This window comes from Dongia sp. (assembly GCF_041918875.1).
Lineage (GTDB): Bacteria > Pseudomonadota > Alphaproteobacteria > Dongiales > Dongiaceae > Dongia.
This window is the reverse complement of record NZ_JAYRUV010000004.1, coordinates 113822-171231: the sequence shown is the minus strand read 5'-3', so window position 1 is coordinate 171231 and position 57410 is coordinate 113822. Positions and strand designations below refer to the sequence as shown.

50 protein-coding genes (2 of these 50 running past the window's edge) are annotated in these 57410 nt (G+C 64.1%); 38 read left to right on the top strand and 12 right to left on the bottom strand.

Annotated elements, in window-relative coordinates; translation table 11 throughout:
- The 8 genes in view from ACE3TY_RS06130 to ACE3TY_RS06095 are tightly spaced (at most 33 nt apart) and all read left to right on the top strand, a layout consistent with a single transcriptional unit that may run on beyond the window.
- Positions 1 to 271: the final stretch of an NADH-quinone oxidoreductase subunit J gene (locus tag ACE3TY_RS06130; protein WP_374651866.1), read on the top strand. Its footprint begins 347 nt before the window's first position; 271 of the gene's 618 nt are visible here — the last part of the coding sequence; its start codon lies beyond the left edge, outside the window; its stop codon occupies positions 269 to 271.
- Entirely contained in the window at positions 271 to 579 is a 309-nt protein-coding gene (gene nuoK / locus ACE3TY_RS06125; RefSeq protein WP_374652038.1) for an NADH-quinone oxidoreductase subunit NuoK, read from the top strand. Before ACE3TY_RS06130 ends, nuoK begins: the two co-directional genes overlap by 1 nt.
- A 1-nt stretch (position 580) precedes the next feature.
- Entirely contained in the window at positions 581 to 2536 is a 1956-nt protein-coding gene (gene nuoL / locus ACE3TY_RS06120) for an NADH-quinone oxidoreductase subunit L (RefSeq protein WP_374651864.1), read from the top strand.
- 8 nt (positions 2537 to 2544) lie between these two features.
- Positions 2545 to 4110 (top strand): NADH-quinone oxidoreductase subunit M, encoded by a 1566-nt coding sequence (locus ACE3TY_RS06115; protein WP_374651863.1) that lies wholly within the window; start codon positions 2545 to 2547, stop codon positions 4108 to 4110.
- An 18-nt stretch (positions 4111 to 4128) separates the two neighbouring features.
- Entirely contained in the window at positions 4129 to 5568 is a 1440-nt protein-coding gene (nuoN, locus tag ACE3TY_RS06110) for an NADH-quinone oxidoreductase subunit NuoN (RefSeq protein WP_374651861.1), read from the top strand.
- Positions 5565 to 6305: a biotin--[acetyl-CoA-carboxylase] ligase gene (locus tag ACE3TY_RS06105; protein ID WP_374651860.1), complete on the top strand. Its 741-nt coding sequence runs from the start codon at positions 5565 to 5567 to the stop codon at positions 6303 to 6305. Before nuoN ends, ACE3TY_RS06105 begins: the two co-directional genes overlap by 4 nt.
- A 33-nt stretch (positions 6306 to 6338) precedes the next feature.
- Positions 6339 to 7115 (top strand): type III pantothenate kinase, encoded by a 777-nt coding sequence (locus tag ACE3TY_RS06100; protein WP_374651858.1) that lies wholly within the window; start codon positions 6339 to 6341, stop codon positions 7113 to 7115.
- Entirely contained in the window at positions 7112 to 8779 is a 1668-nt protein-coding gene (locus ACE3TY_RS06095; protein ID WP_374651856.1) for a ribonuclease J, read from the top strand. Before ACE3TY_RS06100 ends, ACE3TY_RS06095 begins: the two co-directional genes overlap by 4 nt.
- Here ACE3TY_RS06095 and ACE3TY_RS06090 read toward each other — a convergent pair.
- Positions 8766 to 10130 (bottom strand): hypothetical protein, encoded by a 1365-nt coding sequence (locus tag ACE3TY_RS06090; RefSeq protein ID WP_374651854.1) that lies wholly within the window; start codon positions 10128 to 10130, stop codon positions 8766 to 8768. The genes ACE3TY_RS06095 and ACE3TY_RS06090 overlap by 14 nt on opposite strands.
- Positions 10131 to 10253: 123 nt before the next feature.
- Here ACE3TY_RS06090 and ACE3TY_RS06085 point away from each other — a divergent pair, with 123 nt between their 5' ends.
- The 20 genes from ACE3TY_RS06085 to fabZ all read left to right on the top strand — a co-directional run bounded on the left by ACE3TY_RS06085 (position 10254) and on the right by fabZ (position 34919).
- The gene (locus tag ACE3TY_RS06085; RefSeq protein WP_374651852.1) at positions 10254 to 10721 is read left to right on the top strand and encodes a hypothetical protein; all 468 of its coding nucleotides are present in this window, start codon (positions 10254 to 10256) and stop codon (positions 10719 to 10721) included.
- A gap of 101 nt (positions 10722 to 10822) precedes the next feature.
- Positions 10823 to 12139: a proline--tRNA ligase gene (gene proS / locus ACE3TY_RS06080; RefSeq protein WP_374651851.1), complete on the top strand. Its 1317-nt coding sequence runs from the start codon at positions 10823 to 10825 to the stop codon at positions 12137 to 12139.
- Positions 12136 to 13383, top strand: coding sequence for a lipoprotein-releasing ABC transporter permease subunit (locus ACE3TY_RS06075; protein WP_374651849.1), 1248 nt, complete (start codon positions 12136 to 12138; stop codon positions 13381 to 13383). Before proS ends, ACE3TY_RS06075 begins: the two co-directional genes overlap by 4 nt.
- Positions 13376 to 14077 (top strand): ABC transporter ATP-binding protein, encoded by a 702-nt coding sequence (locus ACE3TY_RS06070; RefSeq protein ID WP_374651847.1) that lies wholly within the window; start codon positions 13376 to 13378, stop codon positions 14075 to 14077. The genes ACE3TY_RS06075 and ACE3TY_RS06070 overlap by 8 nt, the downstream gene beginning before the upstream one ends.
- A gap of 102 nt (positions 14078 to 14179) precedes the next feature.
- Positions 14180 to 16135, top strand: coding sequence for a PhoX family phosphatase (locus tag ACE3TY_RS06065; protein WP_374651845.1), 1956 nt, complete (start codon positions 14180 to 14182; stop codon positions 16133 to 16135).
- A 145-nt stretch (positions 16136 to 16280) separates the two neighbouring features.
- Positions 16281 to 18179: a PhoX family phosphatase gene (locus ACE3TY_RS06060; protein ID WP_374651843.1), complete on the top strand. Its 1899-nt coding sequence runs from the start codon at positions 16281 to 16283 to the stop codon at positions 18177 to 18179.
- Positions 18180 to 18337: 158 nt separating this feature from the next.
- On the top strand, positions 18338 to 19051 hold the full coding sequence (locus tag ACE3TY_RS06055) for a hypothetical protein (protein WP_374651842.1): 714 nt from the start codon (positions 18338 to 18340) through the stop codon (positions 19049 to 19051).
- 345 nt (positions 19052 to 19396) lie between these two features.
- A complete protein-coding gene (dnaE, locus tag ACE3TY_RS06050; protein ID WP_374651840.1) occupies positions 19397 to 22834 on the top strand; it encodes a DNA polymerase III subunit alpha in 3438 nt (1145 codons plus the stop codon).
- Between the two features lie 79 nt (positions 22835 to 22913).
- Entirely contained in the window at positions 22914 to 23246 is a 333-nt protein-coding gene (locus tag ACE3TY_RS06045) for a GIY-YIG nuclease family protein (protein WP_374651838.1), read from the top strand.
- A gap of 708 nt (positions 23247 to 23954) precedes the next feature.
- Positions 23955 to 24737 carry a 30S ribosomal protein S2 gene (rpsB, locus tag ACE3TY_RS06040; protein WP_374651836.1) on the top strand — a complete coding sequence of 261 codons (783 nt, stop codon included), beginning with the start codon at positions 23955 to 23957 and terminating at the stop codon, positions 24735 to 24737.
- A 105-nt stretch (positions 24738 to 24842) separates the two neighbouring features.
- Positions 24843 to 25763: a translation elongation factor Ts gene (gene tsf / locus ACE3TY_RS06035; RefSeq protein ID WP_374651834.1), complete on the top strand. Its 921-nt coding sequence runs from the start codon at positions 24843 to 24845 to the stop codon at positions 25761 to 25763.
- A 150-nt stretch (positions 25764 to 25913) separates the two neighbouring features.
- Positions 25914 to 26720, top strand: coding sequence for a UMP kinase (pyrH, locus tag ACE3TY_RS06030; protein WP_374651832.1), 807 nt, complete (start codon positions 25914 to 25916; stop codon positions 26718 to 26720).
- Between the two features lie 25 nt (positions 26721 to 26745).
- Positions 26746 to 27303, top strand: coding sequence for a ribosome recycling factor (frr, locus tag ACE3TY_RS06025; protein ID WP_374651830.1), 558 nt, complete (start codon positions 26746 to 26748; stop codon positions 27301 to 27303).
- 94 nt (positions 27304 to 27397) lie between these two features.
- On the top strand, positions 27398 to 28069 hold the full coding sequence (gene uppS / locus ACE3TY_RS06020; protein WP_374652036.1) for a polyprenyl diphosphate synthase: 672 nt from the start codon (positions 27398 to 27400) through the stop codon (positions 28067 to 28069).
- The gene (locus tag ACE3TY_RS06015; RefSeq protein WP_374651828.1) at positions 28053 to 28940 is read left to right on the top strand and encodes a phosphatidate cytidylyltransferase; all 888 of its coding nucleotides are present in this window, start codon (positions 28053 to 28055) and stop codon (positions 28938 to 28940) included. Before uppS ends, ACE3TY_RS06015 begins: the two co-directional genes overlap by 17 nt.
- Entirely contained in the window at positions 28931 to 30142 is a 1212-nt protein-coding gene (locus ACE3TY_RS06010) for a 1-deoxy-D-xylulose-5-phosphate reductoisomerase (protein ID WP_374651826.1), read from the top strand. The genes ACE3TY_RS06015 and ACE3TY_RS06010 overlap by 10 nt, the downstream gene beginning before the upstream one ends.
- Before the next feature lie 102 nt (positions 30143 to 30244).
- On the top strand, positions 30245 to 31381 hold the full coding sequence (locus ACE3TY_RS06005) for an RIP metalloprotease (protein WP_374651825.1): 1137 nt from the start codon (positions 30245 to 30247) through the stop codon (positions 31379 to 31381).
- 16 nt (positions 31382 to 31397) lie between these two features.
- Positions 31398 to 33755: an outer membrane protein assembly factor BamA gene (gene bamA / locus ACE3TY_RS06000; protein WP_374651823.1), complete on the top strand. Its 2358-nt coding sequence runs from the start codon at positions 31398 to 31400 to the stop codon at positions 33753 to 33755.
- A gap of 65 nt (positions 33756 to 33820) precedes the next feature.
- Positions 33821 to 34363 (top strand): OmpH family outer membrane protein, encoded by a 543-nt coding sequence (locus ACE3TY_RS05995; protein WP_374651821.1) that lies wholly within the window; start codon positions 33821 to 33823, stop codon positions 34361 to 34363.
- Positions 34364 to 34457: 94 nt separating this feature from the next.
- Positions 34458 to 34919 carry a 3-hydroxyacyl-ACP dehydratase FabZ gene (gene fabZ, locus ACE3TY_RS05990; protein WP_374651819.1) on the top strand — a complete coding sequence of 154 codons (462 nt, stop codon included), beginning with the start codon at positions 34458 to 34460 and terminating at the stop codon, positions 34917 to 34919.
- 144 nt (positions 34920 to 35063) lie between these two features.
- Here the strand turns inward: fabZ and ACE3TY_RS05985 are convergent, their stop codons facing one another.
- Genes ACE3TY_RS05985 through ACE3TY_RS05975 form a run of 3 tightly spaced genes read right to left on the bottom strand, consistent with a single transcriptional unit; the run spans position 35064 to position 37581 of the window.
- On the bottom strand, positions 35064 to 35399 hold the full coding sequence (locus tag ACE3TY_RS05985) for an AzlD domain-containing protein (protein ID WP_374651817.1): 336 nt from the start codon (positions 35397 to 35399) through the stop codon (positions 35064 to 35066).
- Positions 35396 to 36142 (bottom strand): AzlC family ABC transporter permease, encoded by a 747-nt coding sequence (locus tag ACE3TY_RS05980; RefSeq protein ID WP_374651815.1) that lies wholly within the window; start codon positions 36140 to 36142, stop codon positions 35396 to 35398. Before ACE3TY_RS05980 ends, ACE3TY_RS05985 begins: the two co-directional genes overlap by 4 nt.
- Before the next feature lie 5 nt (positions 36143 to 36147).
- Positions 36148 to 37581 carry a PLP-dependent aminotransferase family protein gene (locus ACE3TY_RS05975; protein WP_374651813.1) on the bottom strand — a complete coding sequence of 478 codons (1434 nt, stop codon included), beginning with the start codon at positions 37579 to 37581 and terminating at the stop codon, positions 36148 to 36150.
- 76 nt (positions 37582 to 37657) lie between these two features.
- On the opposite strand from ACE3TY_RS05975, the gene ACE3TY_RS05970 reads away from it, so the two are divergent.
- From ACE3TY_RS05970 to ACE3TY_RS05950, 5 genes are all read left to right on the top strand, one after another.
- Positions 37658 to 37885, top strand: coding sequence for a DUF1127 domain-containing protein (locus ACE3TY_RS05970; protein ID WP_374651811.1), 228 nt, complete (start codon positions 37658 to 37660; stop codon positions 37883 to 37885).
- A 22-nt stretch (positions 37886 to 37907) separates the two neighbouring features.
- Positions 37908 to 38711: a PhzF family phenazine biosynthesis protein gene (locus tag ACE3TY_RS05965; RefSeq protein WP_374651809.1), complete on the top strand. Its 804-nt coding sequence runs from the start codon at positions 37908 to 37910 to the stop codon at positions 38709 to 38711.
- Positions 38712 to 38900: 189 nt separating this feature from the next.
- On the top strand, positions 38901 to 40049 hold the full coding sequence (locus ACE3TY_RS05960) for an ATP phosphoribosyltransferase regulatory subunit (RefSeq protein WP_374651807.1): 1149 nt from the start codon (positions 38901 to 38903) through the stop codon (positions 40047 to 40049).
- 16 nt (positions 40050 to 40065) lie between these two features.
- Positions 40066 to 41361, top strand: coding sequence for an adenylosuccinate synthase (locus tag ACE3TY_RS05955; protein ID WP_374651806.1), 1296 nt, complete (start codon positions 40066 to 40068; stop codon positions 41359 to 41361).
- A 485-nt stretch (positions 41362 to 41846) separates the two neighbouring features.
- Complete coding sequence (locus ACE3TY_RS05950; RefSeq protein ID WP_374651804.1) at positions 41847 to 42455, top strand: Crp/Fnr family transcriptional regulator; 609 nt, start codon at positions 41847 to 41849, stop codon at positions 42453 to 42455.
- On the opposite strand, the gene ACE3TY_RS05945 is transcribed toward ACE3TY_RS05950, so the two are convergent.
- Together ACE3TY_RS05945 and ACE3TY_RS05940 are read right to left on the bottom strand one after the other, a co-directional pair.
- The gene (locus ACE3TY_RS05945) at positions 42456 to 42908 is read right to left on the bottom strand and encodes a MaoC family dehydratase (protein ID WP_374651802.1); all 453 of its coding nucleotides are present in this window, start codon (positions 42906 to 42908) and stop codon (positions 42456 to 42458) included.
- Positions 42905 to 44335 carry an aromatic amino acid lyase gene (locus ACE3TY_RS05940; RefSeq protein ID WP_374651800.1) on the bottom strand — a complete coding sequence of 477 codons (1431 nt, stop codon included), beginning with the start codon at positions 44333 to 44335 and terminating at the stop codon, positions 42905 to 42907. Before ACE3TY_RS05940 ends, ACE3TY_RS05945 begins: the two co-directional genes overlap by 4 nt.
- Positions 44336 to 44535: 200 nt before the next feature.
- Here ACE3TY_RS05940 and ACE3TY_RS05935 point away from each other — a divergent pair, with 200 nt between their 5' ends.
- The 3 genes from ACE3TY_RS05935 (at position 44536) to ACE3TY_RS05925 (ending at position 47708) form a co-directional block, all read left to right on the top strand.
- On the top strand, positions 44536 to 45015 hold the full coding sequence (locus ACE3TY_RS05935; protein WP_374651798.1) for a DUF992 domain-containing protein: 480 nt from the start codon (positions 44536 to 44538) through the stop codon (positions 45013 to 45015).
- A gap of 133 nt (positions 45016 to 45148) precedes the next feature.
- On the top strand, positions 45149 to 47182 hold the full coding sequence (locus tag ACE3TY_RS05930) for a hypothetical protein (protein WP_374651797.1): 2034 nt from the start codon (positions 45149 to 45151) through the stop codon (positions 47180 to 47182).
- A gap of 28 nt (positions 47183 to 47210) precedes the next feature.
- On the top strand, positions 47211 to 47708 hold the full coding sequence (locus ACE3TY_RS05925; protein ID WP_374651795.1) for a hypothetical protein: 498 nt from the start codon (positions 47211 to 47213) through the stop codon (positions 47706 to 47708).
- Between the two features lie 73 nt (positions 47709 to 47781).
- On the opposite strand, the gene ilvD is transcribed toward ACE3TY_RS05925, so the two are convergent.
- The 6 genes from ilvD to ACE3TY_RS05895 all read right to left on the bottom strand — a co-directional run bounded on the left by ilvD (position 47782) and on the right by ACE3TY_RS05895 (position 56332).
- On the bottom strand, positions 47782 to 49632 hold the full coding sequence (ilvD, locus tag ACE3TY_RS05920; protein WP_374651793.1) for a dihydroxy-acid dehydratase: 1851 nt from the start codon (positions 49630 to 49632) through the stop codon (positions 47782 to 47784).
- 450 nt (positions 49633 to 50082) lie between these two features.
- Positions 50083 to 52284, bottom strand: coding sequence for a copper-translocating P-type ATPase (locus ACE3TY_RS05915; protein ID WP_374651791.1), 2202 nt, complete (start codon positions 52282 to 52284; stop codon positions 50083 to 50085).
- Between the two features lie 79 nt (positions 52285 to 52363).
- Positions 52364 to 53440 carry a cytochrome D1 domain-containing protein gene (locus ACE3TY_RS05910; protein WP_374651790.1) on the bottom strand — a complete coding sequence of 359 codons (1077 nt, stop codon included), beginning with the start codon at positions 53438 to 53440 and terminating at the stop codon, positions 52364 to 52366.
- A gap of 113 nt (positions 53441 to 53553) precedes the next feature.
- A complete protein-coding gene (locus tag ACE3TY_RS05905) occupies positions 53554 to 54117 on the bottom strand; it encodes a hypothetical protein (protein ID WP_374651788.1) in 564 nt (187 codons plus the stop codon).
- Between the two features lie 189 nt (positions 54118 to 54306).
- The gene (gene rpoH, locus ACE3TY_RS05900) at positions 54307 to 55203 is read right to left on the bottom strand and encodes an RNA polymerase sigma factor RpoH (protein WP_374651786.1); all 897 of its coding nucleotides are present in this window, start codon (positions 55201 to 55203) and stop codon (positions 54307 to 54309) included.
- Between the two features lie 157 nt (positions 55204 to 55360).
- Positions 55361 to 56332 (bottom strand): RluA family pseudouridine synthase, encoded by a 972-nt coding sequence (locus ACE3TY_RS05895; RefSeq protein ID WP_374651784.1) that lies wholly within the window; start codon positions 56330 to 56332, stop codon positions 55361 to 55363.
- 11 nt (positions 56333 to 56343) lie between these two features.
- Here ACE3TY_RS05895 and ACE3TY_RS05890 point away from each other — a divergent pair, with 11 nt between their 5' ends.
- Positions 56344 to 56667, top strand: a complete 324-nt coding sequence (locus ACE3TY_RS05890) for a hypothetical protein (RefSeq protein WP_374651782.1) — start codon at positions 56344 to 56346, stop codon at positions 56665 to 56667.
- Positions 56664 to 57410, top strand: the 5' portion of a protein-coding gene (locus ACE3TY_RS05885; RefSeq protein ID WP_374651780.1) for a low specificity L-threonine aldolase. The gene runs 297 nt beyond the window's last position; the window shows 747 of its 1044 coding nt (coding positions 1–747); the start codon lies at positions 56664 to 56666; its stop codon lies off the right edge, out of view. Before ACE3TY_RS05890 ends, ACE3TY_RS05885 begins: the two co-directional genes overlap by 4 nt.

The window sequence follows — 57410 nt, the reverse complement described above, 5'->3', positions numbered from 1 at the left end:
CACCGCGGCGGTCTCGGCGCCGACGCCGCCAATGGACCAGGCCAGCAATACCGAAGCGCTCGGCAACATCATGTATACCCAGTATTTCTACCTGTTCCAGGTGGCCGGGTTGGTGCTCTTGGTGGCCATGATCGGCGCCATCGTGCTGACCCACCGCGAGCGTGAAGGTGTGCGCCGCCAGCGCATCGCCGCTCAGGTCGATCGCAGCCGCAGCTCGGTGCAGCTTACCAAGGTCAAGACCGGGCAGGGTGCTACTGGGGGTGTCAAATGATGGCGATCGGCATCGAGCATTACCTGACGCTGTCGGCGATCCTGTTCACGATCGGCATCTTCGGCATCTTCCTCAACCGTAAGAACGTCATCATCATCCTGATGTCGGTTGAGTTGATGCTGCTTTCGGTCAATGTCAACATGGTCGCCTTCTCGCACTATCTCAATGACATGGTGGGGCAGGTCTTCGCCATGCTGATCCTGACCGTTGCCGCGGCAGAGGCCGCCATCGGTCTTGCCATCCTCGTCGTCTTCTTCCGGACTCGCGGCTCCATCGCCGTCGAGGACGTCAACGTGATGAAGGGCTGACATGAATCTCGACGTCGCCATCGTTGCCCTTCCACTGCTGGGCGCCCTCATAGCCGGCATCGGCAATCGCCGCATCGGCGATCATGCCGCGCAATGGATCACCGCCGGCCTGATGCTGGTCGTCATGGTCATCTCGTGGATGACTTTCTTCGACGTTACCGGCAACGGCAATGTACGCACCACGCAGCTTTTCACCTGGTTCGAGACCGGCACCTTCCGCGCCGCTTGGGCGCTGCGCATCGACCAGCTTTCGTCCGTGATGCTGATCGTGGTCACGACCGTGTCGGCCATGGTCCATGTCTATTCGATCGGCTACATGCACCACGACAAGTCGGTGCCGCGTTTCATGGCCTATCTGTCGTTCTTCACCTTCTGCATGCTGATGCTGGTGACGGCCGACAATTTCATCCAGATGTTCTTCGGTTGGGAAGGTGTGGGCCTCAGCTCCTACCTCCTCATCGGCTTCTGGTTCGACCGTCCCAGCGCCAACGCGGCCGCGATCAAGGCATTCCTGGTCAACCGCGTCGGCGATTTCGGCTTCGCGCTCGGCATCATGGGCTGCTTCCTGGTCTTCGACACAGTCGAGTTCAAGCCGATCTTCGAAGCGGTGATCGCAGGCGGGACCCCGCCGACCTTCGACTTCCTGGGGTACGAGGTGGATACCCTGACGACGCTTTGCCTGCTGCTCTTCGTGGGCGCCATGGGTAAGTCGGCGCAGCTCTTCCTGCATACCTGGCTGCCGGACGCGATGGAAGGCCCGACCCCGGTCTCCGCCCTCATCCATGCCGCCACGATGGTGACCGCCGGCGTCTTCATGGTCTGCCGCCTGTCGCCGATGTTCGAATACGCCCCTTATGCCAAGGAAGTCGTCACCGTCATCGGCGCCTCGACCGCCTTCTTCGCGGCGACGGTCGGCCTCACTCAGAACGACATCAAGCGGGTCATTGCCTATTCGACCTGCTCGCAGCTCGGCTACATGTTCTTCGCGGCCGGCGTCGGTGCCTATGGCGCCGCGATGTTCCATCTCTTCACGCATGCCTTCTTCAAGGCGCTGCTGTTCCTTTGCGCCGGTTCGGTGATCCATGCGATGTCGGGCGAGCAGGACATGCGCAAGATGGGCGGCATCTACAAGCTGATCCCCACCACTTATACCTTGATGTGGATCGGTAATATCGCCCTGGCCGGCGTCGGCATTCCAGGTGTCTTCGGCTTTGCCGGCTTCTATTCCAAGGACAGCATTCTCGAATCCGCCTTCGCCGCCCACAGCAGCGTCGGCATGTATGCCTTCTGGCTCGGCATCGTCGGTGCGGTCATGACGGCTTTCTATTCCTGGCGTCTCATTTATCTCACCTTCCACAACGAGCCGCGCGCGTCGCATGACGTGATGCATCACGTGCATGAAAGCCCGAAAGTGATGCTGATCCCGCTCTTTGTTCTGGCAGCAGGGGCTATCTTCTCGGGCTTCATCTGGCACGAAGGCTTTGTCGGCCTGGAGATGGAGCGTTTCTGGGGTGAGGCGATCCATTTCGCCGCCACCAACGAAGTGCCGCATCATGCCCATGACGTGCCGATGTGGGTGAAGCTGCTGCCGCTGGCGGCCGGCGTTTTCGGCATTCTCTTTGCGACATATTCGTATCTGGTCCAGCGCGGCTTGCCGGGCTTCTTTGCCGGCGCGTTCCGTCCGCTTTACCTCCTGTCCTATAACAAGTGGTATTTCGACGAGATTTATGACGCCCTTATCGTCAACCCGGCGAAGGCGCTGGGCCGCTTCCTGTGGAAGAAAGGCGATGGTGCCGTGGTTGATGGCGCCGTCGACGGCTTTGCGTGGCTCACCGGGGAATGGTTCGCCAAGCGCGCCAGTGCCCTGCAATCGGGTTATGTCTACCATTACGCTTTCGTCATGCTGATCGGCATCGTCGCCTTGGTCAGCTGGTACATTTTCGCCTTCGGTAAGTGAGAGACGCGATGAGCGGCAGCATGCCCATCCTCAGCCTGACGACCTTCCTGCCGCTTGTGGGCGCGGCGCTCATCCTCATCCTCAGGGGCGAGGAAGCTGCGGTCACGCGCAATGCCCGCTATATCGCCCTGTGGACGTCGCTCATCACCTTTGCCGTATCGCTGGTCATCTGGTTCCAGTTCGACCGCTCGATCGTCGGCTTCCAGTTCGAGGAAAAGGCCGAATGGCTGCCGCTCCTCGGCATCAATTACCGCATGGGCATCGACGGCATCTCGATGACCTTCGTGCTGCTCTCGACCCTGCTGACTCCGGTCTGCATCCTGGCCAGTTGGGAAGCGGTCGAGAAGCGCGTGAAGGAATATATGATCTCCTTCCTCGGTCTCGAGACGCTGATGGTCGGCACCTTCTGCGCGCTCGATTTCGTGACCTTCTACATCTTCTTCGAGGCCGTCCTCATCCCGATGTATCTCATCATCGGCATCTGGGGCGGACCGCGCCGCGTCTATGCCTCGATCAAGTTCTTCCTCTTCACGCTGGCGGGTTCGGTGCTGATGCTGCTGGCGATCCTGGCCATGTACGGCATCACGGGCACGTCCGACATCCCGACCCTGATGGCTTACGGTTTCGATCTCGATGTCCAGAAATGGCTGTGGCTGGCGCTGTTCGCTTCCTTTGCCGTCAAGGTGCCGATGTGGCCGGTCCACACCTGGTTGCCCGACGCCCACGTCGAAGCGCCGACCGCTGGCTCGGTCATCCTGGCCGGCGTGCTCTTGAAGATGGGCGCTTACGGGTTCCTGCGCTTCTCGATCCCGATGCTGCCCGAGGCGTCGGCTTATTTCACGCCGCTTGTCTACGGCCTCAGCATCGTCGCGGTCATCTACACCTCGCTCGTCGCACTGGCGCAGGAGGATATGAAAAAGCTCATTGCCTATTCCTCCGTGGCGCATATGGGTTTCGTCACCGCCGGCATCTTCTCGATGACCCAGCAGGGGCTTGAAGGTGCACTGTTCCAGATGCTCTCGCACGGTATCGTCTCTGGCGCACTCTTCCTCTGTGTCGGCGTCATCTACGACCGCCTGCATACCCGCGAGATCGCGCGCTATGGCGGCCTCGTTCACCGCATGCCGAAATATGCCGTCGTGTTCATGATCTTCACCATGGCCTCGGTCGGTCTACCCGGCACCAGCGGCTTCATCGGCGAGTTCCTGGTCATGGTCGGCGTCTTCAAGGACAACACTTGGGTGGCGTTCTTGATTGCGACCGGTGTGATCCTCGGTGCCGCCTACATGCTGTGGCTCTACCGCCGCATCATCTTCGGCGAACTGGTGAAGGAAGACCTCAAGACCATGCTTGACCTGTCGCTGCGCGAGAAGATCGTCTTCGCGCCGCTGCTCCTGCTCGTCTTCTGGATGGGTATCTATCCGGTCAGCTTCACCTCGATCTTCGGCCCGACGGTCACCGATTTCATCCAGGATTACGCGCCGCGCATGGAAGCCCAATCGGCGCTTTCTCCCTCGACGCTTCCCCCCTCGACGCTTCCTGGTGCGGCGGACCCCGCCGGAACCACTCAGTAAGGCAAGGACAGTCCCGTCATGACGTCGTTCATCGATCTCAATCTAGGTCTCGCCCGGCCGGAGATCTTCCTTGCCATCGCCAGCCTGGTGCTGCTCGTCATCGGCGTTTCGCTCGGCGACAAGCACATGCGTATCGTTGCCTGGGCCAGCGTGGTGGCGTTGCTGGTCGCCATCGTGCTGACCGTGACGGATACCGCGAGCGGGACGGCCTTCAACGGCCTGTTCATCGCCGACGGTTTCGGGCGCTTCGCCAAGGTGCTGTCCTTTGGGGCCGCGGCGCTGGCCGTCGTCATGTCGCTGGACTATGCCGAACGCGAAGGCATGGCGCGGTTCGAACTGCCGCTGCTGATGCTGCTGGCCAGCCTCGGCATGGCATTGATGATATCGGCCAACGATCTCATCTCGCTTTATGTCGGCCTCGAACTGCAATCGCTGGCGCTCTACGTCGTCGCCGCCATCCGCCGCGACACGGTGAAATCGACCGAAGCCGGTCTCAAATATTTCGTCCTCGGCGCGTTGAGCTCGGGCATGCTGCTTTATGGCTCGTCGCTGATCTACGGCTTCACCGGCTCGACGGATTTCGCCGTTCTGGCCGGCTCGCTCGCGGGCGAAGCAGGTCTCGGCTTGATCGTCGGCATCGTCTTCCTCTGTGCGGGCCTTGCCTTCAAGGTCTCGGCCGTGCCGTTCCACATGTGGACGCCGGATGTCTATGAAGGGGCGCCTACGCCGATCACCGCTTTTTTTGCCGCGGCACCCAAAATGGCCGCCATCGCGCTCTTCACGCGCGTCCTGGTGGGGCCGTTCGGCGACCTGGTCGGCCAGTGGCAGCAGATCGTGATCTTCATCTCCGTGGCCTCGATGATTCTGGGCGCGGTCGCGGCCATCCGCCAGACGAACATCAAGCGCCTGATGGCTTACTCCTCGATCGGCAATGTCGGTTACGCCCTGGTCGGTCTGGCCGCCGGTACGCAGGACGGCATCTCGGGGCTCCTCACCTATATGGCGATCTATATCGTCATGACGATCGGCTCCTTCGCCGTGATTCTCGCCATGCGCCGCAAGGGCCAGGCGGTCGAGGCGATAAGCGATCTCGCGGGCTTAAGCCGCTCGCAGCCGGGCCTTGCCTACGCGCTCGCCATCTTCATGTTCTCGATGGCCGGCATCCCGCCCTTTGCCGGCTTCTTCGGCAAGCTGTTCGTCTTCATGGCGGCGATCCAGGCCGGGCTCAATGTTGTGGCCGTCATCGGCGTCCTGGCCAGCGTGGTGTCGGCCTTCTACTACATCCGCATCATCAAGGTCATGTTCTTCGACCAGCCGGCGGAGGGCTTCGACCGGGTGGGGGGTACATTGCGCGTCATCTTGGTCGCAACCGTCTTCGTCATTTCCTTCGGCTTCCTGGCCGGCTCGCCCTTCTTCGACATAACGGCCGACGCGGCGAGCGTGCTCTTCGCCGAATGAGCCCGATCTTCCGCGCCGAGCGAATTGCGGAGATCGACAGCACCAACGAAGCGCTGAAGCATCGCGCAATTGCCGGTGCCGAGGAAGGCCTCGTCCTGCGCGCCGATGTGCAGACGGCCGGCAGGGGGCGGCGCGGGCGGCATTGGGTTTCCGAGGCCGGCAATCTCTACATGTCGGTTCTGCTGCGGCCGGCCAAGCCGCCGGCAATGGCGGCGACGCTCGGTTTTGTGGTGGCGATTGCATTGGGGCGGTTGTTGCGGGCGCTCGTCACCGTCCCTGTCCAGCACAAATGGCCCAACGACGTCCTGGTCGACGGCCGCAAGATCTCGGGCATCCTGCTTGAATCGGGCGGCATCGTCGGTGGCAAGGTCGATTGGCTGGTGCTGGGCATCGGCGTCAATCTCCACCATCATCCGGAAGGCGGCCTCTATCCGACAACCGACCTTGTTGCGGCGGGTGGACCGTCGCTGACGCCGGATCAGGCCATGGATCTGCTGCTGGGCGAATTCGGCCCGCTTTACGAGGTCTGGCTGCGGAGCGGCTTCGGCGCCTTGCGTGCCGATTGGCTGGCGCATTGCAGCGGTCTGGGTGAAAACGTCGTTGCGCGCCTGGAACGGGAAGAGATTGTCGGGCGTTTCGAGGATATCGACCCGGATGGTACGCTGGTTCTGGCCCTGGCCGACGGATCGCGGCGGTGCCTGGCGGCCGGCGACATATTCATGCCTGCACGCTCGTAAATTTCACGCTCGTAAATATTGGGAACCAAGCCGATGCTGCTTGCCATCAATGCCAACAACACCAATGTGAAGTTCGCCGTCTATGACGGCGACAAGGCGGTGGGCGACTGGCGCATCAAGACGGAAGCGGGGCGCACTGCCGACCAGTATGTGGTCTGGCTCAACCAGCTGATGACGATGAAAGGCCTGTCCCTGAAATCGATCGACGCCGCCATCATCGCCACCGTCGTGCCGCAGTCTCTTTTCCATCTCAACATGCTGTGCGAGAGCCATCTCGGCACCAGGCCCATGGTCGTCGGCGATCCGGCGGTCAAGCTCGGCATCGAGGTGAAGATGGACATCCCCATGTCCACCGTCGGCGCCGATCGTCTGGCCAACGCCGTGGGCGGCCACATCGCCTACAATGGCAGGCCGCTGATCGTCGTCGATTTCGGCACGGCGACCACCTTCGACGTCGTCGATCAGGTCGGCAACTATATCGGCGGCGCCATCGCGCCCGGTATCGTGCTGAGCGTCGAGATCCTGCACAGCGCCACCGCCATGCTGCCGCGCATCGTCGTGGAGCGTCCGGCCCGAATTATCGGCAAGAGCACGACCGAGGCGATGCAATCCGGTATCTTCTGGGGCTATGTCGGGCTGGTGGAAGGCATGGTGCGGCGCATCTCCGACGAGTTCGGCGGCCCCCTCGACGTTGTCGCCACGGGCGGGCTGGCCCCGCTCTTTCACGGCACGACGCCGGTCATCACGCATCTCGATCCCGACATCACCATGCGCGGGCTGGTCGAGATCTATCGCCGTAACCGCGCATGACGGACCCCTTCAAGCCAGGTATCGACGAGCTGCTGTTCCTGCCCCTGGGCGGGTCCGGCGAGATCGGCATGAATCTCAATCTCTACGGCCATGACGGCAAGTGGCTGATGCTGGACCTTGGCATTTCGTTCGGCGACGACAGCATGCCCGGTGTCGATGTCGTCATGCCGAACCCGCAATTCATCGCCGAGCGGGCGCAGGATCTTGTCGGCATCGTACTCACCCATGCGCACGAAGACCATATCGGTGCCGTGCCCTATCTTTGGCAGAAATTCCGCTGCCCGCTTTATGCGACACCTTTCACGGCCTCCGTCCTGCGCCGCAAGCTCGCTGAAGTCGGCCTCGAAAAGGAGGCCAGGATCACCATCATCCCGATGTCGGGCAGCCGCGAGATCGGTCCCTTCACCGTGGAACTCATCACCCTCACGCATTCGATTCCCGAACCCAACGCCGTCGTGATCCGCACCAGGCACGGCGCGGTCCTCCATACCGGCGACTGGAAGCTCGACCCCGCGCCGCTGGTCGGCGAGACGACGGATGTCGCGGCGCTTCGTCGCCTGGGAGATGGCGGCGTTCTGGCCATGATCTGCGATTCCACCAATGTCTTCGTCTCCGGCACATCCGGTTCCGAGGCCGATGTGCGTCGCTCGCTCATGGATGTCGTCGGGCGGCTCAAGAACCGTGTCGCCATCGGCTGCTTCGCCAGCAACCTCGCGCGCGTGGAAACGATAGCGCGCGTGGCCGAGGCCCATGGCCGCCATTGCGCGCTCATCGGCCGCTCGCTCTGGCGCATGCTGGAATCGGCGCAGGAGAACGGCTATCTCACCGATCTGCCGCGCTTCGTCACCGAACATGATGTCGGCTATTTTCCGCGCGAGAATGTCCTGATGATCTGCACTGGCAGCCAGGGCGAGCCGCGCTCGGCGCTGACCCGGATCGCGCGCGGCGAGCATCCGCATGTGTCGCTTGAGGCGGGGGATGCGGCGATCTTCTCGTCGCGCGTCATTCCCGGGAACGAGATTTCGATCAACCGGCTGCACAACGATCTCATCAGGCGCGGTGTCGAGGTCATTACGGATCACGACGAGGATGTGCATGTATCCGGCCATCCGGCGCGCGACGAGCTGGCCGAAATGTACCAGATGGTGCGGCCTCGCATCGCGCTGCCCGTTCACGGCGAGGCGCGGCATATCCAGGAACATGTTTCCTTTGCGCGCCAGTGCCAGGTGCCCGAAGCCTTGGCGCCGGAAAACGGCACGTTGATCCGGCTGGCGCCGGGACCCGCCGAAATCATAGCCCGGGTTCCAGCCGGACGGCTCGCCCTTGACGGCAAGGCATTGGTGCCCGCCGACAGCGAAGCCATCCGCCATCGTCATCGGCTGAGTTTCAATGGTGTCATCATGGCCTCGCTCGTGGTCGATGCGGGCGGGCGCATGCTCGCTCCGGCCCAGGTGTCGCTCGAAGGCCTGCTGGAGAGCGAGGATGCCGCAAAGGCGATCGCCAGGATCGGCAAGGCCATCGCCGACGCGATCGACGAGTTGCCCAAGGCCAAGCGAAGCGACGATGCGGAACTGGGCGAGGCCGCGCGTCTGGCTGCGCGGCGCTGGTATCAGAAGGCGTTCGACAAGAAGCCGGTGACGAAGATCCACGTCATCCGCGTGTAAGCCACCCGTCGCGCCGGCCGAACAGATAGACGATCGGCCCGGCGGGCAGCAGCGCCAGCAGCTCGGCCAGCAGGAACGGCATGGCGAGCCAGCCCGCGGCCGCGACGAAGCGCAGGGCCTGCCCCTCGACAAGGCCGGCCACCAGCACCAGCAGGTCGATCGCGACCATGGCGACCAGCAGGGTGAGGATGGCGTATTTGCGCACGTCATTGGCGCCACGCTGAAAACCGAGCGCCGTCAGCATCAGCGTCGCCATCACCACGACATGGCTGCCGGCAAGGGCGGCGGTGCGGCCTTCCTCCCACATCGCGATGGGGAAGGGCGTTCGAAACGGTATCGCCCCCTCCAGCATCTGCCAGTGGCCCATGAACGTCTCCATGCCGGCCCAGAGGACGAAGGCGGCTCCCAGCATGATCTGGAAGAAGCGCGCGCGAAACCCATAGTGCCGATAGATCCAGGCGAGGAGCACGATTCCCCAGGTGAGCCCCATCGCGCCGTCGAGTGCTGACAGAATGAGCACCAGCGTCAACGCGAATCCCCAGATAACGGCCTCGGGCACGGGCGGTTCGGCCGTGCCGTCGGCAGCGAGCACGAACAGGGGTGCGATGCCGAGAACCAGGACGGCGGCGGCGACCAGCAATGTCCCATGAGTGAGCTGGCTGGGGCCGAGCCCAAGCGATGGCAAGGTCACCGCGAGGAACAGCGCCATCAGCAGGGCGACGATCGTGGTCGTGCTATGTTCGCGCAGCGTGCTGCCGATCAGGGTTCCCGCCATGGCGAGACCGGCCACCAGGAAGGGCAGCGCCACGACCAGCAGGATGATGCGCGGATTGTTTTCCAGGCCTGGCCCCTCCAGGACGCCGACCCAGTAGCTGAACGCCGCATCCATGGCCGGAGGGGCAGCGAACTGGGCGATGGCGATGCCGGCCAGGACGATCGCCGCGATCCACAACCAGAGCAGATCGATCCCGTACCGCTCGATGCAGGCGAACACATGGTCGATGAGAGCCACGGCGGTGAGGGCCCCGGCGATGGCAATTCCGGGCCAGCCGAAGGCGGCCAGGATCGGAAAGATGACCATTGCCAGGATGATCGCCGGTCCGACCAGCAGATCGCGCCGCGCGATGACCTTCAGCGCCGGCAGGCGGTCGATGAGGCTGGCCGGAACGAGCAATGGAAAAGCCAGGGCCAGCCAGGCGATTGCCACCGGCAAGGGCTCCGGTCCCAGTTCGGGCCGCAGGATCGGCAGACAATCGGCGATCATCACGCCCAAGGCGGCCGTCGCCAGGCCAATCTGGCGTAGCCGCGTCATCGTATTGGCCGCTGGCTCCTCCGAAAAGGGACCTGCCATCCCGCTATCTCCAGCTTCCCCGACACCCGCATCTCTGCCCCTATCGCAGGAGCAAAGACGGAAATATTCGTTCATCACCCGAGCGTTATTCGCGACCGGGCGGCAAGCTGCTAGACTGCAGGCATGTCACCCATCTTTCAGAATCAGGCTGCCCCCACCCCGGCGATCGCCCTGTTCCGAGTCGCGATTGTTAACGCTGCGCTATTAATTCTTACCTGCTTCGCCGGGCCATTGCCAGCAAACGCGGATGTTTCCGTCTCCCGGCAGGATTGCGACCGTCTGGTCAAATATCGGCAGCCGCCCGGGGTTGAATATCAGCCCGGTATCGACGCGCATGGCCAGCCCGTGGCGCCCGCCGATCTGGGCGGGGGCTACCAGATCAAACCCCCGGAAACGATCGTCATTCCAATCGAAGTCCTCATTCAGGATCGGTTCCACATCCCCGCCAATTCGGTGCTGTGGAACGCCAAGGCCCAGGTCGGGGTAGTGACCGTCAAAGGGGACCAGGTCTTCTATGAAGGGCAGCTCCTCGGCGATGCCGAAAGCGCCGCCCTCGAACAGCTCTGCCGCGAGCAATTCCCGGCCCAATAGCCCGTGGCCGACCCTGGCGACCGCCGCCCCTGTGGACACGAAAGGGGCCTTTGCCTAAAGTCCCCCGCCAATCGACGCCCCTCTCAAAGCAAGGTCTTTCCATGCGTTCCAGCCAGTTCTTCATGCCGACCCTTCGGGAAAACCCCTCGGAAGCCCAGATCGTCTCGCACCGCCTGATGCTGCGTGCCGGCATGGTGCGTCAGGCCAGTGCAGGCATTTATTCCTGGTTGCCGCTCGGTTTCAAGGTGCTGAAGAATATCGAGCGCATCGTGCGGGAAGAGCAGGACCGGGCCGGCTGCCAGGAAGTCTTGATGCCGACCATCCAGTCGGCCGACCTGTGGCGCGAAAGCGGCCGCTACGACGATTACGGCAAGGAGATGCTGCGCATCACCGACCGCCACGAGCGCGAGATGCTCTACGGTCCCACCAACGAAGAACAGATCACCGAGATCTTCCGCAACGCCGCCAAGAGCTACCGCGACGTGCCGAAGATGCTCTATCATATCCAGTGGAAGTTCCGCGACGAGGTGCGTCCCCGTTTCGGCGTGATGCGCGGTCGCGAATTCCTGATGAAGGATGCCTACAGCTTCGACCTCGACAAGGCCGGTGCCAAGCGCGCCTACAACAAGATGTTCGTCTCGTACCTGCGCACTTTCGCCCGTATGGGCCTGCAGGCCATTCCGATGGCGGCCGACACGGGTCCGATCGGCGGCGACCTCAGCCACGAATTCATCATCCTCGCCGATACCGGCGAAAGCCAGGTCTTCTGCGACAAGAGCTTCATCGAGCGCGACGTGCTCTCCATGGATGTCGATTACGACGGCGACCTCGAGCCGATCGTCCAGCAATGGACGACCGACTATGCCGCCACCGACGAAAAGCACGATGCGGCGAAGTTCGGCGCGTTGCCCAAGGACCGCCAGGTCGAAGCACGCGGCATCGAAGTCGGCCACATCTTCTATTTCGGCACCAAGTATTCCGAACCGCTGAAGGCCCAGGTACAGGCGCAGGACGGCCAGCCCGTCTCGGTGCATATGGGCTCCTACGGCATCGGCGTCTCGCGCCTGGTGGGCGGTATCATCGAAGCCAGCCATGACGACAAGGGCATCATCTGGCCGGAAAGCGTCGCACCTTTCAAAGTCGGCCTCATCAACCTGAAGGCCGGCGATGCCGTCACCACGCCGATGGCCGATGCGCTTTACGCCAAGCTGAAAAAAGCCGGTATCGACGTCCTTTATGACGACCGCGACGTTCGCGCCGGCGAGAAGTTCGCGCAAATGGATCTCATCGGCTTGCCCTATCAGCTCGTCGTCGGTCCGCGCGGCGCGGCGAAGGGCGAGGTCGAGTTCAAGCTCCGCAAGACCGGTGCCGTTGAGGAAATCTCTGCCGAAGCGGCGCTGAAGAAGCTCGGCGCATGATCTTCTCCGCCTTCGAGCGCCTGGTGGCGATGCGCTACTTGCGCGCCCGCCGTCAGGAGAGTTTCGTTTCGGTCATTGCCCTGTTTTCGCTCCTCGGCATCGGTCTCGGCGTTGCCACGCTCATCGTCGTCATGTCCGTGATGAACGGGTTCCGGGCTGAACTGCTCGACCGCATTCTGGGCTTCAATGCGCATCTGTCGATCAGCGCCGATGGCGGGCCGGTTCAGGAATACGACAAGGTTACCAATATCCTGCGCGCCTTGCCCAGCGTCGCGTCGGCAACGCCCATCGTCGAGGGTCAGGTCTTTCTGACGGGCGGTGACGGCGGCGTCGGTGCCATCCTGCGCGGTGTGCGCCTGGAAGATCTCAAGCTGAAGGCATTGATCGCCGACAGCATGGTCGCCGGCACGCTCGACGGGCTGCGCGACCGCGACGGCATCGTCATCGGTCATGCGATGGCCCGCGCGCTGCGCGCCGGCATCGGCACGGAAATCACCGCCATCTCGCCGGACATCAATGTCACGATCGGCGGCGCCATCCCGCGCATGAAGACCTTCAAGGTCGTCGGCATCTTCAATGTCGGCATGTACCAGTACGACAACACCATAGCCTTCTCGACCTTCGAAATGGCGCAGATCTATTTCAAGGTGCGCCAAGGAGCCACGAATATCGAAGTGATGGCCAAGGACATCAACAATCTGCCGCAGGCCAAGGACGAAATCGTGGCCTCCATCGGCGCCGGGTATCACATCGGCGACTGGCAGCAAGCCAATCGCGATTTCTTCACGGCGGTCGAGGTGGAGCGGAACGTCATGTTCCTGATCCTGACGCTCATCATCGTCGTGGCGGCCTTCAACATCATCAGCGGCCAGATCATGATGGTGAAGGACAAGGCGCGGAACATCGCCATCATGCGCACGATGGGAGCGACGCAGGGGATGATCCTGCGCATCTTCCTGCTGTCTGGCGCCAGCATCGGGGTCATCGGGACCATCTTCGGTTGCCTCCTTGGTGTCGCATTCGCCGCTAACATCGAAACCATCCGGCGCGGCCTCGAAGCCCTGTTCAACGTCGATCTTTTCAATCCCGTCATCTATTTCCTCTCCAAGCTGCCGGCGATCGTGGATCCGTGGGAAGTCGTGCTCATTTCGACCATGTCGCTGGTCCTCACCTTGCTGGCCTCGCTCTATCCCGCCTGGCGCGCGGCACGGCTCGATCCGGTGGAGGCACTGCGTTATGAGTAAGGGCCACGCCAACAACGGCGATGTCGTGCTGCAGCTGAAAGGCATCCGGCAGAGCTTTCCGCAGGCGGAAGGCCGGCTGGAAGTCATCCGCAACGCTGACCTCACGCTCAGGCGCGGCGAGATGGTGGCGCTGATCGGCCCTTCGGGCTCCGGCAAATCGACCTTGCTGCACATCACCGGCATGCTGGAAAAGGCGGTGGCCGGCGAGATCGTCATCGCCGGCAAGCCGATGACGGCCGAAAGCGACGATGCCAAGACGGCGGTGCGCCGCCAGACCATGGGCTTCGTCTATCAGCATCACCACCTGCTGCCGGAATTCTCGGCACTGGAAAACGTGGTCATTCCGCAGATGATCGCCGGCAAATCGCGCAAGGCGGCGACGCCGCGCGCCGTCGAATTGCTGACCCGCGTCGGCCTCGGCAAGCGCCTGGATCACCGTCCAGGCAAGCTCTCGGGCGGCGAGCAGCAGCGCGTCGCCATCGCCCGGGCGCTTGCCAACGCGCCCAAGATTCTGCTGGCGGACGAACCCACCGGCAATCTCGACCATCACACCTCGGAAGACGTGTTCGGCATGCTCGGCCATCTGGTACGCGACTTCGGCGTTGCCGCGCTGATCGCGACACACAATCTTGAAATCGCCCAGCGCATGGACCGGATCATTACATTGCGCGATGGAGAATTGGTCGCCGCCTGAATGGGATAGACAGGGTCACCGCCTCGTCACGCAGTGGACCCGAAACTGTCATGAAACGCCGTTATAGCGCCCTGATCGCTTTTGACAGAGGAGGCTCACGCGATGACTGACCGTCATTACCGCATGCCGGTAACCATCAACAACGAAGACGATTCCCACCCGTCGAATCCGAGTGCCGGTCCGGTCATGACCGACCTCATCGCCCAGCGCATGTCGCGCCGCACGGCCTTGAAGGGTCTGCTGGCCAGTGCCGCCATCGGCGCTATCGGTGTCGGTAGCGGTCTCGCGGCCCGCCCGGCCAAGGCGGCGGCGAGCCTCTCATTCTCCGAAATTCCGCATGGCTATGACGAGAACCTGCACATTCCCGCTGGCTACACCGCCAATCCGATCCTGCGCTGGGGCGATCCGATCGTTGCCGGCGCGCCGGACTTCGATCCGGCAAAGCAGGATGCCGCGGCCCAGGCGCAGCAGTTCGGCTACAATAACGATTTCGTTCACTTCGCGCCGCTGCCGGAAGGCTCCGACGCCAGCGATCATGGCCTGCTGATCGTCAATCACGAATATACCGACGCGCATTTGATCTTCCCGGGCTTTGCCGACGGCAAGGCGGCGCTGGCCGCCACCACGGCGGAAATGGCGGCCTACGAGCAGGCCGCGCACGGCCTCTCCGTCGTCGAAATCAAGCGGGAAGCGTCCGGCTGGGCGGTGGTGAAGGACAGCAAGTTCAACCGCCGCATCACGCTGGCCACCGAAATGGAACTGGTCGGCCCGGCTGCCGGCCATGACCGTCTCAAGACCTCGGCCGATGCCAGCGGCACGAAAGTGTTCGGCACGCTCAACAATTGCGCCGGCGGCTGGACGCCCTGGGGCACCATCCTGTCGGCCGAGGAGAACACGCACCAGTATTTCGGCGGCGATCCGGCCGGCACACCGGAAGCCGCCAATGCCAAGCGCATCGGCATCAAGGGCGAACCTTCCTATGCCTGGGGCAAGTTCGAGGATCGCTTCGACATTTCGAAGGAACCCAACGAGCCGAACCGCTTCGGCTGGATCGTCGAAGTCGATCCCTACGATCCCGCCACCAAGCCGGTCAAGCACACGGCGCTCGGCCGCTTCAAGCACGAAGCCGCGACGACCGTCATCAACGGTGACGGCCGCCTCGTCGTCTATACCGGCGACGACGAGCGTTTCGAATATGTCTACAAGTTCGTCAGCAACGGCACCTATGACGCTGCCAAGGGCCGGGCCAACTCTGCCCTGCTCGACGATGGCACGCTTTACGTCGCCAAGTTCGACGCCGACGGCAACGTCACCTGGATGCCGCTCGTCCACGGGCAGGGCGAACTGACCGAGGCCAACGGCTTCCATGGCCAGGCCGATGTGCTGATCGAGGCGCGCCGCGCCGGCGATCTGCTGGGCGCCACCAAGATGGACCGTCCGGAGGATATCGAAGCCAGCGACAAGACCGGCAAGGTCTATGTCGTCCTCACCAAGAACGACAAGCGCAAGGCCGAGCAGGTCGATGCCGCCAACGCGCGCGCCGACAACAAGTGGGGTCACATCGTCGAGATGGTGCCGCCGACGGCGGGTGGCAAAGCCGATCATGCCGCCACCGCCTTCACCTGGAGCGCCTTCATCCAGGCCGGCAATCCGGGCGATGCCGCCCAGGGTGCCGCTTATGGCGGTGCCGTCACCGATGCCGGCTGGTTCGCCAATCCGGACAACGTGGCCTTCGATGCCGCCGGCCGCCTGTGGATCGCCACCGACGGTTTCCCCGACCATGGCGTCCATGACGGTCTCTGGGTGACCGAGACGGAGGGCGAGGGGCGGGCTATCACCCGCCACTTCCTCGGCTGCCCGCGCGGCGCCGAACTCTGCGGCCCGGCCTTCACGCCGGATGGAAAGACGCTCTTCGTCTCCATCCAGCATCCGGGCGACGAAGACGGCAGCAACTTCGCGGCGCCGACCACGCGCTGGCCGGATTTCAAGGACGGCGTGCCCCCGCGCCCGGCCGTCGTTGCGATCACCAAGGACGATGGCGGCGAAATCGGCGCCTGACATGACCCGGTTGTGAGGAAATCGCCCGGCCGGAACCCAGTTCCGGCCGGGCTTTTTCTGTCATGCATCCTTCATGAGTCGGGCGCGTTACCCGTCACAGGCGCCGTCTACGCAGATGCCTCCCCATGCATGACAGGAGGCTTCGATGCCGGACTCACCGCGCGAACTATCGATACCCACTTACGCCGAACTGATCGCCGCGCGCTTTTCGCGCCGCGCGATGCTGCTGGGTGCGGCCGGGGCCGCTGCTGCGTCGGCCATGTCCTTCCGCCTGCCGGGTGCAAGAGCTGCCGCCGGTTCTTCGACGCTGACCTTCCCGGAACTGAAGAAGGTCTACGACCAGACGCATCATGTCGCCCAAGGCTACGATGCCGACATCCTGGTGCGCTGGGGCGAGGCGATCGTCGCGGGCGGCAAGGAGCTTGACGCCGCCAATCAGAACGCCGCCGACCAGGCCAGGCAGTTCGGCTACAATTGCGACTTCATCGGCTATATGCCGCTGCCGCTGGGTTCGGACAATAGCGAGCACGGCCTGCTCTGCGTGAACAACGAATATCCGAACCCGCATGTCATGTTCCCCGGCATGACCGAGGACGACGCGCCGACGAAGATGACACCGGACCAGATCAGGGCGGCCTTCGAATCCTGGGGCCACTCGATCGTCGAGGTCCGGAAAGTGGACGGCAAGTGGCGGACGGTGAAGGATAGCAAGTTCAACCGCCGCATCACCGGCACCACGGAAATCGCCATCTCCGGTCCCGCCGCCGGCCACGAGCTGCTGCGGACATCGGCCGACCCGACCGGCACCAAGGTCTTCGGCACCGGCTACAATTGCTCGGGCGGCGTTACGCCCTGGGGCACGATCCTCACCTGCGAGGAAGGCCTTTCCGACACATTCGGTGGCGATCCCGCCAAGGGCGGCGATCCCAAGCTGCTCGAACGTTATGCCTATGACGGCTCCGACTATTACGGCTTCGCCCGCATCGAGGAGCGCTTCAACCTCGACAAGGAGCCGAACGAACCCAACCGCTTCGACTGGGTGGTCGAGATCGACCCCTATGAGCCGGATGCGATCCCGGTGAAACGCACCGCGCTTGGCCGCATGGGCCACGAGGCGGCAACCTGCATCGTCAACCCGGATGGCCGGATCGTCGTCTATACCGGCGATGACGATTATTTCGAATACATCTTCCGCTTCGTCAGCAGCGGCAAATTCGATCCAGCGAACCGCGCCGCCAACAAGAAGCTGCTCGACGACGGTACGCTCTCCGTCGCCAGGTTCGAGCCTGACGGCACGCTCGCCTGGATTCCGCTGCTGCATGGCCAGAACGGCCTCACGCCGGAGAACGGTTTTGCCGACCAGGCCGAAGTGCTGATCAAGGCGCGCCTCGCCGGCGATACTGTCGGCGCCACCAGGATGGACCGGCCCGAGGATATCGAGCCCAATCCGGTCACCGGCCGCGTCTATGCGGTGATGACCAAGAACAAGAAGCGCAAGGCGGAGGAGATCGACGCCGCCAATCCGCGTGCCGAGAATCTCTACGGCCACATTCTGGAAATGGTGCCGCCGGGCGAGGGCAAGGCGGCCGACCACGCCGCCGATACCTTCAAGTGGGATGTGTTCCTGCTCGCCGGCGACCCGGCAAAGCCGGAGCAGGGCGCCAAGTACAATGAAGGCATCAGCGCCGATGGCTGGTTCGCGGCCCCCGACAATATCGCCTTCGATCCCAAGGGCCGCATCTGGATCGCCAGCGACGGCGCCAACGATTTCGGCATCGCCGACGGTCTCTACGGAGCCGACACGCTGGGCGACGGCCGCGCGCTGCCGCGCTTCTTCTTCGCCTGTCCCACCGGTGCCGAACTCTGCGGCCCGGCCTTCACGCCGGACGGCAAGACCTTGTTCGTGTCGGTTCAGCATCCGGCCGAGGATTCCGAAACGCTCGACAAGGTAACCACGCGCTGGCCCGATTTCGGCGCGGACAGCCTGCCGCGTCCCGCCGTCGTCGCCATCACCAAGCAGGGTGGGGGCGAGATCGGCGGTTGAGACAATTGCGCTCGGTCATCGTCTTGTCATCCCGCTGCAAAGGGCTGGCAACCAGAATCGGTCACGATGCTGTTTAGAGAGGGTGCCTGGTCCCGGCAACGGATCGTCGAGGTTCATTGCCGGGGCCGGGGCATCGCAGGATCGGATGAGGTGCCGTCATGACCGTGCAATCCAAAGTCATCGGAATCGACAGCAAATCGGCCAGTCCCGCTATTGGCCTGTCTCCGGGTCTCCACGAAATCGTCGCCTTGCGCCGCGACCGCTGGCTCGACGAGCCGGAAAGCAGCCCCTTGCTGCATGGCGTCGCCGAACGCAACCGGTCCGACCGCGATGTCGACCTTGCCTGGGAACGGCTGGCCCGCCAGCGCCTGGGCATCGGCACCGCCCTGGTCGATGTCGCCAACGGCCTGGCCTATGCGGTCGATATCGGCACCGAAATCTTCCTTTACCGCGTCGTCGCCGCGCGCGCCCTGGAGCGGCAGCTCAGTCTTGCCGCCCTCATCGAGACGGGTGAAGTCGCGGCGGCCCGCTTCGTCGCCAACGGTATCCTCGAATGGATCCCCGTGGTGCCGGCGCGCGATGTGCAGCAGGTGCGGCGCGACGCGCTGCGCCTCGGTGCGACACCCCTGCGCCGCATCTTCGCTCTGGCGCCGCACAGGGCCAGCGGCGGCCTGCGCATGATCTCGACCGGCGGCGTCGAGCCGCTGACCCTGGATCTGACGCCGCCCAATATAGGCGACCACCGCTATCCGCAGGCCCGCCGTTTCGCCTGGACCGAGCAGGACGCGCCGATGAGCTACGGCTTCGGCACGCCGGCTGCGGAACAGATGCCGGCTGGCCTCGCGGCGCTCTTCTCGCAACCCTGGCAGTAATATCCTCTATTGCCCTTTCCCGTCCCGGCAGGTTCGCCGGGTCAAGCCGAGATAGTCCCCCGAACGATGAATCTCGGTCTCACTGGCCCTCCGTCCTGTCCACGGAGGGCTTTTTCTTTTTTTCGGATAGCGAGACTGGCATCAGCCCCCTCCCAACCTCCCCCCTGAAGGTGGGAGGAGTAACTGTTGCAGCAACCTCGCTCAAAACTCCTCCCACCTTTAGGGGGGAGGTTGGGAGGGGGGCGCCAGGTGACGGATCTTTGCCATCCCCCCTCGCTTCCATCCCCCGATGAATCCCACTAGACTCCCCCCACATCCCACGACTCAGCCGGTCCCGAGATCCCCATGGCGCATGCCGATTTTGTCCATTTGCGCGTTCATTCCGCCTATTCGCTGTCGGAAGGGGCGATCAGGAACAAGCAGCTGGTCGATCTGTGCAGGCGCAATGCGATGCCGGCGGTGGCCGTCACCGATACCGGCAATCTCTTCGGCGCGATGGAATTTTCGAGCTACGCCAAGGATGCGGGCGTGCAGCCGATCATCGGCTGCCAGCTGGGCCTCGCGCGTGAGCGCGACCCGCACCAGATGCAGGTGCCGGCCCCGGACCAGATCGTCCTGCTGGCGCAGAGCGAGGCCGGCTATGCCAATCTCACCAAGCTCTCCAGCGATTCCTACCTGAAGAGCGAGCCGGGCACGGCCCCGCAGGTCTCGCTCGACGATCTTGCAGCACATACCGAAGGGCTGATCGCGCTCACCGGCGGGCCGAAGGGGCTGATCGGTCGGCTGCTGCAGGAAGGACAGGATGCCGCTGCCGAAGCGGCCCTGCGGCACCTTGCCGCCATGTTCCCCGGCCGCCTCTATATCGAACTGATGCGCCACGGCCTCGATGAGGAAACGCGCATCGAGGAAAGCCTCATCAATCTGGCCTACGCGCACAATCTGCCGCTGGTCGCCACCAACGACGTCTATTTCAGCGACGAGGGCATGTATCTGGCGCACGATGCGCTGCTGTGCATCGCCGGCGGCACCTATGTCGCCGAAACCAGCCGCCGCAAGGTGACGCGCGAGCACCGCTTCAAATCGGGTGCCGAGATGTCGGCGCTTTTTGCCGATATTCCGGAGGCGATCGCCAACACCCTGGTCATCGCGCGGCGTTGCGCCTACATGCCGCCGGCGCGGAAGCCGATCCTGCCGGCCTTTTCCGACGGCAAGAGCGAGGACGAGGCCCTGCGCGAAATGGCGCAAAAGGGCCTCGACAAGCGCCTTGCCGCGATGGGCCTCACTGGCGAGGAAGCGCAGAAACCCTATCGCGACCGCCTCGCGTTCGAGCTCGGCGTCATCATCCAGATGGGCTTTCCCGGCTACTTCCTCATCGTCGCCGAGTTCATTCAATGGGCCAAGGCACACGGCATTCCCGTTGGGCCCGGCCGCGGTTCCGGCGCCGGTTCGGTCGTCGCCTGGTCGCTCACCATCACCGATCTCGATCCCTTGCGCTGGGGCCTGCTGTTCGAGCGGTTCCTGAACCCCGAACGCATCTCGATGCCCGACTTCGACATCGATTTCTGCCAGGACCGTCGCGAAGAAGTGATCCGCCACGTGCAGGAACGCTACGGCCGCGACAAGGTCGGGCAGATCATCACCTTCGGCAAGCTGCAGGCCCGCGCCGCCGTCCGCGACGTGGGCCGCGTGCTGCAGATGCCCTATGGCCAGGTCGACCGGCTCTCCAAGCTCATCCCCAACAACCCCGCCAACCCGATCAGCCTCAAGGAGGCGATCGAGGGCGAGCGGCAGCTGCGCGATGCGATGGACGAGGATCCCAGCGTCAAGCGCCTGATGGAAATCGCGCAGAAGCTCGAAGGTCTCTACCGCCACGCCTCGACCCATGCGGCCGGCGTCGTTATCGGCGACCGTGCGCTCGACGAACTGGTGCCGATGTACCGCGACCCGCGCTCGGACATGCCGGTCACCCAGTTCAACATGAAGGATGTCGAAAAGGCCGGGTTGGTGAAGTTCGACTTCCTGGGGTTGAAGACGCTCTCCGTGCTGCGCACCGCCGACAATCTGCTGAGGAAGCGCGGAATAGAACTCGACATCGACCATCTGCCGCTCGATGACGAAAACACCTTCACCATGCTGGGCAAGGGCGACGCGACCGGCGTGTTCCAGCTGGAAAGCTCGGGCATGCGCGACGTCTTGCGCAAGCTGAAGCCCGACCGTTTCGAGGACATCATCGCCGTGGTGGCGCTCTACCGCCCGGGCCCGATGGACAACATCCCCAAATACATCAACTGCAAGCATGGCCGCGAGGCGCCGGACTATCTCCATCCATCGCTCGAAGGAATCTTGAAGGAAACCTTCGGCATCATGATCTATCAGGAACAGGTGATGCAGATCGCCCAGGTCCTGTCCGGCTACAGCCTCGGCGGCGCCGATCTCCTGCGCCGCGCCATGGGCAAGAAGATCAAGGAGGAGATGGAAGCCCAGCGGAAATTGTTCGTCGACGGCGCGGTCGAACGCGGCGTCAAGGCCGAGAAGGCCGCCGAGATTTTCGACCAGGTCAACAAGTTCGCCGGTTACGGTTTCAACAAGAGTCATGCCGCGGCCTACGCCTTCGTCTCCTACCAGACGGCCTGGCTGAAGGCCAACTACCCGGTCGAGTTCTTCGCCGCGTCGATGACTTACGACATGGGCAATACCGACAAGCTCAATGCCTTCCGCCAGGAACTCAACCGCATCGGCATCAAGCTGCTGCAGCCCGACGTCAACAAATCGGAACCGACCTTCGTCGTCGAAGCCCAGGCCGATGGCAGCCTTGCCGTGCGCTACGCGCTGGGTGCGGTGAAGAATGTCGGCCTTGGATCGGTCGAAGCGATGGTGAAGGTGCGCGCCGAAGGCGGGCCGTTCAGGAATCTCGAGGATTTCTGCGAACGCATCGATCCCAAGGGCCTCAACAAGCGGCAGATGGAAAATCTGGTGCTGGCCGGCGCCTTCGACAGCATCAATCCCAATCGCCGCCAGGTGCATGACAGCGTCGAACAGATGCTGCGCCAGTCGCAGGCGGCGCACGAGGCCAAGGGCAGCAGCCAATCCAGCATGTTCGCCGAGACGGCCCAGGTGCGCCTCACCTTGCCGCCGGTGCAGGATTGGCTGCCGACGGAACGCCTGCAGCATGAATTCGCCGCCATCGGCTTCTACCTCTCGGCGCACCCGCTCGATTCATACGGCGCCAGCCTGAAGCGCCTCGATGTCGTCTCCTTTGCCGACCTGCCGCAATGGCTGAAAGGGAGGGGCGCCAGCCGTGCCCGCGTCGCCGGCCTCGTCGTCGGCAAGCAGGAACGTACCTCGCAGAAGGGCAACCGCTTCGCCTTCATCCAATTGACCGATGCCAGCGGCATGTATGAGGCGACGATCTTCTCCGAACGCCTCACCGCCGCGCGCGAAATGCTGGAACCCGGGCGCGCATTGCTCCTCAATGTCGATTGCCGCCAGGACGAGGAAGGCGGCCTCCGCCTCATGGTGAACGAGGTCTCCAGCCTCGATCAAGCGGCCGCCGCCACCGCCGCCGGCCTCAAGATTTTTCTGAAGGACGCGACGCCCGTCGATTCCATCAAGCAAATCCTCGGCAAGGCGGGCAGGGGCAGGGGCCGCATCGAATTCGTCATCGACATCCCCGAACAGAAACGCGAAGTCGACATTGTGCTACGCGACCACATAGCCGTAACCCCCGCCCTCCGCGGCGCCATCCGCGCCATGCACGGGGTTGCTGAAGTGATGGATACGTGACCATGCGAAAATTTTGTCATGGCCCGCTTCAGACGGGCTATCCACGAGTTTGTCGGCGACCGAAGAAAGCAACTCGTGGATGCCCCGCCTGAAGCGGGGCATGACAATTGAGCAATGGGGGGAAATGTACGCTGCTGTCTACATCATGACCGATGCAGCGAATGGCACGCTCTATGTCGGCGTAACGACGGATCTCATCCGTCGGGTGGCGCAGCATCGCGCCGGAGAAATCGATGGCTTTACCAAGCGCTACGGCCTCAAGCGTCTCGTCTATTTCGAACCGCACGACGATATCAACGCTGCCATCCATCGAGAGAAGCGCCTGAAGAAATGGCCGCGCGCCTGGAAGGTTCGGCTGATCGCGCTGGATAATCCTAACTGGAATGACCTGTTCGACGGCCTGTTCGGATAGGTGAGTGGGCTGTCGCCTTACGCTCCCTTGTCATGGCCCGCGCAGGCGGGCCATCCACGAGTTTGTCGGCGACCGAAGAAAGCAACTCGCGCATGCCCCGCCTGAAGCGGGGCATGACAGGGCTGAAGAGGTTTCCTTTTTGTTCTTGACAGCCACATTAGGAATATGATACTAAGAAAGTGTGCACACCTCTCCGCCGAGGCGGGATCGTTTGGTCACCCACGGCGGGAAAGCCGGACCCATGCAATGGCGGGAACTCGCGGTCCCGGCCGGAGCGCCTCGGCCGGTGGTTAACCGGCCTCCCGGATCGGATGGATGAGCGATCCCCCCAGGACCGAGCGGGACAGCCGGTTCTCCAGGACCGGCAGGATGACCGGCTCCCCCGCGGATCGGTTGGGGAAACCGATCCCCCCGGACCGATGGGTGAGCGGTCCCCTTCGGGCGGCAGGCAGCCATCCGGCGTACCGGCCAAGCGATCCCGCGTCGGCGGACATAATTAAGGTAAGGAAATCAATGCATTGAGCCGATAGGGCGACGCCGTTCCCGGAAACCTTGCCATTTCCACCGGAACCTAGTACCTAAGCGCCGCTAACAAACCGCATGCGGGTTCGCGCGCTGGTGGGGAGACATCCCGTCAGACTTCGCTCCGGTGGTCCCTTCTGGGGGCCGCAAAACCCGCAGAGGCTTAACCGGAAAAGGACTTTTGGAATGGCGCTGCCACAATTCAGCATGCGTCAGCTCTTGGAAGCTGGCGTTCACTTTGGTCACCACACCCGTCGTTGGAACCCGCAGATGGCCCCCTATCTGTTCGGCGTGCGCAACGGCGTGCATATCATCAATCTCGAATACACCGCCCCGATGCTCGAACAGGCGATCAAGACCGTGCGCGACATCGCCGCGGCTGGCGGTCGCGTGCTGTTCGTCGGCACCAAGCGCGCCGCCGCCGACAAGGTCGCGGAAGCCGCCAAGCGTTGCGGCCAGTATTACGTCAACCATCGTTGGCTGGGCGGCATGCTCTCCAACTGGAAGACCATCTCGCAGTCGATCAAGCGCCTGCGCGAGATCGAGGAGAAGCTGACGACCAACACCGTCGGCCTCACCAAGAAGGAACTCCTCATGATGACCCGCGACCGCGACAAGCTCGAGCGGGCGCTTGGCGGCATCAAGGACATGGGCGGCCAGCCCGACGTCCTCGTCATCATCGACACCAACAAGGAATCTCTGGCGGTCAAGGAAGCCAACAAGCTTGGCATTCCGATCGTCGCCATCCTAGACTCGAACTCCTCGCCGGAAGGCATCAATTTCCCGGTCCCGGGCAATGACGATGCGATCCGCGCGATCTCGCTCTATTGCGACCTGTTCTCGGGCGCGGTGCTTGACGGTCTGCAGCAGGAAGCGATCTCCTCGGGCGCCGATATCGGCGAAGCCGAGGAACTGCCGGTCGAACAGCTGCCGTCGGTTGACGGCGCTGAAAACGCGGCGTCGGCGTAATTACGCCCCGGCATTGAATGGGGTCCGGGGCATTGCCTGCGCCGGACCCCATTGCCACATCTGATATCACCTTGAGATACCGACTTTAGACGGAAGGAAGAGACCATGGCCGAGATTACTGCGGCACTCGTTAAGGAGCTGCGCGAGGCCTCTGGCGCCGGCATGATGGATTGCAAGAAGGCGCTGGCCGAGAACAATGGCGAAATCGAAGCGGCGATCGACTGGCTGCGCAAGAAGGGCCTTGCCGCCGCCGCCAAGAAGGCCGGCCGCATCGCCGCCGAAGGCCTCGTCGGCGCGGTTGCCGAAGGCAATGTCGGCGCCCTCGTCGAGGTGAACTCGGAAACCGATTTCGTCGCCCGCAACGAACAGTTCCAGGGCTTCGTCTCCGCCGTTTCGCGCCTGGCGCTCAGCCACGGCGAAATCGAAGCGCTGAAGAACGCCAAGCATCCCGAAGGCGGCACGGTCGCCGAGAAGCTCACCAATCTGGTGGCGACGATCGGCGAAAACATGAACCTGCGCCGCTCGCAGCGCCTTGCCGTCGGGAGCGGCATCGTCGCTTCCTACGTCCACAACGCCGCCGCCCCCAGCATGGGCAAGATCGGCGTGCTCGTGGCGCTGGAATCGACCGGCGATGTTGCGAAGCTCCAGGCCCTGGGCAAGCAGCTCGCCATGCATGTGGCTGCCGCCAACCCGCAGTCGCTCAGCATCGCCGAAGTCGACCCGGCCAGCCTGGAGCGTGAGCGCGCCGTCCTGACCGAGCAGGCCCGCGCGTCGGGCAAGCCCGAAGAGATCATCGGCAAGATGGTCGAAGGCCGCGTGCGCAAATTCTACGAGGATGTCGTCCTCCTCGAGCAGCTCTATGTGATCGACGGCGAAAGCCGCGTGAAGCAGGTCGTCGAGAAGGCCGCCAAGGAGATCGGCGCGCCGGTGAAGCTCGTCGGTTTTGCCCGCATGGCGCTGGGCGAGGGCATCGAGAAGGAAGAAAAGGACTTCGCGTCCGAGGTTGCGGCCCAGCTCCGCGCCTGAACCTCAGTTTCGGCGGGCTTCCTGCGCCGCCGAATCGGGGTATAGTTCGGCGGGCGATATCCGAGGGTATCGCCCGCCTGCTGCTGCCAGAGCAGCTGCCCGGCCCCAGGGCCTGGCCACTGAGTGCAAATGACGCAGGGAGAATTGCGTATGTCCAAGGCTGGTGCATCGTCGACGGTCGCTGAAGGTGAACATCCGTCGGTTGCACACGCGCCTGCATCGCCGCCCCCTGGTCTTCTCTACAAGCGCGTCCTCCTGAAAATCTCCGGCGAAGCCCTGATGGGCAGCCGCGATTACGGCCTGGAGCCGGCGACCGTCAACCGCGTCGCCAAGGAAGTACAGGCGGTCCACGCGCTGGGCGTCGAATGCTGCCTGGTCATCGGCGGCGGCAATATCTTCCGTGGCATCGCTGGTGCCTCCGAAGGCATGCAGCGCGCCTCGGCCGACTATATGGGCATGCTGGCCACCATCATGAACGCGCTCGCGATGCAGAACGCGCTTGAGCAATTGGGCGTCGATACCCGCGTTCTTTCCGCGATCCCCATGCAGTCGGTCTGCGAACCCTATATCCGCCGGCGTGCTGTCCGGCATCTCGAGAAGGGCCGCGTCGTCATTTTCGCCGCCGGCACCGGCAATCCCTATTTCACCACCGATACGGCTGCCGCCTTGCGCGCCTCGGAAATGGGCTGCCAGGCGCTCCTCAAGGGGACCAAGGTCGATGGCGTCTACAGCGCCGACCCGAAGTTCCACAAGGATGCCGAGCGCTATCAGCAATTGAGCCACCAGGACGTGCTGGCGCGCGACCTCAAGGTCATGGACGCGACGGCGATCGCCTTGGCGCGCGACAACGGTATTCCGATCATCGTGTTTTCGATTCACGCGCCGGGCATGATGGCCGAGGTCCTGCAGGATCGCGGCCGCTTCACGGTGATCGGCAACCGGCACGAAAAGATTTGAGAGCTAGAGGGTAGGGGAGGGTTCCATGAGCGATCCGCGTCTCGAAGATTACAAGCGCCGCATGGACGGCGCGCTGGAGGCCTTGCGCAAGGAGTTTGCGGGGCTCCGCACCGGCCGCGCCTCGGTGAACCTGCTGGACCCGGTCCAGGTCAGCGCCTATGGCAGTTCCATGCCGCTCAATCAGGTGGGCACCGTGAGTGTGCCCGAACCGCGCATGATCACGGTCCAGGTCTGGGACAAGGGCATGGTGGGCGCGGTCGAAAAGGCCATCCGCGATGCGGGCCTGGGTCTCAACCCGGCCTCCGACGGCACCACTGTCCGCGTACCGCTTCCCGAACTCTCGCAGGAGCGCCGCCAGGAACTGACCAAGGTCGCGCATAAATATGCCGAGCAGGGCCGCGTCGCCGTCCGCAACGTCCGCCGCGACGGCATGGATTTCCTGAAGAAGCAGGAAAAGGACCACAAGATCACCGAGGACGAGCACAAGAAGCTCGCCGACCTGATGCAGAAGCTTACCGACGAGCATGTGAAGAAGGTCGACGAGGTGCTGGCGAGCAAGGAAAAGGAAATCCTGCAGGTCTGATGTGAGCCAGCCCCGCCTCATAGCCGAACCGGTCGCGGCGGTTGGCCAAACCGCCAATGGCGGGGCGCGCCCGCCGCGCCATATCGCCATCATCATGGATGGCAATGGCCGCTGGGCGCGGGCGCGTGGATTGCCGCGCACGGTCGGCCATAACAGCGGGGCCGAGGCGGTTCGCCAGGCGGTCAAAGGGGCGGTGGCCTGCGGGGTCGAATATCTGACCCTGTTCGGTTTCTCGTCCGAAAACTGGAAGCGTCCCACCGCCGAAATCGACGACCTCATGGGGCTCCTGAAGCTCTATCTCAAGCGCGAGATTGAGGAACTGCACCAGAACGGCGTCCGCATGCAGGTCATCGGCGACCGCTCGCGTCTGGGCGCCGATGTGGTGGCTCTGATCGAGGCGGCCGAAGCCCGCACTGCCGGCAACGCCAGGCTGACCCTCACCATCGCGCTGAGCTACGGCGCGCGCGCGGAAATCGTCCTCGCCGCCAAGCGCCTGGCCGAAGCCGTGCAGCGTGGCGAACTCAAGGCCGGGGATGTCGACGAAGCGCGTTTCGAGCGTTTTCTCTTCACCGCCGACATGCCGGACCCCGATCTTCTCATCCGCACCAGCGGCGAAAAGCGCATCAGCAACTTCCTGCTGTGGCAATGCGCCTATGCCGAATTCGTCTTTCTCGAAAAGCATTGGCCCGATTTCGGCCAGGACGACATGAAATCCGCCATCGCGGAGTTCCATGGCCGGAACCGGCGTTATGGCGCCACCGAGTAAGAAGGCCAGCAACCTCGCCGTACGCATCGCGTCGGCCCTGGTGCTGATCCCGGTCGTCCTGGTCGCCGCCTATTTCGGCCACCCCTGGTTCGACGCCCTCGTCATCCTCTTCGCCGCCGTCATGGCCTGGGAATGGGCCCGCATCGCCGGCAGACGACGCAACCCGGACGATCCCAGCCCCGGGGCGCGGTTGCAGGTGAGCGACTGGGCGTCTGCCGGTCTCCTGTCCGTCGGCATCGTGCTTGCTGCGCTGCTGATCGACCGCTTTCCCGACATCTTCCCCTTGGGCATTCCTGGCTGGGAGCTGATTCTCATCGGTGCCGTTATTGCCGTTCTGGTGACAGGGCCCAAGCACCGGCTTCGGGCACTCTGGTTCGGGCTCGGCATCCTCTATGTCGCCGTTCCATCCATGGCCATCCTCTGGGTTCGCGACGATCCGGTGACGGGGCAGGGGATCGAGCTCCTCGCCTGGATCCTGGCCCTCGTCATCGTCACCGATACCGGCGCCTATGCCGCCGGCCGGTCGATCGGCGGGCCGAGGCTTGCCCCGGCCATCTCGCCCAACAAGACCTGGGCGGGGCTCTTCGGCGGCATGGTTTCGGCAGCCATTGTCGGGTTTATCGCCGGATTGTGGCTGGATCTCTCAAGTCCCTGGAAATTAATGATTTTGAGCGGCGGGCTGGCTGTGATAGAGCAGATCGGCGACCTTCTCGAATCCGCCTTCAAACGGCGCTTTGGCGTGAAGGACAGCAGCCATATAATCCCGGGGCATGGGGGCGTGCTGGACCGGGTTGATGGCTTGCTCGCGGTATCGGTTGCCGTGGCGGCGTTGGACTATTTTGGCGAAGGTAGTGTGCTCTCATGGTTATGACTGGAACGGTGACGGAGTTCCGTGCTCCGGCGATAGGCCCCCGCAGCGTCACGGTTCTGGGTTCGACCGGGTCGGTCGGCTGCAACACCATCGACATGATCGAGCGCAATCCAGGTGCCTACCGGGTCGAGGCGCTGACCGCCCATAACAATGTCGATCTGCTGATCGAACAATCCCTGCGGCTGAAGCCGCGCCTGGCCGTCACCGGCAATCCGGAGAATTACGAGAAGCTGAAAGCGGCCCTGGCCGGAACCGGCATCGAAGCCGCCGCCGGCCGCGCCGCCGTCATCGAAGCGGCCGAACGCCCCGCCGAATGGGTGATGGCTTCGATCGTCGGTGCTGCTGGGCTTGAGCCGACCCTGGCCGCCGTCCGCCGTGGCGCCCTCATCGGCCTGGCCAACAAGGAGACGCTGGTCTGCGCCGGGTCGCTCATGATGAAGGAGGTGGCCAAGCACAAGGCCACCATGCTGCCGGTCGATTCCGAGCACTCGGCCATCTTCCAGGTGTTCGACTTCGACAAGATTCCGGCGATCGAGAAGATCATCCTTACCGCCTCCGGAGGTCCGTTCCGCACCAAATCTTTCGCCGAGATGACGGCCATGACCCCGGCCCAGGCGGTCGCCCATCCCAACTGGTCGATGGGCGCCAAGATCTCGGTCGATTCCGCTTCCATGATGAACAAGGGCCTCGAACTCATCGAGGCGCATCATCTGTTCGGCCTGCCGGAAGAGCAGATCGACATACTGGTGCACCCGCAATCGGTCATCCATTCCATGGTCGCCTATCGCGACGGCTCGGTGCTGGCGCAGCTCGGCACCCCCGACATGCGCACGCCCATTGCCTACGCGCTCGGCTGGCCCAACCGGATCGAGGCGCCGTCGGCGCGCCTGGACTTCGTCAAGATCGCGCAGTTCACTTTCGAAGCGCCTGATCCTGAACGATTCCCAGCACTCCGGCTGGCGCGTGCGGCGCTCAGGGCCGGCGGGCGGGCACCGACCATCCTCAATGCGGCGAACGAGATTGCCGTGGCAGCCTTCCTGGCGAGCGAGATCCGCTTCACCGACATCGCCGCCGTGGTCGAAACGGTTCTCGAAAAGCTGCCGGTGGGCACGCTGACCAGCATCGACGATGTGCTGGCAACCGATGGCGAGGCCCGGAAGGTGGCCGGGGCCGAGGTGGCGGCGCGGCGCAAAAACAGCTAGGCCGGATCGGCTAAGCCAGTGGCGAGACGGACAGATTTTCTGACAGGCAAAGGTCAGAAAGCTGTCCCATAACGGGTTACGGTAGCAGGGAGCGAAGTTGGCATGGACATCGTCGAGATTTTCTCGCCCAAAAGCTTGATATTTCTTGCTCTTTTGACGCCGCTGGTGTTCGTCCATGAACTTGGCCATTTCCTGGTGGCGCGCTGGTGCGGGGTGAGGGTCGAGGTGTTTTCGATCGGCTTCGGCCGCGAGCTTTTCGGCTTTACCGACCGTCATGGGACGCGCTGGAAATTCAGCCTGCTGCTCCTGGGCGGATATGTCCGCATGTTCGGCCAGGCACCCAACGAGCTGGAAGGCGGCGAGAAGCCGGCTGCCATGCTGCCGGAGGAAAAGGCGGTCTCCTTCATGCACAAGAGCGTCGGCCGGCGCGCCGCCATCGTCGCCGCCGGCCCTGCCGCCAATTTCATTTTCGCGATCCTCGTCCTCACGGCCCTCTATTGGGGTTTCGGCAAGCAATCGACATCGCCGTTGATCGACGAGATCAGCCCCGGTTCGGCGGCGGAGGAAACGGGGTTGCTCCCGGGCGACAGGATCGTGGCCCTCAACGACCATCGGATTGCGACCTTCGAAGAGATTGCCGAATTCATCCAGCTCAATCTCGACCAGCCGCTGCGGGTCACCGTTGAGCGGAACGGGGCTGAGCAGACGATGGCGGCCACGCCCAGGATCATCGTGCAGAAGGACATCATGGGCCGGGACGTGCGTGTGGCGCGTCTCGGCGTGATAAGCAAGCATGGTGGACCGAAAGTGCAACTCGGGCCGCTTGAGGCTGCGCGCGCGGCGGTCAGCTATGCCTACAACCAGACCATCAACATGCTGCAGGGACTGTGGCAGATGATCTCGGGCGTTCGGCCCGCCAGCGAGATTGGCGGTGTTCTGCGGATCGCTACCCTTTCCAGCGCCGTGGCGGACATCGGCCTTTACGAACTGACGATTTGGGCGGTGATGCTGTCCCTCAATCTTGGGCTGATCAATCTTTTCCCCGTCCCGATGCTGGACGGCGGGCATCTTGCCTATTACGCGGTCGAGGCGGCGCGAGGGCGGCCATTGAGCGAGGGCGCCCAGGAATGGGGCCTGAAAATCGGCCTCGCCATGGTACTTAGCCTCATGTTATTTGCCACATGGAATGACTTGGTTTATCTGAAAGTCGTCGATTTTTTCCATGGGCTCTTCACCTGATCGGATGATGCGTAAAATGGCTTTTTTGCGTACGCTGCTTTGCGCCCCGAGAGGGATTGCCGGTACTTCCCGCACTGTTCTGCGGGCCTTGCTGCTGGTGGCGTTGCTGGCAACCAGCCTGGGTGCGGTGGATCGCGCGGCGGTGGCCCAGTCGATCAGCGCCGGCGACCCGATCCAGGAAATCCGCATCGAGGGCAGCCAGCGAATCGAGCCGGACACGGTGCGCAGCTACATGGCGATCAACCCGGGCGATCCGTTCGACGCCAAGGCCATCGACCGGGCGCTCAAGAACCTGTTCGCCACCGGCCTCTTCGCCGACGTGAATTTCCGGCGCGAGAACAATTCGCTGATCGTGCAGGTGACGGAAAACCCGATCATCAACCGCATCGCTTTCGAAGGAAACGACCGGCTGGAAGACGACCAGCTGCAGACCGAAATCCAGCTGCGCCCGCGCGTGGTCTATACGCAGCAGCGCGTCCAGTCGGATGTGAAGCGGCTCCTCGACCTCTACCGCCGCAACGGCCGCTTCGCCGCGACGGTCGACCCCAAGGTCATCAAGCTGGACCAGAACCGCGTCGATCTGGTCTTCGAAATCAACGAAGGCGACACGACCGATATCGAGCGCATCGATTTCGTCGGCAACAAGGTCTTCGACGACAGCGATCTGCGCGATGTGGTCATTACCCGCGAAAGCGCGTGGTTCCGTTTCCTCAGCAGCAGCGACACCTACGATCCCGACCGCTTGACGGTCGATAAGGAGAATCTGCGCAAATTCTATCTCGAGGAAGGCTACGCCGATTTCCGCGTCATCTCGGGCGTGGCGGAGCTGTCGCCGGACCAGGAGGCCTTTTTCATCACCTTCACGGTGGAAGAGGGCGAGCGTTACAAGCTCGGCAAGGTCGAAATCAAATCGACCCTCAAGGATCTCGATCCGGAGACCCTCTGGCCCGAGGTGCTGACGGCGGAAGGTGATTGGTACAATGCCACCCTCGTCGACAAGTCGGTGCAGGCGATCGCCGATCAGGTCGGCAGCCTGGGCTACGCTTTCGTCGATGTGCGCCCGCGCATCAAGCGCGATGCCGAGAACCATGTCCTCGACCTTACCTACGACATTCAGGAAGGGCCGAAGGTCTATGTCGAGCGCATCGAGATCACTGGCAACATCCGCACCCAGGATAAGGTGATCCGCCGCGAATTCCGTCTGGCGGAAGGCGATGCCTTCTCGACCGCGAAGATGAAACGGACCGAGCAGCGGCTGCGCAATCTGGGCTTCTTCGAGGCGGTCGACATCCAGACGACGCCGGGCAGTGCGCCGGACAAGACCGTCATCAAGGTCAAGGTAGCCGAGCAATCGACCGGCGAACTTACCTTCGGCGCCGGCTTCTCCACCGCCGACGGTCCCTTGGGCAATGTCGGCGTGCGCGAGCGCAACCTGCTTGGCAAGGGCCAGGATCTCAGGGCCAATTTCACCCTGTCCGGCAAGCGCTCGCAGGTCGATGTCAGCTTCACCGACCCCTATTTTCTCGACAAGGAATTGTCGGCCGGTGTCGACCTGTTCCATCGCCGCTATAACGATGTGCGCGGCGACAATTACGATCTGGCGCAAAGCGGCTTCGGCCTGCGCATGGGTTATGAACTGACGGAATATACCCGCCAGACCCTGGGTTTCCGCGTCAGCGCGGACAAGATTTCCGATGTCGACAACGACCTCTCGGAGGCCATTCAGGACGAGAAGGGCTATACGCTGCGCAATACCCTGAGCTCGGACATCATCTACGATCGCCGCGACAATGCGATGGATCCGCGCGATGGCTATTTCCTGGCTCTGTCGAACGATTTGATTTCGATCCATCCGGATTTCAAGGATCAGGAATTCAACTTCCAGACCGTGGTGCGCGGCGGCTATTTCTATCCGATCACCGACGATGTCTCGATCGGCCTGTCGGCCGAAGCCGGCTATATCAGGCCGCTCGGCAGCGGCAGCGTACGCGTGACGGACGCCTTTACCCTGGGCGGCCAGACCTTGCGCGGCTTCGAATCGTCGGGCGTGGGCCCGCGCGATGCGGATACCAATGACTCGCTGGGCGGCCAGTTGCTCTTCGACGGCACGCTGCAGGCGAGCTTTCCGGTCGGCCTGCCGGAGGAATTCAACGTCCGTGCCCGCGCTTTCACCGATTTCGGTACGCTGACCGAGACGGATCTAAGCAGCAATGTCGACATTGATGACGATGCAAGCCTGCGTGTCTCGGCCGGTCTGGGTCTCACCTGGGTGTCGCCATTCGGGCCGATTGCCGTCGATGTGGCCTATCCGCTCATGAAGGAGAGTTACGACAATACGGAATGGTTCCGTTTCAGTGTCGGTACCTCGTTCTAAGTTTTAATCGTTTGTTTAGTGGAGTTACGCGCGTGTTCAAATTCCCAAAAATGACGAAGGCCGCCTTGGTCCTCGCCGCGGCGCTGGTCGTGATGTCGCCGCTCAAGCCGACGTTTGCGCAGGAAGCTGCTCCGGCGCCGGCGGCTACCATTCCGGTTGCCATTGGTATCGTCAATGTGCAGCAGGTCGTTTCCAAATCGACCGCCGGCCAGTCGCTGAAAAAGCAGGCAGATGCCCGCCGCAAGCAGAACCAGGCCGATCTGCTGGCCGAGGAGAAGAAGCTGCGTGCCGAGAACGACCAGATCAACGCCCAGCGCGCCACGCTGAGCCCCGCAGACTTCACGGCCAAGCAGCAGGCGTTCCAGCAGAAGCTCAATGCCTGGCGCCAGGGAGCCGAGCAGAAGCAGAAGGCTTTCGAGACTTCCTACAACAAAGCGCAGAAGACGATCTTCGAGACCCTGCAGAAGGTGATTGGCGATATCGCCGTTCAGAAGCGGCTGACCTTGGTTCTTAATAAATCTGTCGTAATCGTCAGTGCTCAAGCCTGGGATATCAGTGACTCGGCCCTGGCGCAGCTGAACAAGGTTCTGCCCGCGGTTAAAATGTAGCTGGCAGAGGTCGGGCCGCAACGGCCCGTCATGCTTGGCGCCGCCACTTTGGGCGGCGCGGATTGTTTGCGGGGATTCGGGGAAGGGTTTCTGGATGGCGGAGCAAGTGCCAGCGGGCGGTGTCATCGATATAGCGTCGATCATGCGCATGATCCCGCATCGCTATCCGTTCCTGCTCATCGACCGGGTCATCGATGTTGTTTCGGGCGAGAGCGCCACGGGCATCAAGAACGTCACGGTCAACGAGCCCTTCTTTCCTGGCCACTTCCCCGGCGCCCCGGTCATGCCGGGCGTGCTCATCGTCGAGGCGATGGCGCAGACGGCGGCCGTCATCGCGGTGCATGCCCTGGGCGCGGAAGCCGAAGGCAAGATCGTGCTGTTCATGAGCATCGACGATTGCCGCTTCCGCCGGCCGGTGACGCCCGGCGATCAGTTGCGCCTTGAGGTGAAGAAGGACCGCGCCCGCGGTCCGGTCTGGCGCTTCATGGGCACCGCCAAGGTCGACGGCCAGGTCGTCGCCGAAGCCACCTTCGCCGCGATGATCCGGGATAGATAAGGGCGGTGTTATTCACTAGCCCCTCACCCCAACCCCTCTCCCCGGAGGGGCGAGGGGCTTTATCCCGTTCTCGCTCGAAACTCCCTCGCCCCGCTTGCGGGGAGAGGGGCGGGTGAGGGGTATGAATTGGGACACTGAAGTTTCCTAAACGCCCACCATCCACCGCGTCAGAAAGAAGACCGCCATGCCGATGAGGATCGTCGGCATCAGCTTCTTCCATTTCCAGCTCACGATCGCCGCCACCACGGCGCCGACGAGATAGGGATTCATGTAGGTCAGCTGAATGCCCTGATCGGCGTCGGGATAGAGCGTTGCCGGCACGATGATGGCGGTCAGCACGGCGACCGGCACGAAAGCCAGCGCGCGTTCGACCAGGGGTGGAAAGCGTACATGGTCGGCGAAGAGATAGACCGGCCAGCGGATGGCGAGGTTGATGAGCGCCATGCCGGCGATCATCAGGGCGATTTCAAGCGCGCTCATGACAGCACCCTTTCGCCGCGCGATCTGCGCCGGCGCCATTCCTGCGCAACCAGTCCGGCGAGAATTCCGGCAAGGGCGCCGAGCATCAGGCCCAGTTTGTAGGGCAGCGCGTTGCCGAGCGTCGCCACCGTGCCGGCGACGATGGCGGCGAGCACGAACGGGCTCGAGCGCAAGGCGGGCATGACGATGCCGGTGAAGGTGACGATCATGGCGAATTCGAGGCCCCAATTCCTCACCGCAGGGAATTCGGTGCCGAGCACGATGCCGATGAATGTCCAGAACTGCCAATTGAGATACATGCCCAGGCACGAGGCGAAATAGTACCAATGCGCATTGGGCCCGCCGCCTTCCTCGCGGTAGCGGCGTTCCATCACGGCGAAGGTCTCGTCGGTGAGCAGCGCCGATAGGCCGAAGCGCCAGGTCTGATTGAGATGCCGCACATGGTCGACCAGCGTCGCCGCGTAAAGGAGGTGACGCAGGTTGAGAATCAGTGTGGCCAGCCAGATCACGCCGAGCGCCGAACCGGTGCCCAGCAGCAGGATGGCGATGAACTGCGCCGAGCCGGAGAAGACGAACAGCGACATGCCCATCACGGCCAATGGCGAAAGTCCGGCATTGGTGGCGAGCGTGCCGAAGATGATGCCGAAGGGAATGGCCGACACCATGAGCGGGAAGGTGGCGGCGAGGCCGCGCATGAACTCCGCTCCGGCCATGCTGCGGTCGGTCTTGGCGATATCGGTCATGGGATTCACACGATACCGTAGGAGCCGCCGGGCTGCGTGCGCAATATCTCCGCAATGCGCTGCAGGGCTACTTCCAGGATGCGCCGGTCGGCCGGCGCGCAGAGGCACAGCCGCACGCCGTTGGGGGCGTTGCGCGTCAATGAGAAGATGGTGGCGGGCGAAACGCCGACGCCCTTCAATCGCGCCTGCAGGGCGAAGCCGTCGGAGGTCCAGGCCTCCGGCAATTTCAACCAGACATGATAGCTCGATTCATCGCCGCAGATCTCCAGGCCGCTCAAGATCCGCCGCGCCATGCGCTGCCTTGCGATCGCTTCGATGCGGTGCGCTTCGGCAAGATCCATGCCGGTGCCGTCCTCGACCCAGTCGGCGGCGATTTCCGCCGTCAGGGGTGCAGCCATCCAGGTGGTCGAGCGGACCACTTGCGCGAAGCCGTCGAGGGCTCCTTCGGGAATGGCGAGATAGCCGACGCGCAAGCCCGGCGCCATGGATTTGGAGACGCTGGTGAAATAGTGCCCCAGTTCGGGTGCATGCGACGATAGCGGCTCGATATTCCGCGTGCCCAGCAGGAAGCCGTAGACATCGTCCTCGACGATCTTCACGCCGTGGCGGCGCGCAATCTCGGCCAGCGCCCGGCGCCGTTCCACCGACACGACGATGCCGGTCGGGTTGTGCATGTTGACGACGCAATAGAACGCCTTGGGCCGCAGGTTGATGCAGGCCATCTCGAACGCTTCCGGATCGACGCCGTCGGCATCCATTGCCACGCCGTGGAGGCGGATGCGCAGGAAGTCGGCAAGGCGCCGGAGGCCCGGATAGGTCATGCATTCGGTCACCACCACATCGCCCGGCTCGGTGATGGCGCCCAGCGCCGCCGTCATCGCATGCTGGCCGCCGGCGGTCACGATCACGCGCTCGGCCGAGACGGGGTAGCGCTGTTCGGAGAGCCAATGCGCGCCGGCCGCGCGGTGCCGCGGCAGGCCGACATGGTGATGATAGTCGAGCAGGGTGTCGATGCCGGGCCGGGCCGCAATGCGCTGCAGGGCAGTGGAGAGCAGGGCGTCATTGGCACGCGGCGTCGGGAAGTTGATGGAGAGGTCGATGAAGCCGCCGGCATCCACCTCGACTTCGCGGTCGAACGGCATCTCCGGACGTCGGCGCACATCCGGCCGGACGAAGGTGCCGCGCCCGACTTCGCCGCCGATGAGGCCGCGCCGCTCGGCTTCGGCATAGGCGCGCGTGACGGTGCCGACCGTGACGCCCAGCCGGTAGGCCAGCTCGCGATGCGTGGGCAGCCTTGTGCCTGGCGCCATGCGCTGCTGGCGGATGTCTTCGGAGAGCGCATCGGCGATCGCGAGATAGCGCGGTCCGGGGAAGGTGGAGAGATCGGGTTGCCAGTTTGTCATGGTGACAATGTAGCGATTGACTTGGTTCTGTGTCAAAACAATTATGCGATGACGGGTACAATGTTAAACAATGCCCCGTGCATCAAGCAATATGTCAGCATAGGAGAATTAAATGTCTCGATACAAATTGCCAGCCCTCGCGGACTTGCCGCATTTCGGCCGATCTAGTCATGGCGGGGCCACTTCCCTGCCGCGTCGCCTGCTCGCCTTCCTTTTCGATTGCCTGGAGATCCGCCGCCAGCGCCGCGCGCTGGAAGCACTGGACGAGCGCATGCTGAAAGATATCGGCATCAGCCGCTGCGACGTCGAAGCCGAAATCTCGCGCCCCTTCTGGCGATGACCGATAAAGGAGAGCCTTGATCATGAAGTACCCGATTTTCCAGGTAGATGCCTTCACCGACCGCGCCTTCGCCGGAAATCCGGCCGGGGTGATGCCGCTCAAAACCTGGCTCTCCGATCAAGCTCTCCAATCGATCGCCGCCGAAATGAACCTGGCCGAAACCGCCTTCTTCGTGCCGAAGGATGGCGGCTATCATCTGCGCTGGTTCACGCCGACGGTCGAGGTCAAGCTGTGCGGCCATGCCACCCTGGCATCGGCCTTCGTGCTCACCCGGCTGATCGATCCCGCGATCACGACGATGCGCTTCGACACGCTGTCCGGGCCGCTCAATGTGCGGGTGGACGGGGCGCGGTTCGAACTCGATTTCCCGGTGCTGAGCCATGAAGCCAACACGGACGCGACCCTTCCGGGGCGCATCGCCGAGGCGATTGGCCAGCAGCCGGTCGAAGTCGTCGTCAGCCCTGTTTACGATGCCTATCTGGCGCGGCTTGCCGACGTGGCCGCCGTGCGCGCGGCGACGCCGCGCCTTGCCGCCATCGAAGCGCTGGGGCGCGATCTCATCGTCACGGCCGAAGGCGGGCAGGAGGGTGTCGATTTCGTCAGCCGCTTCTTTGCGCCGCTGCACGGCATTCCGGAAGACCCGGTCACGGGCTCGTCGCATTGCGTGCTGGCGCCCTATTGGAAGAAGCGGCTGGGCAAGGACAGTTTCCACGCTCGGCAGGTCTCGCGGCGGGGCGGCGACCTGTGGCTCGCCCTGGCCGGCGAGCGGCTCAAGATCGCTGGTCACGCCGTCTGTGTGCTCAGTGGAGAAATAGAAGTAAATTAAAGACTTACGGCGAGAGACAGGGAGTAGCCGGCCAGCGCCGCGCGAGCCCCTCTCCGTTTCCCTGGCTGCTCTTGCACCGCGAAAGGCTTTGCGCTAATAGCCCTTGCCCAAGCGGTCATGCGATGGGGGCTCGCTGCCCTCGCACCTCGGTTGGGCTCACCTTGCGGATTTGCCGAGCCCGAACGAGCCATGACCAGCACGCCCACGAACAATGAAGGTGAGAAGTTCCTGCTGCCAGCGGGGCTGGGCGACGGCCTGCCGCCGGAAGCGGGGTTCGAGGCCGCCATCGTCGAGCGCCTGGTCGGAAGCTTCGCGCGCTGGGGCTATGAGCGCGTCAAACCGCCCTTGATCGAATTCGAGGCTTCGCTCCTCGCCGGCCCCGGCGAAGCCATGGCCGCGCATACCTTCCGCCTGATGGATCCGATCTCGCAGCGCATGATGGGCCTGCGCGCCGACATGACGCCGCAGGTCGGCCGCATCGCCGCCTCGCGCCTGCAGAACATGCCGCGCCCCTTGCGCCTTTCCTATGCCGGCCAGGTCCTGCGCGTGAAGGGCGAGCAGATGCGGCCCGAACGCCAGCTGGGCCAGGTCGGCGTCGAACTGATCGGCGCCGATGGCGCCGCCGCCGATGCCGAAGTGGTGCTTCTTGCCGTCGAGGCTCTGACGAGCCTGGGTGTCCCCGACCTTGCCGTCGACCTCAACGTGCCGCGCCTGGCGCCGAGCATTCTGCAGCATCTGCCGGCACCGCAGCGGGGCGACCTCATTGCGGCGCTCGACCGCAAGGATACCGCGCGCGTGGCCGAGCGCGCCGGCGAGCAGTCGGCGCTGCTCCAAGGATTGCTGCGCGCCGTGGGACCGGTCGAGACGGCCCTGCCGGTGCTGGAAAGCCTCAGCCTGCCGGCACAAGGCGCCGAGGTGCGCGCCAATCTCGCCGCCACCATCGCGCTCATCCGCAAGGCTGCGCCGGGTCTGACGCTCACCATCGACGTCACCGACCATCGCGGTTTCGAATATCACAGCGGTATCGCCTTCACTCTGCTGGGGCGGGGCGTGCGCGGCGAGTTCGGGCGCGGCGGGCGCTATGTCAATCATGCCGGCGAAGCGGCGACCGGCTTCTCGCTCTATCTCGATACCTTGCTCGCCACCCTGCCGATGCCGGCGGGATCCAAGCGCGTCTTCGTGCCTTTCGGTGCGGACGCCAAGGCGGCCTTGCACTTGCGCGCGGATGGCTGGGTAACGGTGCAGGGGCTGCAATCCGCCGACGCGCGCGCTGAAGCCACGCGTCTGCGTTGCTCTCATTTCCTGCAGGATGGCCAAGTCACGGCCACCGGCAACTGATCCTTAGAGGAATATCATGGCCAATGTAGCGGTAATCGGCTCGCAATGGGGCGACGAGGGCAAGGGCAAGATCGTCGACTGGCTTTCCGAGCGCGCCGATGTCGTCGTGCGCTTCCAGGGCGGCCACAATGCCGGCCATACGCTGGTCATCGGCGGCATCACCTACAAGCTCTCCCTGCTGCCCTCGGGCATCGTGCGGCCGGGCAAGCTGTCGGTCATCGGCAATGGCGTGGTGGTCGATCCCTGGCATCTCATCAAGGAGATGGAAGCCTTGCGCGGGCAGGGTGTGACCATCAATCCGGACAATCTGGTCGTGGCCGAGAATGCGGCGCTGATCCTGCCGCTGCATAGCGAGCTGGATAAATTGCGCGAGGGCGCCGCCGAAGGCACCGCCAAGATCGGCACGACGGGACGCGGCATCGGCCCGGCCTATGAGGACAAGGTGGCGCGCCGCGCCATTCGCGTCTGCGACCTCGCCGACAGCAAGGGCCTCGATGCCAAGGTCGAAAACCTGCTGCGCCATCACAATGCGCTGCTGAAGGGCATGGGGGCGCCGGCCGTGGACGGCGCCGAACTGCTGGCGAAACTGCGCGCCATCGCGCCGCAGATCGCACCGTTTGTGCGGCCCGTGTGGGAAATGCTGGATACCGCGCGCCGCCGCGGCGACCGCATCCTGTTCGAAGGCGCGCAGGGCGTGATGCTCGACGTCGATCACGGCACCTATCCCTACGTTACTTCCTCGAACACGGTGACGGGTCAGGCAGCGACCGGTTCGGGCATCGGCCCCTCCGGCATCGGCTATGTGCTGGGCATCACCAAGGCCTATACGACGCGTGTCGGTTCCGGTCCGTTCCCATCGGAACTCACCGACGAGATCGGCGAGTTGCTGGGGGCTCGCGGCAAGGAATTCGGTGTGGTGACGGGGCGCAAGCGCCGCTGCGGCTGGTTCGACGCCGCGCTCGTGCGCCGCGCCGCGAAGGTCGCCGGCATCAGCGGCATCGCCTTCACCAAGCTCGACGTGCTCGACGGCATGAAGGAACTGAAGATCTGCACCGGCTACGAGATCGACGGCAGGCCCTATGCCTATCTCCCCGCCGCCGCCGATCTGCAGGCGCGCGCCAGGCCGGTCTATGAGACGCTCGAGGGCTGGCAGGAATCGACGCAAGGCGCGCGTTCCTGGGCGCAGCTGCCGGCGACCGCGATCAAATATGTCCGCCGCGTCGAGGAGTTGATCGAAGCGCCCGTGGCGCTGCTCTCCACCAGCCCGGAACGCGACGACACGATTTTGGTGAAGGATCCGTTCGCGGATTGAGGGCAGCAGTCTTCGCTTCCGCCCCCCTCCCAACCCTCCCCCCTGAAGGTGGGAGGGCTTTTCTCTCATCTCCTCCAACCTTCAGGGGGGTGGGAGGGGGCGCTTCGGCGCGCTACATCTCTTCGGTGCCCATATTGAATGTCATCAACCAGGTGTAGTGGGCCTGATTGTTATTACTTTATCATTCGCATGATAATGAGAATTGATTCAAATTTTAGGAGAATGATGATAATCCAGATGTCATACTTAGGTATGTAAACCGCTAGTGGACTTACCAATTGTCACATTGACATTGTTGCCCCCGGTAACGATTTCAAAATTGTACGACAGTAGAATAGAGCTGTTCGCGATTTTGATGCGGCCTTTTCCGCAAATGTGAGCGAGTTTTTCGAATGACGGTCATGTCCGCCCTGCCGATTTCTTGTGTGCAATGCCCACGGTTGAAAACGGCCTTTTATCGAAGTGAAGAACAAACCCTTATCGAAATGGAGGGGTTGCGTACCGGGCACCGGCACTTTCCAGCCAAGCGCACGATCTACCGCGAGGGTGAAATCGCACCGGAGATGCTGATCATCTTCGATGGCTGGGCGTTCCGCTTCAAGCTGCTGGCCGGCGGGCGGCGCCAGATTCTTTCTTTCCTTCTGCCGGGCGATCCGATCAGCCTGCCTTTGCTCAGCAACGACCGCCTGTCCTTCTCGGTGCAATCGCTGACATCGGTTACCGCTTGCTCGTTCGAGCGCGGCAGCTTTGCCGATTTCGTGGCCGAGCATCCGGCGGTGGCGCGCCAGGCGCATGCGAGCTGCTATGCCGCCGCCTCCGCGGCGGATGAGCGCCTTACGGATCTCGGGCGCCGGTCGGCCTATGAACGTGTCGGCCGGCTCATTCTGGAACTGGTGACGCGCATGGAGGCGAAGGGCCTCCCGACCGGCAACCCGATGCTTTTCCCGCTGGGCCAGACGCATATCGCCGACGCGCTGGGGCTCACCTCGATTCACGCCGGCCGGGTTCTGCGCCGTTTCCGCAGGGAGGGCATTCTGTCGCTGCATCGCGGCCGGCTGGAAATCATGGATTGCGCGGCGCTCCGCCGCCTTTGATCAGCCGGCGGGCCGCCGCGGTACGACCAGTTTCGAGGTGAGGATCTGCAACACCTCGCCGCGCTGATTGCGCGTCTGGCTGCGCATCGTCGCCATGCCGCGCTCGGGCCGGGAGCGCGAGGGCACGACCTCAAGGATCTCACTGGTCACCTGCAGCACGTCGCCCGGCCGCGTCGCCTGCGGCCAGGATATCTCGGCGCCCGCCCCGATCAGCCCGCCGGCGATGCCTGGCTCGGTCGATGCCAGCAGCTTCATGGTGATCGCCGCCGTGTGCCAGCCGCTGGCGGCAAGGCCCTTGAAGAAAGTCGCCGCGGCCGCTTCCTCGTCGAGATGAAAGGGCTGCGGATCGAAGGCACGGGCGAAGGCCTTGATCTGCGCCGCATCCAGCGCATGCGTCGGGCTGACGAAGACCTGACCCACCTTCAGATCGTCGAGATAGAGAACGTCGCTCATGGGACGCCTCGGTAGATCTCGGCGCGGAAGCAATCGGCCAGCGCCTTGAGGTCCGGCCCCAAGACGCGCGATTGCGTCATCGGCGGGAAATGCCTGCGGATCGTCGCCAGCGTCTCCGCCAGGGCCGGGGGCGCCGCGCGCCCGGTCATATGGAATGCCTGCGAGGCGACGACGCCCAGCATGGCGAGTGCCGCTTCCAGGCATTGCCCCACTTCCTCCTGTCCTCTCCAGGCAAGGCCGGTGAGAGGCGAAACATCGTTCTGGCCGAAGCCGCCGGCCTCGCTGCCGGGCAGGAACGTGCGCTGCGCCGCGCGCCTGGCCTGTTCGGCATAGCCCACCTGCACGAAGCCGACGATGCCGATATAGGCCTCGTCCGCCGCCTGCAGCTGATCGGGCAACAGCGAATAGCGCCCGTCGAGCAGTTTGGTATTGTGCCGCTCGGCCAGGATGCACAGATCGGCCGCCGCCGCGCCGAGATTGTCGAGCGCCGGATAGGCGCGCGCATTGTGATAGCCGCCATTGCTGTAGACGCGCGGTCGAGGGTGCTGGGCGTCGGGCATCAGAAAGACCGGATTGTCCGTCACCGATTGCAGCGAGCCTTGCGCGATCTCCTCGGCCAGTGCCACGGCGCGGCGCATCTGGCCCAGCACGCGCGGCAGGATGCGGTAGGAGACCGGCGCCTGATAAGGCCGGCGCTCCGTGGCGCCGCCGGCGAGCAGATCGCGCAGCCGCTGCAGGGCCTGCGCCTCGTAGGGATCGCCCCACAGACCGTCGAAGGCTGCATCGTAGGCTTCAAGCGGCGCCTTGATCGCTTCGGCCGACAAGGCAAAGACCCGTTCCGCAAGGTCCAGCCGCCGCCGCATCGCCAGTGCCGCGTCGGCGATGAGGGCGCTCGCCGCGGGCGAACCGTTGATGAGGGAGAGCGCATCCTTCTCGCCCAGCGGGAATTCCTCGGCGAGGTCGACGATGAGCGGCGCCATCCACAGGATCTCGCCGGCGCCGCCCTGGCCGCTCAGGGAAACCTGGGGCAGGGCCGCATCGAGCAATCCCGCTACCCGGTCCGCCAAAGCAGGCGTGATCGCGGCGTGGCCCTCGATAAAATTGGCCAGCCGCGCCAGCACGATTCCGCGCGCCACCCGTTCCGGCGCCGGCGGCCCGAAGGCGACGGCGGCGCTGCGCGGCGGGCGCTGGGCGTGGGAACGCCTTGCCTCGCCGGTAAAGCGCTTATTGGCATGCTGGCCATAGCCGCTGGTGACGCCATAGACGGTGATGTCGGGATCGGTGTCGAGGAGGTGGATGAAGGCCCGTCGCGCCTCGGCCATCGCTTTCTGCGCAACCGGTCCCAGCCGCACGCCGGCACCCTCCCAGGCCACCCGCCGGTAGGCATCGAGGGTCAGGTCGGCGCGGCGGTTGAGTTCGAGCGGCATCGGGAGGCTCCTCGCGGGTTGCACCCAAGTGTTAATCGATTCGGCCGAGCTAATCGATTGTGTCCGCCACCGCCCCGGAGAGCGCCATCGGCGAACGCTACGCTGGGAACTTCCCCCGAAAATGCCTGTTGAGCCGCCGGAGCGGGGCATACACTGCGCCCGGGTACGGGGAGCCGGATGCCGATTCGCGGAGAATGAGCATGAATTTCAGACCATATCTTGCCGCCACCGTCCTGGCTGCGTCCCTTGCCGCCACGGCCCTGCTACCGGCCCAGGCCGCCGACGGCGTCAATGTCGGCGTCCTGGACTGCCGGGTGGGCGAGGGTGTGGGGTACATCATCGGCTCGAACCGCGCCGTCACCTGCGACTTCAACCGCGCCGATGGCACGGTCGAGCATTATCACGGCGAAATCCGCCGCTGGGGCCTCGATATCGGCTTCAGCCGGGAATCGCGCATGTTCTGGGGCGTGCTGGCCCCCGGCCATGTCGAACGGGGCGCTCTTGCCGGCACCTATGCCGGCGCAGGCGCCGACGTGGCGGCCGGCCTTGGCGTCGGGGCCAACGCCCTCTTCGGCGGCAGCGCCCGGCAGATCGCCCTGCAGCCCGTCACCGTCAATGGCAGCGTCGGTGTCAACGTCGCGGCCGGTGTCGCCAAGTTGACCTTGGCGGTCGGCAAATGACCGAACGGTCCTAGGATTCAGGTCTGCGCCTAACCCCTTATTAACCACTCCGGCATCAAATCTGCATATATGCTTGGACCGCTCCCGGATGCCGTCCGGGCGGCGGTCGTTTTTGCCTGGATGAGTAGGTCGCATGGCGGCTTTGAGCCTCAAGGAAGTGGTGGAACTGGGCGATCGCTACGAGATCGCGCCCGGACAGCGCCTGCCGGCCCACGATTGCGGCATGGCCGAAGCCTATGCGGCGACCGACCGGGTCGATGCCTCGCGCAAGATCTTTGCCCTCATCGCCCCGGGCCATCTCCCCAATCGCGGCCTTGGCATCGCGCCCACGCGCAATGCCGCCGGCGCCTATCTGATGTGGCCGGTGGCAGCCAGCATCGTCGACTGGCCGGTAGGCGTCGAGGGCGGCGAAATCCTCTGGGGGCGGCGCCCGGCCTTCATCTATTCGGTCCCGGTCGGCGAAAAGCTGCTGGGCGCCAACGGCCAGATTCCACAGCTCAACGAATCCCAGCTGCTCAAGAATTTCATCCAGCCGGCGATCCAGCTGCTGCGCGACCTGGTGCTGATGAACTGCCCGCACCGCGCCATCCGCCCGCAGAACATCTATTTCCAGAGCGGCAATGCCGGCGACGTCATGTTCGGCGATTGCCTGGCATCGCCCCCCGGCGGCGCCCAGCCGGTGGCCTTCGAGACCGTCGACAGCGCCATGTCCGACCCGATCGGCCGCGGCATCGGGTCGATCGCGGACGATATCTATGCGATCGGCGTTACCGCGCTCATGCTCTATCTGGGGCGCGATCCGGTCGCCAGCTTCAGTGACGAGCAGATCATCAACGCCAAGATCAATTCCGGCTCCTTCTCGACCATGGCCGGGGGCGAGAAGCTGGCGCCAAGCCTTGCCGAAATGTTTCGCGGCATGCTGTGCGACAAGGTCTCCGACCGCTGGACCATCAAGCATCTCGAAGGCTGGATGACGGGCGCGCATTTCAATCCGACCCTGCCCAGCATTCCCCAGCGTTCTTCGCGGCCGCTGAAGTTCTGCGGCGGCGAATATCTCAACAAGCCGGCCCTGGCGCATGCCATGTCGCGGCACTGGAACGATGCCATCGTGCTGCTGGCCGGCGGCGATTTCGACAATTGGTACAAGCGCGGTTTCGGCGACGAGAAGGCGCCGGACAAGATGATGCGCATCCAGGGCCTCTCCGCCGCCTACGGTTCGCAATCGGGTATCCGCGACCGCACCGTGGCGCGCTTCATCATCCACATGGGCGGGCACCTGCCGCTTTGCTACAAGGACATCCGCACCACGCTGATGGGCATGGGCTCGATGCTGTCGCATTATTACGAACGCAAGGAGCAGGTGCAGCAGATCGCCGAAATGATGCATGCGCGCCTGCCGCATGCCTGGTTCGAGGAACAGCCCAACCTGCGTCCCGAGCAGATGCAGCTCCGGCGCTCGCTGGAAATCATCGACAAGGTGATCGACCGGCAGGCACCCGGCTATGGCATCGAGCGCGTGCTCTACGAACTCGATCGCGGCACGCCGTGCAAATCGCCGCTTATCGCCGACTATTACGTGGTCGATATCGCCGACCTGCTGCCGGCGATAGATGCCGCGATTCCAGGGGCACCGCACGGCACCCTGCCGATCGACCGGCATATCGCCGCCTTCATCGCGACCAACATGAAGCGCTCGATGGATAACGAGCTGATCGGGCTGGCCAACCGCGCCGACGACATCACCTATCGCACCGCGATCCTGCGCTTGCTGGCCATCGTGCAGCGGGTCAATCAGCAATACGAGCTGCCGCGCCTGACGCAGGTCGTCATCGAGATGCTGGAGCCCGTCATCGCCGCCTTCCACAATACCGGCATGCGCGAGCATATCCGCGGCCAGGTCGATGGGTTCGCCAAGGATTGCCGCTTCGACGAGATGCTGCTGCTGCTCGACGGCGAAGGCTCGCTGCGTCGTGCCGACAATGACGGCTTCGCGCAGGCGGTGCAGGAATATGCCCATCTCGAACGCGGCCGTACCTGGCTCGCCAATGGCGGCCTCACCGACACCACGCGCGTGCGCGGCATCGCGCACAAGGCGGCGGCGATGACGGCGACGCTGGCCTGTTCGGCGAGCCTTGCCGCCTATGGCCTCTATGCCGTGATGTTCTAGGGGGAGACGGCGATGAAGGATATTCGTCATGGCTGGTAATGCCGGCGCCAATGCGGGCGGCCAGGCCGGCATCAAGCCCTGGGTCCTGGTCATCCCGGTCCTGCTGATCGGCCTCGTCTTCCTGCCCACCGCCATTGTCGTCGGCATCGGCATGATTCCGACCCTGGTGGCGCGCGTCGTCGACACGTCGCAGGGCAAGCGCCTCTCCATTACCGTGGGCGGCTTCAACCTCATCGGCTGTCTCTACTTCGTGAACCGGATCTGGGCCGCGGGCCAGGGCATGGGCGATATCCAGCCGACCCTGGCCGACAGTTTCGGCTGGCTCTACGCCTTGCTCGGCGCCGGCATCGGCTGGGTCGTCTTCGGCTTCATGCCCTCGATCATCGGCAAGATCGCCCAGACCCAGACCGCCTTGCGAGTCCGCAGCCTCACCAAGGACCAGGACCGCCTCGTCGAAGATTGGGGCGAAGCCGTGCGCGGGATCTATGCGGTGCGGCCGGTCGGGAAAGAAGAAGGCGAGGGCTGAGGGCCGCGGCCTTCCCTCCTAACCCTCCCCCCTGAAGGTGGGAGGGGGCGGTTTCAGTCTCGCTTTCGCCGCCTCACCTCACCTGATCCACGTCGCGCACCGCGCCCCGTGCGGCGCTCGTCGTGAAGGCGGCGTAAGCCTTCAAGGCCGGCGAGACGTTGCGCTTGCGCGCATGGGCCGGCTTCCAGCCATCCTTGCCCTTGGCTTCCATCGCGCGCTTGCGTTCGGCCAGTACTTCTTCCGACACGGCCAGCTTGATGGTGCGGCTGGGGATGTCGATCTCGATCCGGTCGCCATTCTCGACGAGCGCGATGAGTCCGCCTTCGGCCGCTTCCGGCGAGACATGGCCGATGGAAAGGCCCGAGGTGCCGCCCGAGAAGCGCCCGTCGGTGATGAGCGCGCAGGCCTTGCCGAGGCCCTTCGACTTCAGATAGCTCGTGGGATAGAGCATTTCCTGCATGCCCGGCCCGCCGCGCGGACCTTCGTAGCGGATCACGACCACGTCGCCTTCCTTCACGTCGCCCAGCAGGATGCCGGAGACGGCATCGTCCTGCGCTTCGTAGACGCGCGCGGGGCCCGCGAAGACATGGATGCTTTCATCGACGCCGGCCGTCTTCACGATGCAGCCGTCGAGGGCCAGATTGCCCTTCAGCACGGCAAGGCCGCCATCTTTCGAAAAGGCGTGAGCCGCATCGCGGATGACGCCCTTCTCGCGGTCGAGATCCAGTTCCTTCCAGCGCTTGTCCTGGCTGAAGGCGGTTTGCGTGGGCACGCCACCAGGCGCCGCCATGAAGAATTTCTGCACGCTTTCGCTGTTCGTCTGCTTGACGTCCCAGCGGCGCAGCGCATCGCGCATGGTTTTCGTATGCACGCTGGGCTCGTCGCCATGCAGGAGCCCCGCGCGGTCGAGTTCGCCCAGGATCGCCATGATGCCGCCGGCACGGTGCACGTCTTCCATATGCACGTCCGACTTGGCCGGCGCCACCTTGCACAGGCAGGGCACCTTGCGCGACAGACGGTCGATATCTTCCATGGTGAAGTCGATTCCGGCCTCGTGGGCGGCGGCCAGCAGATGGAGAACCGTGTTGGTCGACCCGCCCATGGCGATGTCGAGGCTCATCGCATTCTCGAACGCCTTGAAGGTCGCGACATTGCGCGGCAGCACGCTCATGTCGTTTTCCTCGTAGTGGCGGCGCGTGATGTCGACGATGAGGCGACCGGCTTCGAGGAACAGGTTCTTGCGGTCGGCATGGGTCGCCAGCGTCGAGCCGTTGCCGGGCAGCGACAGGCCCAGCGCTTCCGTGAGGCAGTTCATCGAATTGGCCGTGAACATGCCCGAGCAGGAGCCGCAGGTCGGGCAGGCGGAGCGTTCGATCGAGGCCACTTCGGCGTCGGAATATTTATCGTCGGCCGCCGCCACCATCGCATCGACCAGATCGAGCGCCACGGTTTTTTCCTGCAGCACGACCTTGCCGGCCTCCATCGGGCCGCCGGAAACGAAGACCACGGGGATGTTGATGCGCAAGGCCGCCATCAGCATGCCCGGCGTGATCTTGTCGCAATTCGAGATGCAGACCATGGCGTCGGCGCAATGCGCATTGACCATGTATTCGACACTGTCGGCGATGAGTTCGCGCGAGGGCAGGGAATAGAGCATGCCATCATGCCCCATGGCGATGCCGTCATCGACCGCGATGGTGTTGAACTCTTTCGCCACACCGCCCGCCGCCTCGATCTCGCGCGCCACCATCTGCCCCAGATCCTTCAGATGCACATGGCCCGGCACGAACTGGGTGAAGGAATTGACCACGGCGACGATCGGCTTGCCGAAATCGCCGTCCTTCATGCCCGTGGCGCGCCACAGGCCGCGGGCGCCGGCCATATTGCGGCCATGGGTCGTGGTGCGGGAACGATAGGCAGGCATCACTCATCTCCTCGCGGCGGCTGGCCTGCTTCGTGTAGAGCTGGGCTGGCGGCCGGTACTATTGTGTCCAAAACAGATACGCAGAGCGTCACAAAGTGTCATATGGCAGGCCGTGGGGCCGGTCAAGGAAAGGAGCCGTGCGCTTTGTGCAGGCGCTCATGAGGCATGATTGCTGCCCCTCACCCCGCCCGTCGGCGAATGCCGACATGCGCCGGCGGGGCGGCGGGGCAATCTGTGCCCAGTCTATACTCCGGCGCTGCCCCCCTCCCGCCCTCCCCCCTGGAGGTGGGAGGAGTAGCTGTTGCGACCACCTCACTATAAAGCCCTCCCACCTTCAGGGGGGAGGGTTGGGTGGGGGGCCGCAAGCGGGTATAGACCGGGGACATGCGTAACAGGTCAACATGGTCGGCGGCGACGCGTGCCATCTGCCTACCGGCCGTTGCGCGAGAGCTACAACCGGATGGATTGAAGTCGCAACGCGTTCGCGATGACGCTGACCGAAGACAGTGCCATGGCGGCGGCGGCGATGATTGGCGATAGCAGCAGGCCGAATGCCGGATAGAGCAGGCCCGCCGCAACCGGCACGCCGGCGGCGTTGTAGATGAAGGCGAAGAAGAGGTTCTGCCGAATGTTGCTCATGGTGGCTTCCGACAGGCGCCTCGCATGGGCGATGCCGGTGAGATCGCCGCGCAACAGGGTGACGCCGGCGCTTTCGATGGCGACGTCCGTGCCGCTGCCCATGGCGATGCCGACATCGGCCGCGGCCAAGGCCGGCGCGTCGTTCACGCCGTCCCCCGCCATGGCGACGACCTTGCCGGCGCGGCGCAATTCCTCGACGACCGCCGCCTTCTTGTTCGGCAGCACGTCGGCCTCTACTTCCTCGACGCCCAGCCTTTTGGCCACCGCCTCGGCGGTGGTGCGGTTGTCGCCGGTCAGCATCACGATGCGGATGCCTTGCCGGTGCAGCGCCTCGATGGCGGCGGGGGTGGTTTCCTTGATGGGATCGGCGATGGCAATCAAGCCGGCGGCGGCGCCGTCGATGGCGACGAAGATGACCGTGGCGCCGCCTTGCCGCAGTTCGTCGGCCTGTGCCTGCTGGGCCGAGACATCCGTGCCGAGTTCCAGCAGGAAAGCCGCGTTCCCCAGCGATACGCCGCGACCCTCGACACGGCCGACCACGCCCTTGCCGGTCGGTGAATCGAATGCGCCGGGGTTGACGAGCGCTATCGAACGTTCCTGTGCCGCGGCGACGATGGCGGCCGCCAAGGGGTGCTCGCTGGCATTTTCGAGGCTCGCCGCCAGGCGCAGGATTGCCGCTTCGTCGAAGCCGGGGAAGGGACGGATGGCAACCACGCGCGGCTTGCCCAGCGTGAGCGTGCCGGTCTTGTCGACGACGATCGTATCGACCTTTTCGAAGCGCTCCAGCGCCTCGGCATTCTTGATGAGGACGCCCATCCGGGCGCCGCGGCCGACACCGACCATGATCGACATCGGCGTCGCCAGGCCCAGGGCACAGGGGCAGGCGATGATCAGCACGCTCACAGCGGCGACGAGGCCATAGCCCATGGCCGGCGGCGGTCCCCAGATCGACCATGCGGCGAAGGCGAGGATGGCGATGCCGATCACGGCCGGCACGAACCAGCCGGAGACGGTGTCGGCCAGACGCTGGATGGGTGCGCGCGATCTTTGCGCCTGTGCCACCATCTGGACGATCTGCGCCAGCATCGTGTCGCGGCCGATCCTCTCGGCGATCATGATGAAGGAACCCTGTCCGTTGATCGTGCCGCCGATGACCTTCGATCCGGCCTCCTTGGTGACCGGCATGGATTCGCCGGTGATCATCGATTCGTCGATATTGGAGCGGCCGTCGGCGATGCTGCCGTCGATCGGCACCTTGTCGCCGGGCCGGACTCTGAGCCGGTCGCCGACCTTCACCTGCTCCAGGTCGATCTCCTCGTCCGTGCCGTCTTCGTTGATGCGCCTGGCCCTGGTCGGCGCCAGGCGCAGCAGCGCCTTGATGGCGCCCGACGTCCGATCCCGCGCCTTCAATTCCAGGACCTGACCGAGAAGGACCAGAATGGTGATGACGGCGGCCGCTTCGAAATAGACCGCGACCGCGCCGCCCGGGGCGCGGAAGCCGGGCGGGAAGACCGTCGGGGCGACTGTCGCGATGGCGCTGTAGACCCAGGCCACGCCGATGCCCATGGCGATCAAGGTGAACATGTTGAGCGCGCGCGTTACCAGCGACCGCCAGCCGCGTGCAAAGAACGGCCAGCCGGCCCAGAGCACGACCGGTGTCGCGAGGGCGAATTGGATCCAATTGGAAAGCTGCTGGTCGACGAGATGATCCAAGCCCGTCAGATGACCGCCCATTTCGAGGGCGGCGACCGGAACGGTCAGAACCGTGCCGATCCAGAAACGCCGCCGCATATCGGCAAGCTCCGCGCTCGGCGCCTCGTCGGTTGCGACTTGCTCGGGCTCCAGCGTCATGCCGCAGATCGGGCAATTGCCCGGGCCGGCCTGGCGAATTTCCGGATGCATGGGGCAGGTATAGACCGTGCCGGTGACGCGCGGCGGCGCGGTAGCGCCGCTTGACGCCGGAGCGCCATCGTGTTTGGCGTGTTCGCGATGCGCGTGGTCTGGACCGGGCATGCTCGTCTCCTCTCGCGGGGGATGCGAAGCGGTCGCCACCCGCGATCCGGTATCGTGCCGGATCGCGGATGGCGGAACCTCAGGGTTCCGGCCGGTAGGTGATCCCGTTGGGACCGCGGCCGACGCTGTAGGTCGCCACCACCGTCTGCGAACGGACTGCTATGGCCGACACCGTGGCGTCGACGATGTTCGTCACGAAAACGAACGCGCCATCCTGGCTGACGCTGACGCCATGGGCACCCATGCCCGTGCGGATCGTGGCGACGACCTTCTCGGTGGCGGTGTCGATGACCGACACATGATCGGCCGGCCGGTCTTCCGTGCCCTGGTTCGCGACATAGACAAATCGGCCATCGGGTGTTGCATGAAGCTGGATGGGATTCGGTCCGACCGCAACCGTCTTCAGAACCTTCCTGGTGGCAACGTCGAGGATGGCGACCGCATTCTCGTCCCGCAACGAAACATACACCCGTTTTCCGTCCGGCGTGAAGCCGACCTGGACCGGCGCCTTCCCGACCGGTATCCGGGCAAGCTCCGTCATGTTCTGGGCGTCGAGGATCGAGACGCTGCCGCTTTCGACATTGGCGACGTAGACCTCCTTTCCATCCGGGCTCATGCGCAGGCCGTGCGGATAGAGGCCGGTGCCGATCGTCTTGACCACGGTCTTCCGGTCGAGATCCACGACGCTGACTGTGTTGTCGCCGGCATTGGTCACGAAGGCGCGCTTGCCGGCACGCTCGGCGACGACATGGGCGGGGTGCGGCCCGACCTCGATATCGGCGACAAGGCCGGCGGCCGGGTCGCTTGCATCGAGGATCAGCAGCCGGCCATTGGCCTCCGCTCCGCTTTCGGCGCCATGCGCGGCATTGTGGCCATGATCGTCCATGCCGGGCGATCCGACCGCCAGCAGCCGGCCGCCATCGGCGGTGATCTGCACGTTATGCGGCGCAATGGGAATGGGCGTGACGGTGACGCGTCCGGTTGCGAGCGAGACCGAACTCAGCGAATTGCCGTGTTCGTCCGCGGTGAAGACAGTGCCCGCCCCGGGCAGCTTTTCAGCCAGGGCCGCGCGGGAACTGAATAGACCGGATGTCGCTGCAACCGCCGCGGCAAGCGCGGTCGAGGCCATGAATTGGCGACGGGACAAGATGGACATGAAACGTACCTCCAAAGACTGATGACACCAGAAGACTGGCGATGACCGAAGACTGGAAAACTCTCCCGACACGGTCGGTCCGATCGGGATCAATGCGCCAGGGGCGCATCGGTTCACGCGTCGGTCGAGGGCTTCGGAGGGCGGGAAACGGGCGGCGGCTCGCGCCCGAAAATCGGGCTGCTGTGAATGGATCCGGCGATGCCGGCGATCCGCGGCATCGGGGAAATGGCGACGGCCAGCGGCAGACAGAGCTGGCAGCTGCTCGCGATCTTGCAATCCTGGCCATGCGCCTTGCCGGCGTGGCCCGGCGCGCACGGCCCATCCTGCTTGTCATGGCTGCCGGCCATCGCGGCATGGACAGGCGATGGCCCGGTGCGGGCCGGCGACGCATGGGCGATGCCGGAAAGCGCCACCGCGACGGTCAGGAAAAGGAACAGGCAACACCGCACCGACAGCCAGCGCTGCCCGTGGCGATAAAGGCGCTCCCTTCGGAACGATCCCGGCAAGACCAACCCTTCCGCTCCAGATTGGCGTTCCACATTCGAAACTATACAGTGAAACAGCACGGCGAAATTATATGGCCGACCGGCACCGTCGGCAATCCGCACCGGGCCGGCAAGACCCAGCCAAATCGCCGCACCCGCCACAGCCTGGGCGGAAATATTCCTTTCAGGCATTTGCCGCTATGGCTTCATGCCCGCAAAGTTCCCCGGCGAATGCGGCCCCCCTCCCGACCTCCCCCCTGAAGGTGGGAGGAGATGAGAGCGAGGTTGGTTGATCGGCTTCGATGCAAAACCCCTCCCACCTCCAGGGGGGGAGGCCGGGAGGGGGCTGGTTTCAGTCCCGTTCGATCGCCGCCGAAACCCTTACGCCATCTCTCCAATCAGCTTCTCGTCGATCGCCTGTTTGCGGATCGAGCGTTGCAGTTTGTCGAAGGCGCGGACTTCGATCTGGCGGACGCGTTCGCGGCTGATGCCGAATTCGGTCGAAAGGTCCTCGAGTGTGGTGGGTTCGTCCTTGAGGCGCCGTTCGACCAGGATCTTGCGCTCGCGCGGGGTGAGCGTCAGCATCGCCTTGTCGAGCAGCTTTTTCCTGCGGCCGAATTCCTGGTCGTCGGCGACGCGCGTTTCCTGGCTCTCGGTCTCGTCGACCAGCCAATCCTGCCACTCGCCCTCGCCGTCGATGCGCAAGGGCGCATTGAGGCTGTGGTCCGGCGCCATCAGGCGGCGGTTCATGTTGATCACGTCTTCTTCCGAGACGTTGAGGCGTGTTGCGATCTCCTTGACGTTCTCCGGCGTCATGTCGCCTTCCTCCAGCGCCTTGATCTGGCCTTTGACGCGGCGGAGGTTGAAGAACAGTTTCTTCTGCGAGGCGGTCGTGCCGATCTTCACCAGCGACCAGCTGTGCAGGATGTATTCCTGGATGGCGGCGCGGATCCACCACATCGCGTAAGTGGCGAGGCGGAAACCCTTGTCGGGGTCGAAGCGCTTGACGGCCTGCATCAGGCCGACATTGCCTTCGGAGATGACTTCGGACATGGGCAGGCCGTAGCCGCGATAGCCCATGGCGATCTTGGCCACGAGCCTGAGATGGCTCGTCACCATGCGGTGAGCTGCCTGCGGGTCCTGATGCTCCTGCCAGCGTTTGGCCAGCATGAACTCCTCGTCGGGCTCCAGCATCGGAAATTTGCGGATTTCCGAGAGGTAGCGCCCGAGACTGTTCTCGCCAACCAAGGCGGGAAGGGTGTTCGTTACAGTCGCCATCTTTTCCCCAATCTTTCTGTCGATGCACCAATCCTGACCGCAGATCTTGACCACTTTATGGCAAAGACTGAGTGAAAGGGTCGGTTATCGGTCTAGTTAAGATAGGTTAACCAGGCGGATCTTCAAGGCCTGCCGATTTATCCAACAGATCAACAGGTTACTTCGTTCCGAGGCGGCGGATGAGTTCCTGCATGTCGGCTGGAAGTTCCGACTCCCACTCCATATACGCACCGGTGCGTGGATGGGTTACACCCAAAAGGGCGGCATGGAGGGCCTGGCGCGGGAATCCTCGGGCGGCCTCGCGGGCGGTCTCGGAAAGCTGGGCGCGCCGCGCGATGGTGGCGCGGCCATAGGTCGGATCGCCGATCAGCGGGTGGCCGATATGGGTCATATGCACGCGGATCTGGTGCGTGCGGCCTGTCTCCAGCCGGCATTCGACCAGGGCCGCACCCAGGCCGAAGCTCTGCTCGACCTGGTAATGCGTGATGGCGTGCCTGCCGTTACGCGACACCACCGCCATGCGCTGACGGTGGGTGGGGTGGCGGCCGAGCAGGGTCTCGATCGTGCCGGATTTCGGGCTCGGCGTGCCCCAGACCAGGCATTTATAGGCGCGCGCGATGTCGTGCGCGGCGAAGCTCCGCGAAAGCGCGTGGTGCGCCGCATCGTTCTTGGCGGCGATGATGAGGCCGCTGGTATCCTTGTCGATCCGGTGCACGATGCCGGGACGCTTCACCCCGCCGATGCCGGAAAGGCTGTCGCCGCAATGGCTGATGAGCGCGTTGACCAGCGTGCTGTCGAGGTTGCCGGGGGCGGGATGGACGACCATGCCGGCCGGCTTGTCGACCACGATGATGTCGGCATCCTCATAGACGATGTCGAGGGCGATATCCTGGCCCAGGGGCTCGGGCGGAGCGGCATCGGGCACATGGAGCGCGAAGAGCTGGCCCGGTTTGACCCTGAACGAGGGCTCGGTTATGGTCGCCCCGCTCTCGGAAGATGTCAGATTTCCGGCCTCGATCAAGGCCTTGAGGCGAGAGCGGGACATCTCCGGCAGGAGGCTTGCCAGCGCCCGGTCGAGGCGTTCGCCGGCGGCTTGGTCCGGAATGCTGAGCTCTAATTTTTGGGTCATTGGGGTGCCAGATGAGTGAAGTCACGAGGGAAGTACCCCGGCAGATGCGCTTTCTCAAGGCATTGGTGATCTTCTTCGCCATTCTCCTCATCGCCGCCGCCGGCATCCTCATTGCGGCCGGGCTCGCGCGGATGGGGAAATCGAGCTTCGACCTCGCCACCCTGCCGGTGCCGGACGGATGCCGGGTGGAGCAGATGGCGGTGGAAGGCGACCGCCTCATTCTATCGATCGGCGGGCCAGGGCTTATCAGCGGAGGCGATTGCCGCCGGGTGCTCATCGCGGATATGAAGAGCGGCCGGCTCATCGGCCGGTTCGAGCTGAAGGATGAGAAATGAATTTCTGCAGCGATAACGTGGCGGGCGTCGCCCCTGAAATCATGGCGGCGATCCAGCAGGCGAACCAGGGGGGCATGCCGTCCTATGGCGCCGACGCCATCACCGCGCGGGTCGAGCAGCGCTTTGCCGATCTTTTCGAGTGCAAGGTCTGGGCCTTCCCGGTCACCACCGGCACCTCGGCCAACGCGCTGGCCCTTTCGACGCTGACGCCGCCATATGGCGCCATCTATTGCCATCCGGAAGCGCACGTCATGGTCGACGAGTGCGGCGCGCCCGAGCTTTACACCGGCGGCGCCAAGCTGGTGCCGATCGCGGGCGAGGGCGGCAAGATGGCGGCAAGGGATGTGGCGGAGGCGCTCGACAACGCACGTGCCGGCGACGTCCATCACGTGCAGCCGGCGGCGATCAGCCTCACGCAGGCCACCGAATGCGGCACTGTCTACACGCCGGTGGAAATCGGTGCGATCGGCGAGATCGCGCGCAAACACAAGGTCAAGCTGCACATGGACGGCGCACGCTTCGCCAACGCCGTGGCGCAACTGAAGGTGCGCCCGGCCGAGATCACCTGGAGGGCCGGAATCGAGGTACTCTCCTTCGGCGCCACCAAGAACGGCGCGCTGGCGGCCGAAGCGGTCGTCTTCTTCGACGAGGCGCTGGCTACAAGCTTCGGCTTCCGAAGGAAGCGCGCGGGTCACCTCATCTCCAAGATGCGCTTCGTCTCGGCCCAGCTCGATGCCTATCTC

What these genes read in the sequence shown, in the direction of transcription:
- ACE3TY_RS06065 (WP_374651845.1), top strand. Translation starts at nt 14,180, where the DNA reads ATGACTGACCGTCATTACCGCATGCCGGTAACCATCAACAACGAAGAC.
- ACE3TY_RS05905 (WP_374651788.1), bottom strand. Translation starts at nt 54,117, where the DNA reads ATGCCTGAAAGGAATATTTCCGCCCAGGCTGTGGCGGGTGCGGCGATT.
- ACE3TY_RS06005 (WP_374651825.1), top strand. Translation starts at nt 30,245, where the DNA reads ATGGACATCGTCGAGATTTTCTCGCCCAAAAGCTTGATATTTCTTGCT.
- ACE3TY_RS06070 (WP_374651847.1), top strand. Translation starts at nt 13,376, where the DNA reads ATGAGTAAGGGCCACGCCAACAACGGCGATGTCGTGCTGCAGCTGAAA.
- ACE3TY_RS06095 (WP_374651856.1), top strand. Translation starts at nt 7,112, where the DNA reads ATGACGGACCCCTTCAAGCCAGGTATCGACGAGCTGCTGTTCCTGCCC.
- nuoL (WP_374651864.1), top strand. Translation starts at nt 581, where the DNA reads ATGAATCTCGACGTCGCCATCGTTGCCCTTCCACTGCTGGGCGCCCTC.
- rpoH (WP_374651786.1), bottom strand. Translation starts at nt 55,203, where the DNA reads ATGGCGACTGTAACGAACACCCTTCCCGCCTTGGTTGGCGAGAACAGT.
- ACE3TY_RS05955 (WP_374651806.1), top strand. Translation starts at nt 40,066, where the DNA reads ATGGCCAATGTAGCGGTAATCGGCTCGCAATGGGGCGACGAGGGCAAG.
- ACE3TY_RS06015 (WP_374651828.1), top strand. Translation starts at nt 28,053, where the DNA reads ATGGCGCCACCGAGTAAGAAGGCCAGCAACCTCGCCGTACGCATCGCG.
- tsf (WP_374651834.1), top strand. Translation starts at nt 24,843, where the DNA reads ATGGCCGAGATTACTGCGGCACTCGTTAAGGAGCTGCGCGAGGCCTCT.
- ACE3TY_RS05970 (WP_374651811.1), top strand. Translation starts at nt 37,658, where the DNA reads ATGTCTCGATACAAATTGCCAGCCCTCGCGGACTTGCCGCATTTCGGC.
- ACE3TY_RS05945 (WP_374651802.1), bottom strand. Translation starts at nt 42,908, where the DNA reads ATGAGCGACGTTCTCTATCTCGACGATCTGAAGGTGGGTCAGGTCTTC.
- ACE3TY_RS06100 (WP_374651858.1), top strand. Translation starts at nt 6,339, where the DNA reads ATGCTGCTTGCCATCAATGCCAACAACACCAATGTGAAGTTCGCCGTC.
- ACE3TY_RS05930 (WP_374651797.1), top strand. Translation starts at nt 45,149, where the DNA reads ATGGCGGCTTTGAGCCTCAAGGAAGTGGTGGAACTGGGCGATCGCTAC.
- ACE3TY_RS06090 (WP_374651854.1), bottom strand. Translation starts at nt 10,130, where the DNA reads ATGGCAGGTCCCTTTTCGGAGGAGCCAGCGGCCAATACGATGACGCGG.
- proS (WP_374651851.1), top strand. Translation starts at nt 10,823, where the DNA reads ATGCGTTCCAGCCAGTTCTTCATGCCGACCCTTCGGGAAAACCCCTCG.
- frr (WP_374651830.1), top strand. Translation starts at nt 26,746, where the DNA reads ATGAGCGATCCGCGTCTCGAAGATTACAAGCGCCGCATGGACGGCGCG.
- ACE3TY_RS05910 (WP_374651790.1), bottom strand. Translation starts at nt 53,440, where the DNA reads ATGTCCATCTTGTCCCGTCGCCAATTCATGGCCTCGACCGCGCTTGCC.
- ACE3TY_RS06055 (WP_374651842.1), top strand. Translation starts at nt 18,338, where the DNA reads ATGACCGTGCAATCCAAAGTCATCGGAATCGACAGCAAATCGGCCAGT.
- ACE3TY_RS06115 (WP_374651863.1), top strand. Translation starts at nt 2,545, where the DNA reads ATGAGCGGCAGCATGCCCATCCTCAGCCTGACGACCTTCCTGCCGCTT.
- ACE3TY_RS05890 (WP_374651782.1), top strand. Translation starts at nt 56,344, where the DNA reads ATGAGTGAAGTCACGAGGGAAGTACCCCGGCAGATGCGCTTTCTCAAG.
- bamA (WP_374651823.1), top strand. Translation starts at nt 31,398, where the DNA reads ATGGCTTTTTTGCGTACGCTGCTTTGCGCCCCGAGAGGGATTGCCGGT.
- ACE3TY_RS05925 (WP_374651795.1), top strand. Translation starts at nt 47,211, where the DNA reads ATGGCTGGTAATGCCGGCGCCAATGCGGGCGGCCAGGCCGGCATCAAG.
- ACE3TY_RS05985 (WP_374651817.1), bottom strand. Translation starts at nt 35,399, where the DNA reads ATGAGCGCGCTTGAAATCGCCCTGATGATCGCCGGCATGGCGCTCATC.
- fabZ (WP_374651819.1), top strand. Translation starts at nt 34,458, where the DNA reads ATGGCGGAGCAAGTGCCAGCGGGCGGTGTCATCGATATAGCGTCGATC.
- nuoK (WP_374652038.1), top strand. Translation starts at nt 271, where the DNA reads ATGGCGATCGGCATCGAGCATTACCTGACGCTGTCGGCGATCCTGTTC.
- ilvD (WP_374651793.1), bottom strand. Translation starts at nt 49,632, where the DNA reads ATGCCTGCCTATCGTTCCCGCACCACGACCCATGGCCGCAATATGGCC.
- ACE3TY_RS05895 (WP_374651784.1), bottom strand. Translation starts at nt 56,332, where the DNA reads ATGACCCAAAAATTAGAGCTCAGCATTCCGGACCAAGCCGCCGGCGAA.
- ACE3TY_RS05980 (WP_374651815.1), bottom strand. Translation starts at nt 36,142, where the DNA reads ATGACCGATATCGCCAAGACCGACCGCAGCATGGCCGGAGCGGAGTTC.
- ACE3TY_RS06075 (WP_374651849.1), top strand. Translation starts at nt 12,136, where the DNA reads ATGATCTTCTCCGCCTTCGAGCGCCTGGTGGCGATGCGCTACTTGCGC.
- pyrH (WP_374651832.1), top strand. Translation starts at nt 25,914, where the DNA reads ATGTCCAAGGCTGGTGCATCGTCGACGGTCGCTGAAGGTGAACATCCG.
- uppS (WP_374652036.1), top strand. Translation starts at nt 27,398, where the DNA reads ATGGATGGCAATGGCCGCTGGGCGCGGGCGCGTGGATTGCCGCGCACG.
- ACE3TY_RS05935 (WP_374651798.1), top strand. Translation starts at nt 44,536, where the DNA reads ATGAATTTCAGACCATATCTTGCCGCCACCGTCCTGGCTGCGTCCCTT.
- ACE3TY_RS05960 (WP_374651807.1), top strand. Translation starts at nt 38,901, where the DNA reads ATGACCAGCACGCCCACGAACAATGAAGGTGAGAAGTTCCTGCTGCCA.
- nuoN (WP_374651861.1), top strand. Translation starts at nt 4,129, where the DNA reads ATGACGTCGTTCATCGATCTCAATCTAGGTCTCGCCCGGCCGGAGATC.
- ACE3TY_RS06060 (WP_374651843.1), top strand. Translation starts at nt 16,281, where the DNA reads ATGCCGGACTCACCGCGCGAACTATCGATACCCACTTACGCCGAACTG.
- ACE3TY_RS05915 (WP_374651791.1), bottom strand. Translation starts at nt 52,284, where the DNA reads ATGCCCGGTCCAGACCACGCGCATCGCGAACACGCCAAACACGATGGC.
- ACE3TY_RS05965 (WP_374651809.1), top strand. Translation starts at nt 37,908, where the DNA reads ATGAAGTACCCGATTTTCCAGGTAGATGCCTTCACCGACCGCGCCTTC.
- ACE3TY_RS05940 (WP_374651800.1), bottom strand. Translation starts at nt 44,335, where the DNA reads ATGCCGCTCGAACTCAACCGCCGCGCCGACCTGACCCTCGATGCCTAC.
- ACE3TY_RS06045 (WP_374651838.1), top strand. Translation starts at nt 22,914, where the DNA reads ATGCCCCGCCTGAAGCGGGGCATGACAATTGAGCAATGGGGGGAAATG.
- ACE3TY_RS06010 (WP_374651826.1), top strand. Translation starts at nt 28,931, where the DNA reads ATGGTTATGACTGGAACGGTGACGGAGTTCCGTGCTCCGGCGATAGGC.
- rpsB (WP_374651836.1), top strand. Translation starts at nt 23,955, where the DNA reads ATGGCGCTGCCACAATTCAGCATGCGTCAGCTCTTGGAAGCTGGCGTT.
- dnaE (WP_374651840.1), top strand. Translation starts at nt 19,397, where the DNA reads ATGGCGCATGCCGATTTTGTCCATTTGCGCGTTCATTCCGCCTATTCG.
- ACE3TY_RS05950 (WP_374651804.1), top strand. Translation starts at nt 41,847, where the DNA reads ATGGAGGGGTTGCGTACCGGGCACCGGCACTTTCCAGCCAAGCGCACG.
- ACE3TY_RS06085 (WP_374651852.1), top strand. Translation starts at nt 10,254, where the DNA reads ATGTCACCCATCTTTCAGAATCAGGCTGCCCCCACCCCGGCGATCGCC.
- ACE3TY_RS06105 (WP_374651860.1), top strand. Translation starts at nt 5,565, where the DNA reads ATGAGCCCGATCTTCCGCGCCGAGCGAATTGCGGAGATCGACAGCACC.